Source organism: Methylobacter svalbardensis, from assembly GCF_037671525.1.
Lineage (GTDB): Bacteria > Pseudomonadota > Gammaproteobacteria > Methylococcales > Methylomonadaceae > Methylobacter_A > Methylobacter_A svalbardensis.
In genome coordinates this window covers 1-57,671 of sequence record NZ_JAWPOH010000005.1, presented here as the reverse complement: position 1 = coordinate 57,671, position 57,671 = coordinate 1, and the positions used below count along the sequence as shown (strand labels likewise).

The 57,671-nt window shown below is 49.7% G+C and carries 53 protein-coding genes, 1 pseudogene and 2 riboswitches; of the genes and pseudogenes, 24 read left to right on the top strand and 30 right to left on the bottom strand.

The features are described 5' to 3' along the window. Window positions 1-17: 17 nt before the first annotated feature. On the bottom strand, window positions 18-806 hold the full coding sequence (map, locus tag RW114_RS03450) for a type I methionyl aminopeptidase (RefSeq protein WP_340121312.1): 789 nt from the start codon (window positions 804-806) through the stop codon (window positions 18-20). 301 nt (window positions 807-1,107) lie between these two features. Between map and rpsB the strand changes: the two genes are divergently transcribed. The 9 genes from rpsB to RW114_RS03405 all read left to right on the top strand — a co-directional run bounded on the left by rpsB (window position 1,108) and on the right by RW114_RS03405 (window position 9,295). Then, the gene (gene rpsB / locus RW114_RS03445) at window positions 1,108-1,848 is read left to right on the top strand and encodes a 30S ribosomal protein S2 (RefSeq protein ID WP_340121311.1); all 741 of its coding nucleotides are present in this window, start codon (window positions 1,108-1,110) and stop codon (window positions 1,846-1,848) included. A 113-nt stretch (window positions 1,849-1,961) separates the two neighbouring features. Further along, window positions 1,962-2,846, top strand: a complete 885-nt coding sequence (gene tsf / locus RW114_RS03440; protein ID WP_340121378.1) for a translation elongation factor Ts — start codon at window positions 1,962-1,964, stop codon at window positions 2,844-2,846. A gap of 96 nt (window positions 2,847-2,942) precedes the next feature. Then, the gene (gene pyrH, locus RW114_RS03435; protein ID WP_340121310.1) at window positions 2,943-3,677 is read left to right on the top strand and encodes a UMP kinase; all 735 of its coding nucleotides are present in this window, start codon (window positions 2,943-2,945) and stop codon (window positions 3,675-3,677) included. Next, window positions 3,667-4,224, top strand: coding sequence for a ribosome recycling factor (gene frr / locus RW114_RS03430; RefSeq protein WP_340121309.1), 558 nt, complete (start codon window positions 3,667-3,669; stop codon window positions 4,222-4,224). The genes pyrH and frr overlap by 11 nt, the downstream gene beginning before the upstream one ends. A 14-nt stretch (window positions 4,225-4,238) precedes the next feature. Further along, window positions 4,239-5,018 (top strand): isoprenyl transferase, encoded by a 780-nt coding sequence (locus RW114_RS03425; RefSeq protein ID WP_340121308.1) that lies wholly within the window; start codon window positions 4,239-4,241, stop codon window positions 5,016-5,018. A 53-nt stretch (window positions 5,019-5,071) separates the two neighbouring features. Continuing rightward, window positions 5,072-5,953 carry a phosphatidate cytidylyltransferase gene (locus RW114_RS03420; protein WP_340121307.1) on the top strand — a complete coding sequence of 294 codons (882 nt, stop codon included), beginning with the start codon at window positions 5,072-5,074 and terminating at the stop codon, window positions 5,951-5,953. After that, window positions 5,950-7,134 carry a 1-deoxy-D-xylulose-5-phosphate reductoisomerase gene (gene ispC, locus RW114_RS03415; protein WP_340121306.1) on the top strand — a complete coding sequence of 395 codons (1,185 nt, stop codon included), beginning with the start codon at window positions 5,950-5,952 and terminating at the stop codon, window positions 7,132-7,134. The genes RW114_RS03420 and ispC overlap by 4 nt, the downstream gene beginning before the upstream one ends. Next, complete coding sequence (gene rseP / locus RW114_RS03410; RefSeq protein ID WP_340121305.1) at window positions 7,134-8,492, top strand: RIP metalloprotease RseP; 1,359 nt, start codon at window positions 7,134-7,136, stop codon at window positions 8,490-8,492. Before ispC ends, rseP begins: the two co-directional genes overlap by 1 nt. Window positions 8,493-8,572: 80 nt before the next feature. Further along, complete coding sequence (locus tag RW114_RS03405; RefSeq protein ID WP_340121304.1) at window positions 8,573-9,295, top strand: DsbC family protein; 723 nt, start codon at window positions 8,573-8,575, stop codon at window positions 9,293-9,295. Between the two features lie 282 nt (window positions 9,296-9,577). On the opposite strand, the gene RW114_RS03400 is transcribed toward RW114_RS03405, so the two are convergent. The 26 genes and pseudogenes from RW114_RS03400 to RW114_RS03270 all read right to left on the bottom strand — a co-directional run bounded on the left by RW114_RS03400 (window position 9,578) and on the right by RW114_RS03270 (window position 38,427). Beyond that, a complete protein-coding gene (locus RW114_RS03400; RefSeq protein ID WP_340121303.1) occupies window positions 9,578-10,192 on the bottom strand; it encodes a plasmid pRiA4b ORF-3 family protein in 615 nt (204 codons plus the stop codon). A 19-nt stretch (window positions 10,193-10,211) separates the two neighbouring features. Beyond that, complete coding sequence (locus RW114_RS03395; RefSeq protein WP_340121302.1) at window positions 10,212-11,255, bottom strand: alpha/beta fold hydrolase; 1,044 nt, start codon at window positions 11,253-11,255, stop codon at window positions 10,212-10,214. A 14-nt stretch (window positions 11,256-11,269) separates the two neighbouring features. Then, window positions 11,270-11,623, bottom strand: a complete 354-nt coding sequence (locus RW114_RS03390) for a hypothetical protein (protein ID WP_340121301.1) — start codon at window positions 11,621-11,623, stop codon at window positions 11,270-11,272. After that, window positions 11,620-12,123: a helix-turn-helix domain-containing protein gene (locus RW114_RS03385; RefSeq protein WP_340121300.1), complete on the bottom strand. Its 504-nt coding sequence runs from the start codon at window positions 12,121-12,123 to the stop codon at window positions 11,620-11,622. Before RW114_RS03385 ends, RW114_RS03390 begins: the two co-directional genes overlap by 4 nt. Beyond that, a complete protein-coding gene (locus RW114_RS03380) occupies window positions 12,117-12,524 on the bottom strand; it encodes a hypothetical protein (RefSeq protein ID WP_340121299.1) in 408 nt (135 codons plus the stop codon). Before RW114_RS03380 ends, RW114_RS03385 begins: the two co-directional genes overlap by 7 nt. A 155-nt stretch (window positions 12,525-12,679) precedes the next feature. Beyond that, window positions 12,680-13,024: a hypothetical protein gene (locus tag RW114_RS03375; protein WP_340121298.1), complete on the bottom strand. Its 345-nt coding sequence runs from the start codon at window positions 13,022-13,024 to the stop codon at window positions 12,680-12,682. 215 nt (window positions 13,025-13,239) lie between these two features. Next, complete coding sequence (locus RW114_RS03370; RefSeq protein ID WP_340121297.1) at window positions 13,240-13,482, bottom strand: BrnA antitoxin family protein; 243 nt, start codon at window positions 13,480-13,482, stop codon at window positions 13,240-13,242. A 443-nt stretch (window positions 13,483-13,925) separates the two neighbouring features. After that, on the bottom strand, window positions 13,926-14,471 hold the full coding sequence (locus tag RW114_RS03365) for an REP-associated tyrosine transposase (RefSeq protein WP_340121296.1): 546 nt from the start codon (window positions 14,469-14,471) through the stop codon (window positions 13,926-13,928). A gap of 338 nt (window positions 14,472-14,809) precedes the next feature. Further along, window positions 14,810-15,076, bottom strand: a complete 267-nt coding sequence (locus RW114_RS03360) for a DUF6953 family protein (protein WP_340121295.1) — start codon at window positions 15,074-15,076, stop codon at window positions 14,810-14,812. Next, window positions 15,076-15,279 carry a YodC family protein gene (locus RW114_RS03355; RefSeq protein WP_340121294.1) on the bottom strand — a complete coding sequence of 68 codons (204 nt, stop codon included), beginning with the start codon at window positions 15,277-15,279 and terminating at the stop codon, window positions 15,076-15,078. Before RW114_RS03355 ends, RW114_RS03360 begins: the two co-directional genes overlap by 1 nt. 295 nt (window positions 15,280-15,574) lie before the next feature. Then, entirely contained in the window at window positions 15,575-16,873 is a 1,299-nt protein-coding gene (locus RW114_RS03350; RefSeq protein WP_340121293.1) for a cobyrinic acid a,c-diamide synthase CobB, read from the bottom strand. Continuing rightward, window positions 16,870-17,991 (bottom strand): CobW family GTP-binding protein, encoded by a 1,122-nt coding sequence (locus RW114_RS03345; RefSeq protein WP_340121292.1) that lies wholly within the window; start codon window positions 17,989-17,991, stop codon window positions 16,870-16,872. The genes RW114_RS03350 and RW114_RS03345 overlap by 4 nt, the downstream gene beginning before the upstream one ends. Continuing rightward, window positions 17,973-19,610, bottom strand: a complete 1,638-nt coding sequence (gene cobJ, locus RW114_RS03340; protein WP_340121291.1) for a precorrin-3B C(17)-methyltransferase — start codon at window positions 19,608-19,610, stop codon at window positions 17,973-17,975. The genes RW114_RS03345 and cobJ overlap by 19 nt, the downstream gene beginning before the upstream one ends. 248 nt (window positions 19,611-19,858) lie before the next feature. After that, window positions 19,859-20,644: a cobalamin biosynthesis protein gene (locus RW114_RS03335; RefSeq protein ID WP_340121290.1), complete on the bottom strand. Its 786-nt coding sequence runs from the start codon at window positions 20,642-20,644 to the stop codon at window positions 19,859-19,861. Between the two features lie 13 nt (window positions 20,645-20,657). Next, entirely contained in the window at window positions 20,658-23,690 is a 3,033-nt protein-coding gene (locus tag RW114_RS03330) for a TrlF family AAA-like ATPase (RefSeq protein ID WP_340121289.1), read from the bottom strand. A 47-nt stretch (window positions 23,691-23,737) separates the two neighbouring features. Continuing rightward, window positions 23,738-24,452: pseudogene (locus RW114_RS03325) on the bottom strand (DUF2130 domain-containing protein). A 708-nt stretch (window positions 24,453-25,160) separates the two neighbouring features. Continuing rightward, a complete protein-coding gene (gene cobM / locus RW114_RS03315) occupies window positions 25,161-25,943 on the bottom strand; it encodes a precorrin-4 C(11)-methyltransferase (RefSeq protein WP_340121288.1) in 783 nt (260 codons plus the stop codon). Further along, window positions 25,940-26,674 (bottom strand): precorrin-2 C(20)-methyltransferase, encoded by a 735-nt coding sequence (gene cobI, locus RW114_RS03310; RefSeq protein ID WP_340121287.1) that lies wholly within the window; start codon window positions 26,672-26,674, stop codon window positions 25,940-25,942. The genes cobM and cobI overlap by 4 nt, the downstream gene beginning before the upstream one ends. 369 nt (window positions 26,675-27,043) lie before the next feature. Next, window positions 27,044-28,177, bottom strand: a complete 1,134-nt coding sequence (gene cbiD, locus RW114_RS03305; RefSeq protein ID WP_340121286.1) for a cobalt-precorrin-5B (C(1))-methyltransferase CbiD — start codon at window positions 28,175-28,177, stop codon at window positions 27,044-27,046. Next, window positions 28,158-29,732 (bottom strand): precorrin-8X methylmutase, encoded by a 1,575-nt coding sequence (locus tag RW114_RS03300; RefSeq protein WP_340121285.1) that lies wholly within the window; start codon window positions 29,730-29,732, stop codon window positions 28,158-28,160. Before RW114_RS03300 ends, cbiD begins: the two co-directional genes overlap by 20 nt. Beyond that, window positions 29,722-30,441, bottom strand: a complete 720-nt coding sequence (locus RW114_RS03295) for a cobalt-precorrin-7 (C(5))-methyltransferase (RefSeq protein WP_340121284.1) — start codon at window positions 30,439-30,441, stop codon at window positions 29,722-29,724. The genes RW114_RS03300 and RW114_RS03295 overlap by 11 nt, the downstream gene beginning before the upstream one ends. 254 nt (window positions 30,442-30,695) lie before the next feature. Continuing rightward, the gene (locus RW114_RS03290) at window positions 30,696-32,585 is read right to left on the bottom strand and encodes a putative cobaltochelatase (RefSeq protein ID WP_340121283.1); all 1,890 of its coding nucleotides are present in this window, start codon (window positions 32,583-32,585) and stop codon (window positions 30,696-30,698) included. Window positions 32,586-32,918: 333 nt separating this feature from the next. Continuing rightward, window positions 32,919-37,106 carry a cobaltochelatase subunit CobN gene (locus tag RW114_RS03285; protein WP_340121282.1) on the bottom strand — a complete coding sequence of 1,396 codons (4,188 nt, stop codon included), beginning with the start codon at window positions 37,104-37,106 and terminating at the stop codon, window positions 32,919-32,921. Between the two features lie 141 nt (window positions 37,107-37,247). Next, window positions 37,248-37,559, bottom strand: coding sequence for a (2Fe-2S) ferredoxin domain-containing protein (locus RW114_RS03280; protein ID WP_340121281.1), 312 nt, complete (start codon window positions 37,557-37,559; stop codon window positions 37,248-37,250). Further along, window positions 37,556-38,230 carry a CbtA family protein gene (locus RW114_RS03275; protein WP_340121280.1) on the bottom strand — a complete coding sequence of 225 codons (675 nt, stop codon included), beginning with the start codon at window positions 38,228-38,230 and terminating at the stop codon, window positions 37,556-37,558. The genes RW114_RS03280 and RW114_RS03275 overlap by 4 nt, the downstream gene beginning before the upstream one ends. After that, window positions 38,230-38,427, bottom strand: a complete 198-nt coding sequence (locus RW114_RS03270) for a CbtB domain-containing protein (protein ID WP_340121279.1) — start codon at window positions 38,425-38,427, stop codon at window positions 38,230-38,232. The genes RW114_RS03275 and RW114_RS03270 overlap by 1 nt, the downstream gene beginning before the upstream one ends. A gap of 133 nt (window positions 38,428-38,560) precedes the next feature. Further along, window positions 38,561-38,789, bottom strand: a riboswitch (cobalamin riboswitch). A gap of 154 nt (window positions 38,790-38,943) precedes the next feature. Next, window positions 38,944-39,154, top strand: a riboswitch (cobalamin riboswitch). A 119-nt stretch (window positions 39,155-39,273) separates the two neighbouring features. Between RW114_RS03270 and RW114_RS03265 the strand changes: the two genes are divergently transcribed. From RW114_RS03265 to fae, 9 genes are all read left to right on the top strand, one after another. After that, window positions 39,274-41,520, top strand: coding sequence for a TonB-dependent receptor (locus RW114_RS03265; RefSeq protein ID WP_340121278.1), 2,247 nt, complete (start codon window positions 39,274-39,276; stop codon window positions 41,518-41,520). A gap of 212 nt (window positions 41,521-41,732) precedes the next feature. Beyond that, window positions 41,733-42,668: a hypothetical protein gene (locus RW114_RS03260; protein ID WP_340121277.1), complete on the top strand. Its 936-nt coding sequence runs from the start codon at window positions 41,733-41,735 to the stop codon at window positions 42,666-42,668. Continuing rightward, on the top strand, window positions 42,656-43,318 hold the full coding sequence (locus RW114_RS03255) for an HAD family hydrolase (RefSeq protein WP_340121276.1): 663 nt from the start codon (window positions 42,656-42,658) through the stop codon (window positions 43,316-43,318). Before RW114_RS03260 ends, RW114_RS03255 begins: the two co-directional genes overlap by 13 nt. Window positions 43,319-43,385: 67 nt before the next feature. Then, entirely contained in the window at window positions 43,386-44,348 is a 963-nt protein-coding gene (locus RW114_RS03250; RefSeq protein WP_340121275.1) for a beta-ribofuranosylaminobenzene 5'-phosphate synthase family protein, read from the top strand. Window positions 44,349-44,358: 10 nt separating this feature from the next. Further along, entirely contained in the window at window positions 44,359-45,474 is a 1,116-nt protein-coding gene (locus RW114_RS03245; protein WP_340121274.1) for an ATP-grasp domain-containing protein, read from the top strand. A gap of 5 nt (window positions 45,475-45,479) precedes the next feature. Then, window positions 45,480-46,463 carry a methenyltetrahydromethanopterin cyclohydrolase gene (gene mch / locus RW114_RS03240; RefSeq protein WP_340121273.1) on the top strand — a complete coding sequence of 328 codons (984 nt, stop codon included), beginning with the start codon at window positions 45,480-45,482 and terminating at the stop codon, window positions 46,461-46,463. A 9-nt stretch (window positions 46,464-46,472) separates the two neighbouring features. After that, window positions 46,473-47,384, top strand: a complete 912-nt coding sequence (locus tag RW114_RS03235) for an ATP-grasp domain-containing protein (protein WP_340121272.1) — start codon at window positions 46,473-46,475, stop codon at window positions 47,382-47,384. Then, the gene (locus RW114_RS03230) at window positions 47,381-48,229 is read left to right on the top strand and encodes a triphosphoribosyl-dephospho-CoA synthase (protein WP_340121271.1); all 849 of its coding nucleotides are present in this window, start codon (window positions 47,381-47,383) and stop codon (window positions 48,227-48,229) included. The genes RW114_RS03235 and RW114_RS03230 overlap by 4 nt, the downstream gene beginning before the upstream one ends. Before the next feature lie 120 nt (window positions 48,230-48,349). Then, window positions 48,350-48,859, top strand: coding sequence for a formaldehyde-activating enzyme (fae, locus tag RW114_RS03225; protein WP_340121270.1), 510 nt, complete (start codon window positions 48,350-48,352; stop codon window positions 48,857-48,859). 37 nt (window positions 48,860-48,896) lie between these two features. Here the strand turns inward: fae and RW114_RS03220 are convergent, their stop codons facing one another. Beyond that, window positions 48,897-49,604 (bottom strand): HisA/HisF-related TIM barrel protein, encoded by a 708-nt coding sequence (locus tag RW114_RS03220; protein WP_340121269.1) that lies wholly within the window; start codon window positions 49,602-49,604, stop codon window positions 48,897-48,899. 34 nt (window positions 49,605-49,638) lie between these two features. Here RW114_RS03220 and RW114_RS03215 point away from each other — a divergent pair, with 34 nt between their 5' ends. The 3 genes from RW114_RS03215 to RW114_RS03205 all read left to right on the top strand — a co-directional run bounded on the left by RW114_RS03215 (window position 49,639) and on the right by RW114_RS03205 (window position 52,439). Then, window positions 49,639-50,655, top strand: coding sequence for an ATP-grasp domain-containing protein (locus RW114_RS03215; RefSeq protein WP_340121268.1), 1,017 nt, complete (start codon window positions 49,639-49,641; stop codon window positions 50,653-50,655). After that, window positions 50,645-51,787, top strand: coding sequence for a hydantoinase/oxoprolinase family protein (locus tag RW114_RS03210; RefSeq protein WP_340121267.1), 1,143 nt, complete (start codon window positions 50,645-50,647; stop codon window positions 51,785-51,787). Before RW114_RS03215 ends, RW114_RS03210 begins: the two co-directional genes overlap by 11 nt. A 97-nt stretch (window positions 51,788-51,884) precedes the next feature. Next, a complete protein-coding gene (locus RW114_RS03205) occupies window positions 51,885-52,439 on the top strand; it encodes a MarR family winged helix-turn-helix transcriptional regulator (protein WP_340121376.1) in 555 nt (184 codons plus the stop codon). 10 nt (window positions 52,440-52,449) lie between these two features. Here the strand turns inward: RW114_RS03205 and RW114_RS03200 are convergent, their stop codons facing one another. Together RW114_RS03200 and RW114_RS03195 are read right to left on the bottom strand one after the other, a co-directional pair. Then, window positions 52,450-53,502, bottom strand: a complete 1,053-nt coding sequence (locus tag RW114_RS03200) for a succinylglutamate desuccinylase/aspartoacylase family protein (RefSeq protein WP_340121266.1) — start codon at window positions 53,500-53,502, stop codon at window positions 52,450-52,452. Between the two features lie 81 nt (window positions 53,503-53,583). Further along, window positions 53,584-55,143: a sigma 54-interacting transcriptional regulator gene (locus RW114_RS03195; RefSeq protein ID WP_340121265.1), complete on the bottom strand. Its 1,560-nt coding sequence runs from the start codon at window positions 55,141-55,143 to the stop codon at window positions 53,584-53,586. A 167-nt stretch (window positions 55,144-55,310) separates the two neighbouring features. Between RW114_RS03195 and RW114_RS03190 the strand changes: the two genes are divergently transcribed. The 3 genes from RW114_RS03190 to RW114_RS03180 all read left to right on the top strand — a co-directional run. After that, the gene (locus tag RW114_RS03190; protein ID WP_340121264.1) at window positions 55,311-55,964 is read left to right on the top strand and encodes a DUF938 domain-containing protein; all 654 of its coding nucleotides are present in this window, start codon (window positions 55,311-55,313) and stop codon (window positions 55,962-55,964) included. Window positions 55,965-56,217: 253 nt separating this feature from the next. After that, window positions 56,218-57,378 (top strand): methionine adenosyltransferase, encoded by a 1,161-nt coding sequence (gene metK / locus RW114_RS03185; RefSeq protein ID WP_340121263.1) that lies wholly within the window; start codon window positions 56,218-56,220, stop codon window positions 57,376-57,378. A gap of 25 nt (window positions 57,379-57,403) precedes the next feature. After that, window positions 57,404-57,671 (top strand): adenosylhomocysteinase (locus tag RW114_RS03180; RefSeq protein WP_340121262.1); only part of this gene is annotated, 268 nt, incomplete at its 3' end.

Below are 57,671 nucleotides of genomic sequence, written 5' to 3'. Positions count from 1 at the left end.
CAAGACGGTCACATTGCTTACAGGGCGTGGGCAAGGGGCGTGAGCTTTTCTTCCTGGCGTAAGGTCAGGATTTCATAGCCGCTGTGGGTGACTAAAATGGTATGTTCAAATTGCGCAGAGAGACTCCGGTCTTTGGTTACTGCAGTCCAACCGTCGGCCAATACTTTCATATGCCGTTTGCCAAGATTGATCATCGGTTCGATGGTTAAGATCATGCCCGCCTCAAGGACTTCTCCGTCACCGGCTTTGCCGTAATGCAGCACTTGGGGTTCTTCATGAAATTTTTTGCCGATACCGTGTCCGCAAAATTCTCTGACGACAGAGTAACGATTAGATTCTGCATGTTTTTGGATGGCATGACCGATGTCGCCTAAGGTGGCGCCAGGCTTGACCTGTTCAATGCCTAAAAACATGGCTTCCTGGGTTATTTTAATCAGGCGTTTGGCGTGCGGACTGACTTCGCCGACGCAAAACATTTTACTGGTGTCGCCATGGTAATCGTCTTTAATGACAGTAATGTCGATATTGATAATATCGCCCGATTTAAGTTTTTTCCCGCTGGGAATGCCATGGCAGATTTGTTGGTTAACTGACGTGCAGATTGATTTTGGAAAGCCGTGATAATTGAGCGGCGCAGGTATGACTTGTTGCACATCTACCATGTAATCGTGGCAAATCTGATTAAGTTCGTCGGTGGTAACGCCGGGAACCACGTAGGGTTCAATCATGTCTAAAACGTCGGCTGCCAGCTTTCCGGCAATACGCATTTTTTCAATTTCAGTTTCGGTTTTAATAAGTATGCTCATAAAACAGGTGCAAGGCTAAAGGCTAAAGGCTCAGTAAATGACACGTTTCTAGTCTCGTGCCGCTCACTTTGCGCTTGTGTAATGAATGCATTTTAACAGAGATCGGCTTGTTGTAAAAAAGTAATTATGGTATAAAGAGGGGTTCATTTTGAACTAATACTCACTCCTATCGTCACGTTTGGAAGGGTGCCGGCATAACCTGACTTTTAACGGATAATTGTTGCTGGTTTTCAGACGGGGTAGGTGGAGGCGTAACCCAACTCGGAACAGGCGTTCCGAATTTTAAATCTTAGGAGTACACATGTCAGCAGTATCTATGCGTCAAATGCTTGAAGCGGGTGTCCATTTCGGGCATCAAACTCGTTACTGGAATCCGAAAATGGCTACATACCTGTTCGGTTCGCGTAACAAAATCCATATCATTGATTTGGAAAAAACGCTTCCGATGTTCAATGACGCAATGAATTATCTGGGTCAGATGTCAGCAAACAAAGGCACTGTCCTGTTTGTTGGTACCAAAAAATCAGCACGCAAAGTGGTTGCTGAAGAAGCTGCTCGTTGCGGCATGCCTTATGTCAACCATCGCTGGTTAGGCGGTATGTTGACCAACTTTAAAACCATCAAGAAATCAATTAATCGTCTTAAAGAATTGGAAGCGATGAAAGCTGATGGTACGCTTTATCAACGTTTTGCGAAGAAAGAAGCCTTAGGTATGGAACGCGAGCTTGAAAAGCTGGAGCGTAGTCTGGGTGGAATTAAAGACATGAAAGGCGTTCCTGACGTGATTTTCATATTGGATGTCGGTTATGAAAAGAATGCGATCAGCGAAGCTAGAAAATTAGGTATTCCGGTTGTTGGTATCGTGGATTCTAATAATTCACCTGAACAAGTTGATTACATTATTCCTGGTAATGACGACTCTATCCGTGCAGTTAAACTCTATTGCGAAAGCGTATCTGCGGCAGTCATGGAAGCTAAATCGGCCGGTTTGGGATTGTCAGCAAAAGCAGATGATTTTGTTGAAGAAGCAGCTGCGGAATAAGTACAATATTATTTTTATAAGCGTTTCCTGAACGCTTAACGTTAGGCAAAAAAACGCCTCCTCACGGGGGCGTTTTTACAGTGATGAACAATAAGGAAAGACAAAGAATGAGTATGATTATTAGTGCAGCGATGGTTAAGGAGCTGCGTGAAAGAACGGCCTCCGGTATGATGGAGTGCAAAAAAGCATTGGTTGAAGCGAACGGCGATATGGAATTGGCCATCGAAAATATGCGCAAATCCGGCCTAGCCAAAGCCGATAAAAAATCCGATCGTATTGCTGCTGAAGGCATCATCGGCGCTAAAGTCAGTGATGACGGAAAAGCGGTAGCGATTGTTGATATTAATTGCGAGACTGACTTTGTTGCCAAGGCGGATGATTTCGTCAGTTTTGTCAATAATGTCACTGTAGCTTTGTTAAATTCAGATATTGAAACAGAAGAGCAACTGTTGGCAATGAAGTTGGCTGACGGCTCTATTGTAGATGAAGTCCGTCGCGGTCTGATTGCCCGATTGGGCGAAAACATTACTGTCAGACGATTTTTGAAATACCAGACCGCTACAGGTGGTACAGCCTGTTACTTACACGGTAATAAAATCGGTGTGATCGTCGAATTAACTAAAGCAGATGAGCAGTTGGGTAAAGACATCGCCATGCATATTGCAGCGAGTAAACCGGCTTGTGTTTCTGAAGAACAAGTATCCGCAGAGCTGATTGAAAAAGAGAAGGAAATATTCTCGGCTCAAGCGGCAGAAAGCGGAAAACCAGCGGAAATTATTGAGAAAATGGTTGTTGGTCGTATTAATAAATTCTTGGCAGAAATCACCTTGGTGGGTCAGCCTTTTATTAAGGACGATAAAGTGACTGTTGGCAAGTTGCTTGCCTCAAAAGGTAACAGCGTTATTCGTTTTTCCCGTTTGGAAGTGGGTGAGGGCATCGAGAAGAAAGAAGAAAACTTTGCCGAAGAAGTTATGGCACAAGTCAGAGGCACAAACTAATACCTTGGCTGTGGGCGCGGATTTATTCGCGTTGCCCCGCTATAAACGCGAATAAATTCGCTCCCACAATAATAAACACTAGCCCCGATAATTAAAATGACTAAATTGATTTGCCAGAGAATTTTGCTTAAGTTAAGCGGTGAAGCTTTAATGAGTGAAGCAGGTGGTAGTATTGATGCAGATATTGTTAATCGTCTTGCCATTGAAATTAAAGAGTTATGCGATGCTGGCCTCCAGGTTGGTTTGGTTATCGGCGGCGGTAATATATTGCGTGGAGCTGAAAAAGCTTCGCAAGGTTTAGATAGGGTAACCAGCGACCAAATGGGTATGCTGGCTACGGTAATCAATGCCCTGGCCATGCAGGATGCACTGGAATCCCACGGACAACAGGTCAGGGTGATGTCCGCACTGAAAATCAATCAGGTCTGTGAAGATTATATTCGCCGCAGGGCGGTCAGGCATTTGGAAAAAGGCCGGGTCGTTATTTTTGCAGCAGGAACCGGAAATCCTTTTTTCACCACCGATTCTGCAGCCAGTCTTAGGGCGATTGAAATCAATGCCGAGTTGATGATTAAGGCCACTAAAGTTAAAGGCATATATTCTGCCGATCCCCAAAAAGACAAGAACGCTAAGTTCTATTCGCGACTAACCTATGATGAAGCCCTGGATCAACGTCTGAATGTAATGGACACTACTGCATTGGTATTATGTCGGGATAATAATGTACCGATGCGGGTGATGAATATTTTTGAGCAAGGTGCGGTAATGAAACTAATGATGGGCGAAGAGATAGGATCTCTTATTCAACGAGGAACAGATAATGATCAGTGATATTCAACAAGACGCTTCAACTCGTATGAGCAAAAGTATTGATGCTTTAAAGCATGAATTCTCAAAAATAAGAACGGGCAGAGCTCATCCCAGTTTATTGGATCAAATTAATGTTTCGTACTACGGTACCGATTCCGCACTATCTCAGGTTGCCAATATTGCTGTTGAAGATGCACGTACCTTGACGATTACTCCCTGGGAAAAGGGCATGGTGCAGGCGATTGAAAAAGCCATTATGAAATCGGATCTGGGTTTAAATCCTTCTACCAACGGCATGGTTATCCGTATTCCGTTGCCGCCGTTGACCGAAGAGCGTCGTCGTAGCCTGGTTAAAGTCGTCAAGAATGAAGCGGAGAATGGTCGTGTTTCGATCAGAAATATTCGTCGTGATGCCAATTCGGCCATAAAAGAAGCGTTAAAGGAAAAACTGATTTCCGAAGATGATGCGCATGCCGCTGAAGAAAAAATTCAAAAGTTGACCGATCAGTATGTCAAAGACGTTGAGAAATTGCTGGAAGCCAAAGAAGCCGACTTACTGTCAATGTAATTGGAATTTAAATAATGCCTACGGATGACTGTATCAGTTCGGAATCAACTAACCTAAATAGCAATAATCCGCGACACATCGCCATCATCATGGATGGCAATGGTCGTTGGGCGCAGAAACGATTTATGCCTCGTGCGATCGGTCATCAAGCCGGGGTTAAAGCGGTTCGAAAAATCGTAGAGTATTGCGCTAAACAAAAGGTTGAGGTCTTGACTTTATTTGCGTTTAGCAGCGAAAACTGGCGTCGCCCGGAAGAAGAGGTGTCCTTGTTGATGGGCTTGTTTATGGCAACTCTGCAAAGTGAAATAAACAAGCTCGATCGCAATAATATCCGCTTACGCTTTATTGGCGACAGATCGGCATTCTCTGACAAGTTGCAGACCAAAATGGCCGAAGGAGAGGCGCAAACCAAAGATAATAATGCCTTAACCCTAGTTATCGCGGCTAATTATGGTGGGCGCTGGGATATGTGTCAGGCGTTCCGAACCGTGGCGGAAAAAATAGCTGCAGGAGAATTGAAAAAACAGGATGTCAGTGAGCAACTGATTAATCAGCATTTATCAACTTCAGACCTGTCTGAGCCCGACTTGTTTATCAGAACCGGTGGCGAACAACGAGTGAGTAATTTTTTGTTATGGCAACTTGCCTATACAGAACTGTATTTTACCGAAACACTCTGGCCGGATTTCAACCAGAACTCGCTTGAAGATGCTATCCAAAGCTTTAAAAAACGGCAAAGACGTTTCGGTCATACCGGAGAGCAACTGCTAGCTAAATCGATTACTTTAAAATAACTTGCTGGTTTTACCGAAAACTAACACTTACTTCAACTTCATATAATAATAATATGTTACTACAGCGAATTATTACCGCCTTAATTCTGGTTCCCCTGGTTGTGCTTGCTGTTTTTCAGCTGCCTTCGGAATATTTTTCATTACTTATTGGGTTAATCACGCTTTTAGCTGCATGGGAGTGGACTAATTTGATCGGTATTCATTCGCCGATCAAACGCGGATTATTTTTGCTTGCGTTGATTCTGCCGATGTTATGGCTGCATTTTTGGACGCAATTTCTGGAGTTGGCAGCTCAGTTATTAGATTGGCCTGATGTCAGGGACTATTCGGGCATTTTGGAATGGCTGGTTGTAGTGCCGGTATTGTTCTGGATATTGGTCATGATGTTAATTAGAAATACGCCTACGGGTGTTTTAAACCTTAAGCTAAAAACGCGCTATAAGGCATTGATCGGCTGGCTTGTTCTATTAGCAGTGTGGATGTTTTTGAGCCGGTTAAGAGCTTTTTACGGTTCGGAAATGACCTTATATTTTCTGGTTTTGATCTGGGTTGCCGATATTTCGGCCTATTTTTCCGGAAAGAAATTTGGTAAAACCAAATTGTCACCCGAAATCAGCCCGGGCAAGACGGTTCAGGGTATGTACGGCGCTTTTGTAGCCGGCGCCGTCTGGGCTGCTGCTTTTATCGGCTATTATAGTTATCGTGATGGTTTTATCTGGATGAGGGTATCCGATTTTGTACTATTGTCTGTACTGACGGTGTTGATTTCTATTTACGGCGATTTGTTTTTTAGTGTGGTCAAACGTCAACGTGGCGTCAAAGACACGGGGTCAATACTGCCTGGACACGGCGGTATTCTGGATAGGATTGATAGCCTGATTGCCGCGACTCCATTTTTTTATGCCGGTATAGTAGTCATTGGGCTTATGTCATGAAAGGCATTTGCATACTCGGAGCGACAGGTTCGATTGGCGTTAGCACCTTAGATGTGGTGGCAAGACATTCCAGCCTGTATAAGGTCATCGCATTAACGGCCAATACCAACATTGACGTTCTTTACGAACAATGTCTGGAACACCATCCAGAGGTTGTTGTTGTCGTGGATCAGCATAAGGCTTTAGCCTTTGAAGAAAAACTGAAAAATACGCCCATAGCCGATATAAAAGTATTGTCAGGCGCAAAGGCGCTGGAGCATGTGGCAACGTTGGATAACGTCGATTCAGTGATGGCGGCCATTGTAGGTGCGGCGGGGCTTTTGCCGAGTCTTGCGGCCGCAAAAGCGGGTAAAACCGTATTGCTGGCCAATAAAGAAGCCCTGGTGATGTCGGGTGCCATTTTCATGCAGGCTGTCGCCGATTCTGGGGCGCAATTGCTGCCGATTGACAGCGAGCATAATGCGATATTCCAGTGCATGCCTGCCGGATATAAAACCGGTATGCAGGAAAAACAAGCCAGACGTATTTTATTGACGGCTTCGGGCGGTCCTTTTCGGGAAATGCCCGTTGAGCAACTGATCAATGTTACGCCGGCTCAGGCTGTAGCTCACCCTAACTGGGATATGGGCAGAAAAATATCAGTGGATTCGGCAACCATGATGAATAAAGGCCTGGAAATGATCGAGGCTTGTATTTTATTCGATATGACCCCAGACCAGATTCAAGTGGTCATTCATCCGCAAAGTGTTATCCATTCGATGGTGGATTATGTAGATGGAACGGTTTTGGCACAAATGGGCAATCCCGATATGCGTATACCTATAGCCTATTCAATGGCTTGGCCGGAGCGATTTGATTCAGGCGTTGAACCGTTGAATATTTTTGATGTCGGGCGTATGGATTTTCATGAGCCTAGTCTGGAACGGTTTCCCTGTTTGCGTCTGGCCTATGAGGCTATTGCTACAGGCGGCACCATGCCGACTGTTTTAAATGCAGCCAACGAAATTGCCGTCGAGGCATTTTTAAATGAACAGGTTAGGTTTACCGATATTCCGCTTATTATTGAACGTTGCATGAAAAAATTCGAGGCCAAGACTGCCGATACCCTGGAAATTATTTTAGATGTGGATCAACAGGCCAGGTTAATGTCCACACAGATTATTGGAGAGCTTATCAACTGATGGATTTCTTGCATACGCTGTTTTATTTTCTAGTCGCCATCAGTGTCCTGGTTTCATTTCATGAATTCGGGCATTTTTGGGTTGCTCGTAAAGCCGGGGTAAAAGTACTTCGGTTTTCTATCGGCTTTGGCAAGGTTTTATGGTCGTATCAGAAAAATCCGGATGCGACAGAGTATGTGGTTTCGGCCATTCCGTTGGGCGGCTATGTCAAAATGGTCGATGAGCGCGAAGGCGAAGTTAACAAAGCCGACTTGCCGTATGCGTTTAATCGCCAGTCTTTATTGGCCAGAACGGCCATAGTTGCCGCAGGCCCCGTGTTTAATCTGGTGCTCGCTGTTGCGTTGTTCTGGAGTGTGCTGGTGATTGGCGAGACCGGTATCAAGCCGATACTCGGCGCGGTGGAGCAGGGCACATTAGCCGCAGCCGCAGGCTTTGTTGAAGGTGATCAGATTATCTCGGTTAACGACAAGCTGACGCCAACCTGGACGGAGGCCATGACCGTCTTAGTATCCTCGGCACTGGATGGTGAGCAGAACATTAAGGTCGCGGTTAAAAACATTGATGATCAGCAAGCTATCAGAACACTTGAGCTGACTGATAAAGACAGTGAAAATCCTGATGTACTGTATCAACGCTTAGGCTTTAAGCCTTGGTCCCCAAAATTACAAGCCATCATAGGACAAGTCCTGCCTGATAGTGCCGCATTCGCCGCCGGTTTAAAGCAAGGCGACCTTATTGTGAGTGCCGATGACACCCCCATGAACGACTGGATGCAGTGGGTGGTGTATGTAAAGGAACACCCCGGAGTCCCAATCAAACTGGTAATTGAACGCGATGGTGTGCAGTTGCCCGTCACCATTACGCCAAAAAGTGTGGCAATGGGGCAGAAGACCGAAGGTAAAGTCGGTGCATCTGTTTATATACCCGAAGAATTGATGAAGTCGGTAAGCGTGGAATATGCATTATCGCCGCTGGCTGCGTTACCGGTTGCACTGGAAACCACTTATTTTTACTCTGTTACCACCCTGAGAATGATGGGTAGGATGCTGATCGGCAAGGCTTCGATAGAAAATTTAAGCGGCCCTATCAGTATTGCCCAGTATGCCGGGCAGTCTGCGACCATGGGTTTAGTGCCCTTTTTGAAATATTTGGCCTTGGTTAGTATCAGTTTAGGCGTATTAAATTTATTGCCAATACCGGTATTGGATGGCGGACATTTACTGTTTTTTGCCATAGAAGGCATTAAAGGCAGCCCTGTTTCGGAAAGGGCGCAGATTTTCTTTCAACAAATCGGTATTGCATTACTGGTGTCATTAATGGCATTGGCTATGTTTTTGGATGTAGGGCGATTGTTTTAATAGCTGCTAGGGGCGACCTGCCGGATCGCCCCTACGGTAATTTAACGGTTCTACGTCCTATAAATTAACACAGGAATATTATGAAAAAAATTATTACGATTGTCGCTTTATCGTTACTCGGCCTGACTTTATCGGTGGCCCATGCTGATGAAAATGCTATCAGGCAAGCATTGGCTAAATCCATGCCATCAGTAACAGTCGAATCCGTTAAGCCTTCTGAAATCAGCGGGCTTTTTGAGGTTACCGTCGGCGGCAATATATTTTATGTTTCTGGCGATGGTAAGTATTTGATACAGGGGCACTTGGTTGATGTTGCTGCACGTACGGACCTTACTGAAGAAAAATTGAGCGGCACTCGCAAACAGGCTATCGAGAAACTCGGTCTGGACAAAATGATCGTGTTTAAACCCAAAATAAGTAAGTACACGGTTAGCATCTTTACCGATATTGATTGCGGTTATTGCCGTAAATTGCATTCTGAAATCGATCAATACATGGCTGAAGGCATCACTATTCAGTATTTGTTTTTCCCAAGAGCCGGTAAAGGTTCCGATTCATACAGCAAAGCCGTATCGGTTTGGTGTGCCGCTGATCGCAAAGCCGCCTTAACCGCAGCGAAAAAAGGCGATAAGCTCGAAGCTAAAACCTGTGACAACCCGGTCGATCAGCATATGCAATTGGCTGAAGATTTTGAAGTGAAAGGCACGCCGATGATCGTTACCGAAAAAGGTAATATTTTTCCCGGTTATCTGCCTGCAAAACAGCTGGTTGAAGCATTGGAAGATGAAAGAAATTCTAAATAAAGCGATGATCTAAAGACTGTCGGCGCTTTTAGGGAGGGTGTAAAAAAGGCTGTTATTCGCCTTAAATCATCACCACTTGCTAAAGGCGTTACCAAAGCAACGCGTTCGGCTTGTTCTTGACTAGTGCGGTTATAGATTCCTCGCCGCAACCAACAAAATCCGAAAAGATATTTTCTTATATAAAAGTCGGCCTTCCGACTACCACCGGGCTTGTCCAACAACCGGTTCAGATTGTGGTTCGCTATCGCTCACACAATCCAACCTTATTCGTTAGAACTCTGGCTATTCATGCTCACCGAATGCCATGCGCAAACGTTTCGCGGGGTTCCAGAATTCGACTCCCTTTGGATCAAACTGCTCGGGCTTGTAGGGAAAGTAGTTCTTCGCATGACCCTTGAGCCATAAAGTCATGTCTTTGTACTTCTCAGTGCCTGGCGACTTAAGAACTTCCAATAGCCGCTGATATCCAGGAGTACCGCCACAATCCTCCGGCGGGCAAGCCCTTTCTCCAGCGATACAAACAGGGTATTTGGCAGAGGTGTCCTTAATCAGGATGCCTTCTAGCAGAACTTCATGGCACCAACCATCACCAAAATCGTAGTTGTATTCGGCTCTGACTCCGGGCTCAGCAAAATACTCGGAAATTGGCACATTCCATCCTGGTAAGACCGTCCGGTCTGTTTCGGTGTCTGGGAGTCCAATTTCGACCACTTTTCGGCCTCGTGGTTTCTTCACTCGGAACTCGTGCAAGTGATAATCGAGCCACCCCATGGAGTCTTGGATTGCCACATGTAGATCCCAAAAAGAATAGTTGACGGGCACCTGTATCCGCCGCCAAATAGGTGGCTCAATATCCAGAAGTGTGACGCGGAACTGATAGATCAACTTACTGCTCATACCATTCACCTAAAGAGTTTTAACGTAGAGATGAGGGGCGCGACGATAGGAGCGTCCCATTCGACCGCAATGCTTTGCTTAATAGATTGCATATTTCAGGTGCCGCTTGGTACAGGCATGAATAGTGTGACAGTCCATTGAATATTTTGGTCGAGGTGCAACCGGGAATCGCTGACTTCAAGTACTCAGCCATCAGCGGTGGAGACCAGTTATCCTCGGCACCGTGCCAAATATGAGTATTGACGGATACCTCGGCGAGCGAAGTTTTCCATGGCCGCACATAAAGACCAATATCTCTCGCGTAGCCTCGGACGCGGCCAATAAAGCAGGCCTTCAATACTTTGGTGATGCCAGCGCGAAATTCACGGTTGGCGGCCAATGCCTTATCTTCGCCAGCGGCGCTGGCAAACAACAAGCGAAATAAGGCGTTGGGAGAAAGCCAAGCAAGCAATCCTTGCCAGTAAGACAACAAAATGAACAAGGCGGGTGCTGCTTTTGCCAACTCAAAAACCTGCTTGCCAGCCATGGCTTCAAGATAATTGCCAGTTTCCAGTGGTGCAGCCGCAGAAACCAAATGCAGGCTTCCGATCCCATTGGTCATGTAACGGATGGTCTGTAGCGCAATAAATGCACCGATTGAAAATCCAACGACATCTACTTGTTTCCCGGAGGTTATTCTTGAAATTTCCGCAGCCAGAAGTTTGTAATACGCTTCCCCATTAATGGACGGATCGACAGAAAGCCGGTCTAAACAAATAAACGTCAGGCCGTGATTTTTTCCTTCCAGATCGAAAATGCTACATTCTTCCGGCGCTCCAGGTGCTCCATGAAAATAGACCACTATGGGTCCATTGTCGGAGCCGAACTGACTAAATTTCAAAGGCTTATCCACCTTATGCATAACGTTACGGTAAGGGGCGCGCCGCTCTGAGAGCTTAAACGAAGCCGCCGAACCTTGATAAAAACGAAGCTTTAAAACTGCCAACGGGCGGCGCGTCCCTTTGACCGACTTGTTAGGCAGAGTAGTAAGTGCAAAAGTTAAACAACTATCTAACCAAGCCACGGTATTTAACCAAACTATATATTGGGTTTCTCAATATTCACACCATCCATAATCTTCCTGACTTGAGTATCGGTTTTTTTTCCAGTATCACTAAAGGCATCAAGCGAGGACTGAGCTGATGCCAGAATATTTCTGCACAGCTCCAACAACACTGGCGTGGGAATAGTGAGTAGGAGAACACCTTTGCGCTGTTCGATCTCATCATTGTCTGGGAGAGATGGATTCGTAACCGAATGAAATGTAAGTTTTGATATGGGATTGCCCATTAGTAGGTGGGAAATGCCATCGGTAAATATTTCAGGCATATTGTCATTGATGACAAGATCAAACTTCGCATCTTCTGCCCGAACTTGAGTGATAGTAGTCATACGTGCTCTCCTGTACGGATATTATTGAGCATTTTTTTGTAGTTAGCCGTTTGGCTTGGAAAATTAATAGCAGTTGGATAAGTGTCTTTGAAATTTGATGTTATTACCGTATTGCTGTAACGAGTAATTCGATCTATTGACTCGATAATTTTGGGTATTTCGCTTTCAAAGCTTTCGGCACTGAGCGCGGCAGGAGAAAGGTCTTCCCGCTCCATCAAAAACTTCCCATAGCTTTGAAAACGCACAGACAAAGCGACATCAAAGACACTGCTTAGCTTAATTAATGTAGCTATAGATAGCTTGCCGTAACTAGGATCTTCTATTCGAGCAACGGCAGATTGCCCTTTTAACCCTAATTTTTCAGCCAGTTCCTTCTGTGTCCATCCACGTTGAATGCGAAGATCACGGATTTGATAAGCCAATCCTTGCGTAAGATGTGAACGAACAAAAGCGTCACGGAATTCTTTTTTCTTCAGTCGATTGATTATTGCTTTTAGCATTCTGGATCACCTTCAAGTTTTAGGCATTTAGCTTTGGCGTTGCCATTAATAATTTCTTCGCGGCGACGATTTGATTTTCCACACCAGTTTTCAGGGTTCAATTTATTGCCCTTTTCTGTAGCCCAAATTAGGATGGTGAAATCGTTCTCCTCAGGGCCAAAATAGCCAATTGGTCGCTGTTGTAGTCTGTTTGCAAAAAATCGAGTCTCAAAAAAATTACGAAATTCTTTGCATTTTGACATCTTGTGAGCATGTGGCCGCCGCCAGTCCTGGCGATTTCTAACTTTAAGATATGCAAGTGCTACTTCCAGCTCCGCCTTTAGTTCTTCTGTACCGGAATCATAGGTTTCTTGTACCTCGTTTTTTCCGCTTGAACTTTCATAGCATTTTATTTTTAACATAAAATATCACATTATTGTGATTAATAATACCATGCTTCTGTAAGTTTATCTTTAAACAAGATTGTAAACATACACTATGCCACCCTTATGCCTAACGTAGAGCCAAGGGGCGGGAGCGATAGCGACCGTCCCGCTTGAGCGCCATGTTATACAATTTAATCATGGAACCATTCTCCATTACTTGATTTGTAGATTGCAATACCAATCAAACCTTCCCCCACGGCAAAGCTATATTCACTACCACTATTGATATATCCACACATAGAAACATCATGCCTTGGGTAAAAGCTGGGTTTATTAAGTTCAGCAAGATTATCTGGGTATTTTAAGTTTTTCGCGCGGTATTCGCTTAGTAGCGGAACATATTTCGAGCAAAAAGTTACATAGTTTCTAAATCCACCTGACACCAAGTAACCCACGAATAAAAAATATATAAGAGTTATGGCTAACAATGAGCCAGTAGCGATTTGAATCCATTTTTTCCAATTGGGTCTGCTCATAACGAAAGTGTATAACGTTACGGTAAGGGGCGCGCCGCCTACAGGACTTAAACGAAGCAGCCTAACCTTGATAAAAAACTGAATTTCAAAATCGCCAACGGGCGGCGCGTCCCTTTGACCGACTTGTTAGGCTCTGCAATTTAGCCAATGCCTAATTACCAGCAACCAAAAAGGTTTGTTTTGCCCGAATGCGGGATAAAAACCACAGCGAATTTTTATTGGCTCGAAACTGTTTTTGAGTTTGACTGCCAAGAAATATCAATTGTCCGATGCTGGCGCACACAGTCCCGAAGATATAAATTGATGAGACTTTGATAAGGCACACCAGTGCCTTCAGCCATTTCTTTGAAATAACCGACCACATCCTCGCCCAACCGGATAGTAACCGATTTCTTAAGTTTGGAAGCATAGGGGTTTTTTCGCGATTTCATTTGGGAAAGATCATATTCTGCTTTCATGGCACGTTACCTTTGTAATGGCTACATTCGCGTTTAGTTGCTTTGCGGGCCGATATTATCCTGATTATATTGCCTGATTCGCGCTCGCAGTGGCAAGCATTCTGGATTCACAACTAAAGCCAAGCATCAAGAAGCGGTGTTCTACTTCCGAATGCCCGTCATCATAAAATTGCACTGCAAATTCGTCATAGAAAACAGACTTGGCTTCTTCGGACGGGGCAACATGCCCCGTCCTGCTTTGTTTAACCGTGAAATGTTGGGTTGCGAAAAGGAATAAATGTGATAATGCAAGACCTAACCCCTTTCTTCTGTGCGTTAATAGCGCATGCACGGTTTGATGAGGGAGGGCAGGCGCAAGCCTGTTCTCTACTCTACCCGTCTTTCATATTTCCTGAAAATGATAAAGATAGCAAAAAAGGGTAGCGTCCCCTTTTGTTCTTCGGTCATTCATCACGTTCACCAATGTGTAATGATGAAACATGATCAGAAGCCATCCAGTCATTAGGATAAATACCTTGTGCCACCGCCCGATGAAAAGAAGAATAGGGCCAATCTTTAACGCGTGTCACCCAGCCATGCTTGACCGGATTAAAATGAACATAGTCAAAATGATTGGCATAATCCCGCTCATCCCAAACAGTTTGTTCCCAAAAACGACGCTGCCAGATTCCCCGTTCATGACGTTTAAGACGTACCTTTGAGCGATATTCAAATGCAGGAATTGCTTTAGAAAAATGTTTTTTAATCGCTCGCCAACGCCCCGAATAATCAACATCGCCCGCTGGCAATGTCCAGATACAGTGCATATGTTCCGGCAAGACCACCCAAGCATCAATATGAAACGGGGTATCACACTTAGTAACCCGCACCGCTTCGCGCAAAACATCAATATGATTGACCAGTAAACGCGATTGTGAATGGCGTTCCAGCAAGTTAACCGTAAAAAAGTAAGTCCCACCCGGAACCCGATTACGTCGATAATTAGACATTATTTTTTCGTAGGGTGGATAAGCGATAGCGCCATCCGCCAACAACACGCACAATAGTCATTATTACGCCCAATAACCCTTGTCAAATTAAAGCTCCACAACGTTTCAGGTGCATGACGCTCACGCTTATGCACCCTACGTAGTCATTTATGTGGGTTACGAGTTTTATCAGAAATTTCGCGACCGCATTCAGGACAGTTGATCAGTGCCATTACATTTCCTCTTGTGATGGCTTTTTGTGCCTAACGTAGAGCTAACCGGGCGCGGTCCGGAAAGCTGAAAAAATAAAACCGCATTATAACCGCGCTCCGGTTGAGCGCCATGTTAGGCGTAGGCTATTAACCCCTAGCATTTCGTCCCTGCTCATCTTCAGGTACTCGAAAACGCCAGTAACGATCTGGGGCTACCCAGACCACGTTACTTTTTGTTAGTTTTTTAAATTCATTAAGCAAAGTAAGATTAAGAACTTGATTCCCATCGGTATTTTCTCGAAGAAAACTTTCCTCTTTTGATTTAACTAGAAAATCAACTACATCGTCTTGATAAAGGCAACCACATTTTTCTAGTTCAACCTGCATCCAGAGAACTACAGATTTAGTATCCATTATTCATTTTCTTGAGTTACGATTACCAATGATTCTAAAGGAAACACGCCATTATCAAGTTTTTTCCCCGCAAACCATTGACACCTGTATGAACCAGTTTCTTCGTCGTTCAAGTTGGTTAGAATATCTTTAATAGTCATATCAGGACCACCTGATTTTAATTTTACGATGTCACCAACTTGCAGTTTTTTTTGATCGCTCATTCTATCTCCTTTGAGTGAAGCCTAACGTTAAGTAGACACCTTTTTAGGTGTATATTAAATTTAAATTGCCGGCGTATAATGCCGCTTCGGTAAGCCGTTAGGCTGGATTCTATAGTAATTACATTATTGATAGCAACCTGATTTATGCAAAATCAAAATACACTTCCTAAACTGCTTGATTGCCTGATGTTTTGGCTGCTGATCAGAGTCAGTTTAAGTCGTGTTAGTGTCTAATACGGCTACCGAAAAAATAAAACAATTAAAATCAGAGTGATAGTTGTTCTGCTTTTTTCGCTTAAGGCAAAAACAATTGTGCGGTTGCAGTCGGATTTGATGAAAAATAGCAGTGCAGGTAACTGGCGGTTAGCCGGTTTAGCTGATAAATGGCTTCCCCTGCTGAGGTGTTATGCACACGTTCGCCAAAGGCAACAGGGATAAGCGGCGTTTCTATCAGGGAATGGTGGAAGGTATGGCTGCGCAAGACGCCGCCAGGCATGGGCGCGGATTGATAGCCCAAGCCTTTCAGCTTGTTTTGCATGATCGCGTGTCCAGGCAACAGGCCGACCATGTCGCCGCGATTCCCGGCTATATCGACGATCGATTCCAGCAAATACAACATGCCGCCGCATTCGGCGTAAATGGGTTTGCCCTGTCGAAAATGCGTTTGCAATGCCGACTTCATTGCCAGATTATCCTGCAGCGTTTGCAAATGCAGTTCGGGATAGCCGCCCGGCAGATAAATACTGTCTACGTCAGGCAATGCAATATCGGCAAGCGGCGAAAAGAAAACCGGCGTGGCTCCCATTGCCCGTAAAACCTCCAGATTGGCGGCATAAATAAATGAAAACGCGGTATCACGGGCAATGCCGATACGGATACCCGATAACAGTTGAGGCGGCGTTTCCTGTTCGGGCGCTGTAAATTCGACAGCCTCGGGCAAGCTTGCCAGCCTAGTTGAAGCTATTGCCGTTGCTGCGGCTGACATTCGCGATTCGAGATCAAGCACTTCTTCCGCCTGAACCAGACCCAGATGCCGTTCCGGCAATACAAACCGTCTATCGCGGGGTATCCCGCCAAAATAATGCAGATCAGACGGCATGCCTTCCTGGATCATGTCGTTATGCCGGGGACTGGCGACGTTATTGGCTAAAACACCGGCGAATAGCAGGTTAGGCCGATAGTTGGCAAGTCCGTAGGCAATGGCTCCCAGCGTCTGGGCTGCCCCCGTTGCATCAATCACGGCCAGCACCGGCACCGAGAACAGTTCGGCCACATCGGCGCTGCAAGGTTCGCCATCGAACAAGCCCATCACGCCTTCAATCAGTATCAAGTCGGCTTCCAGCGCGGCTTCGTACAATAATCGCCTGCATTCAGTTTTGCCCATCAACCAAAGATCGAGCTGGTACACCGGCAGGCTACAGGCGCGTTCGAGTATCATCGGGTCGAGAAAATCGGGGCCGGACTTAAACACCCTGACTTTGCGGCCTTGCTCGACATGATAACGGGCCAGCGCGGCGGTGATGGTGGTCTTGCCCTGATTGGAGCCGGGTGCGGTGATGAACAGGGCAGGGCATTGAGCTTTTGGAATGTTCATTTCCAGACAGTTCCGGTCAAGTTGGATAACAGTATCGCCACCGTGTTGCGGTTCAGGTGATAACCGATAAAAACCAGTTCCGATTCTTGTGCGGATTGTTTGATTGCATCGGTGGTTATCGCCACACGGGTGCGCACGGCCTGCACCAAAGCAGATTGATCGGGGTCGGTCTTGATAAAGCCTTTGCTGCGCAACAACGGTTCCGATTTAGCCACTTCGATTAACGCCTGTTTGATTGTTTCCGCCTGCTGCGGCTTTGAGCTACGCAGTACGAACGACAGCCATCCCGGATCCTGTTCGTGAAAATGTTTGTGCGTTGCCAGTCCGTGACTGTGGCCCGCCAAACCGGAATGGGCGTGGCCGTTCAGTCTGACATGGCTGCCCAAGGTCGGCGTATCGGAACCGGGTAGCGGTGTAAACCGGTGGTTGATTGCTGTAAGCGTTGGCTGGTGCAAACGTAGGCCCAGGGCAAGCCGGATGTCCAGTTGCGCGTTGTAAGCGAGTTCGAGAAAGCGCACGTTCGGCGCACGGTCGCGAACGCGTTGTTCCGCCTGCAACAAGGCATCCTCATCCAGCGCATCGATTTTGTTCAACACCACTACATCGGCATATTCGAGTTGCCGTTCAAACAAGGTTGCGACCGAATCGGCAACGGCAGCATGCGGACTGTCAATATTCAAGTCACGGTCAAACTGGTCGGACAGCAGCAACGGCGTATCCACCACAGCCAGCGTCGCATCAAGGATAAAATCCCCGGCCAGTTCGGGCGATTGCAACAGCTCCATGACCGCTGTAGGTAACGCAAGCCCGGAGGTTTCTATCAATACATGATCGACATTGGCCCGGCGTTCGGCGATAGCCTGCAGGGTCGGGATAAAGTGTTCGTCAGTACCGTAGGCAATCAGGCCGTAAGGGAAATCATGAATCCGCACATGTTCATCGCCGCCAACGCCGTCGTTAATCAGCATGCCGTCGATGGCAACCTCGCCGAACTCATTGATCAATAACGCAAGACGGCGGCTTTGCCGACTCTTAATCAGGCTGCCCAACAAGGTGGTTTTACCGGAACCGAGAAAGCCGGTAACGATGGTGACCGGAATCATGCCGTGATATTCCATGCCTGTAACTGCCGTAATACCGCATCGAAACTTGAGGTCGCGAACGGATATTCAAGTTTCGGGCGCTTGATGACCAGCAATGGGATATTCAGCGACTGCGTTGCCGCCACTTTGGCATTATAGCCGCCTGCATCGCCGGAATCCTTGGTGATCACGCAATCGATTTTCAAATCCCGCCACAAGGCTTCATTGAACGCTTGCGAAAACGGCCCTTGCATCGCGCAAATACGGCTGCGCGGCACACCCAGGTCGATGGCCCGCTGAATGAATTCAGGCTCTGGCGTTATGCGCACAAACCATTCGCGCTCGGAAGCTCCCGGCGCATTGAGAAAGGTAGCCAAATCCTTGGAGCCGGTGGCCAGGAAAATACGCTGACCGAGTTTAGTGGCCTGCTTGGCGGCTTGCTCTGCGGAATCACATAAGCTAAAGACCATAGGATGTGCTGACGAAGGAAGCGCATCAATATCAAGTGTTCGCGAACGATGCGCTTCACTGTGTTCAGCACATCCTATGGAACTGGGGCGTTCAAAACGCAGATACGGGATATTCAGGCTTTGCGACAAGCCCATCAATTGTTCCGAGATCAGGTTGGCATAAGGATGCGTTGCATCGACAATTATCCGCGCCTGATTTTGGCTTAGCGCTTGTCTTTGCGCTTCAACGCCCTGATGACCTGCCCAGACCGACACGCCTGAACAATGCCGGGCGGCAACCTCGCCGCCGTATTCCGTCGCGGCAGATACCACGACCGGATAGCCTTGCTGCGCCAACTCGTTAGCAAGCTGATTGCCGTCGCTGGTACCGGAAAAAACCCATAGCGCGTGCTTGGGCAGTTCATTTGCCGGCTGTTCGGCGGGATCTGCCCCGCTATCAGAGCCGGGCAGATCCCAGTTATTGTAGCCGCGCGGCGTAAAAATAAAGCCGCGCTTGCGCTGGGTAAAACAGTTGCCGATCACGATGGTGGTCAGCATATCAAACTGCAAAGACAGCAAGTCTTCCAGGTGGTGAATGCTGACTTTCTGGCCGGGCCGATAAGCGTTATGGATTACGCCGCACAGCGTCTTCGGTGATTTTGATTCCAGCATGATATTGAGGATACGGTACACGCCTTCCTGGCGACCGGCGCTTTGCACGTTGTACAACACGCAGGCCAGATCGGCCTGGGCGATATGCCGTCCGCGCTGCTCAATCCAGTCCCAGGGGCATAAAAGGTCGGACAGGCTCAGCGTGGCGAAGTCGTGCGACAACGGCGAGCCCAATAAGGAGGCGCAGGCGTTGGCGGAAGTAATGCCGGGTATCACATTGACGTCATAGTCATCATCTTCGCGCATTTCATCAAAGGCCAGAGCCGCCATCGCATAAATGCCGATGTCGCCGCTGGAAATCAATGCGACTTTAGCGCCGCTGCGGGCTTTTTCGATTGCCAATAAAGCCCGCTCGCGTTCCTGAGTCAGCGGCGGCGTGTGGATTTCCTTGCCGGTTATCCACGGCTCAATCCAGCGCAAATACAGATCATAAGCCACGATAACATCGCTGTCCCGCAATGCCGCTTCGGCGCGCGGAACGATCAAATCGCTAAACCCTGGACCTACCGAAACCAAATTCAATACACCTTTCATTCTTTTATCCACTGATTATTAATCTGTAATATTTGTTTTTCATATTGGGCAAAGCAAGTGTTGAACTGCCTTGTGTGAAAGCCGTTCGTGCTGAGCCTGTCGAAGCATGAATGGCTTTCACACCCCTACCTATTTGTTGAGAATTCCAAAATCCCGCCCACCCTTCGACAAGCTCAGGACGAACGGAATTTTGGAATGCTCAACTGCGTGTTTTAGGTTCAACAGATGAATAGGGCGCCATGCGTGCCCTACATATTATCTTCAACCACTGCCACAGCCACCCCATCTAAGGCCGTTTTCGGTACGATCAATTTGCCGCGGGTGCTGGCAATCAAGGCGCAGGGTTCGCAGACTCCCGGCAATCCTACATTCTGTTGCACCCAGTCCGAGGGCTTTGTTACCCAAGGCCTGGCCGCCACTGTTGCGCTTGCTAATACGCGCAACGGCAAATCATGCTGCCGGCAAAATTCCACCAAGCCCGGCTCGTTTGCCTTCAAGTCTATGGTGGCTATTTCGCGCACTTCGTTTAATTGACGACCGCCCAGCGCTTGATGCACGGCTGCTGCGATTTGTTCGGCAGATACACCTTTACGGCAACCTATGCCGACCACCAAAGGCTTCAACGCTTCGGTCGCCGTAGTGACGACCGGCACCGCGCCGATGGCATTGGCGACGCGGTAAGCCAAACGGTTGGCGCCGCCTTCATGACCGGCCAACAGCGACACGGCAAATCGTCCCGCTTCGTCCAGCACCACGACGGCCGGGTCGCTATGTTTGTCCTGCGCTAAGCCATCCAGAAAGCGCACCGCGATGCCGCCGGCGGCGATGATGATCCACTGCTGATGGTTGCGAAAGGCGGTGGCAAACTGTTGTTTTTGACTTGTGTCGGTATGGATTGTAGGGACGACCGCCTGGTCGCCCTTTATTGTATAAAGCCAAGGCCGATATAAAGTGCCTCCCAGCTGGCTTTGTAACACGCTAACAAGCGACTCGCTTTCAGGGCGAACTAGCCAAACTCCTAGATCAAGGTTCATTCAATTGCCATGCTTAATCATGGTATTTGCTTCCTCGATTGTCGAAAGCAAACTTCGTGCCTTCGAGCACATTGACTACATGTGAATTTATAATAGGATTTTCGATTGATCCAGACACGTACTCAATCTTGGATGCATTTTTACGATTAAAGGACGAATAGATAACTTGCTCGGCATCACATACCACTGCAAGATTCGGATTATGGGTGACCATAATAATTTGCCGCTTCTTTTTCGCTTCAGTCAACACAGGCACAAGTAGGCTCACGACTGTCTCATTATCAAGGTTCTCCTCCGGTTGATCCAAGATGATTGGATCTCGGCCTTTGTCTACCAATAAGTAAAATATGAGAAGGAGTGCGCCGCGTTGACCAGGGGATAACTGTTCAATTTTGGTGTCTTGAAATAGTAGCGAGTAACGTGGCTCCAAATACGACAAACCATAAAGCAAGTCATAAACATTTTTTGCCGCCATATCTTTTCGCAGCATCGACGCAATTCCGATGGCATCAGCTTTGCCTCCCAATGCAGCCGCGTGAATTTTAGTATCAAGTTCGTTAACAAAACTCAACACATCTGCTTTTTGATTGAGATCGAACTGTTCAGAGAGGCGTTTCACGACGGCAGGGCCTTCGTCATCGCCTCTGAATTCTCCTGAATTCTGCTTGATAAGTGCAAATAGTGGAGATGAGAGGGCATCCGAGGATCCGCCTAATGTTGCCTGAAATTGCAACTTGTATTCATCTATGATGAGCTTGTTGCCTTGAATCAAATCCTGAACGGGTTTGAATAAGTCCTCACGCGCTTTTCTTTGTGCATTCAGAATGTCAAAAATGTCACCCGTTAAATTGCGACGCTGCTCTTGCTTGTTTTCAAGTAAAACAGGCAGTTCATCAAGTTGTGCAATTCTATTCTCTATACCTTTTAGCGTTTCAGGCGCATCAGATGTCCCAGTCAGTTCAAGTAGCTTTTCTTCCCAAACTTCGATAGCCTTCAGGCTGTGCTGATATAAAAGTTGTGGCTCGTTGAGCTTGGTCTTCAGTTCAGATTGCTGACTATACAGATCTTTCTTAGCCTGTTCATTCTGGCTGGATTTCTCTACTAGGGACTGCTGCTCTTGCGGAATCTTTTCTGATACTTCATCAAGTATTAGCTGTTTTACAGACAGTGTGGCAAGCTCGTGCAGCTTTACTCCCAAGATCTCTAGATCTTTCGCTGTGTCGTCTTGAAATTGCTTGTACTGTTTTTCCAAAGTACGCAGGCGTTCGCGTATAGCTTGGATGGCTTTTGATTTGGCAGCAAAGCTTGCTTGGGAATTCACGTTAGACAGAGCTTCTACTTCAAGTTTTTTGAGATTTTCTGTAATTTCTTCAAGAGATCTTACTGCTTTCAGTTCGTCGCTAGACAACTGCTCTGATGGCTTTGGCATGGCTACTGGTTTGATACTGTTATGCTCTTCAATCTGCCTATTCTTGAGCGCCAAAATCTCCAGTAGCGTCCGCTTCACTTGCGGTTGAGCTTGTGCTTCAATGTTTTCAATCTCCAGATTGACTCTTGCGAGGTCCTTTCGATACTCTCCTAACTGATCTCTATAGCCGCTCTCTTGCTGCTCAATCAGTTGGTCAAAATCAAGCGCCCCAAGACGAAGCGCGCCACCCGCGTAGTCAAAGATAACTGCTCTAAGTTCTTTCTCAAATGCTCCGGCGCGGCCTGCGATGTGGTCGTTGCAGAGGTTTTCAAAATGTCCTTGAGGGATATAGCGGACGAGTTGAACTTTGTCGTCTGCTGGATCATCGGAAAGCCTGCGTACTTCTTGACTCTTGTCCAACCACTCTAGCTTGCCAGTAAATTGCTTGGCAGGATCACCATAGCCTGATTTGCCACGAAACCTGTTTTTTTGAAGAAATGAGAAATGCTCTTTTTGTTGAGAATTCCCCAGAAGAGCTATTACATCTGCAAGGGCACTTTTTCCGCTACCTTTATTGCCAATGATTGCTACTAAACCATGATTTAATTGTACTCGACAACCCGCAAGCCACTCTTCAGGAATTGTGCTATCTTCATTTTTCTGAACATTAATAGAGTCAATGAAGAAGGTTTTGTTCTCGGCCACTTCGCGAAGTTTTTCTGGTAACTCGCCGATGAAGGCACGATCTGCGGGTTCCTTGATTGCTTGTAGAAGACCAAGAAAGGTGGGGTCAGCTTTAATCCAGCAGTATCGTTGCATATCGGGTACAAATATCTTTTCGAGACTGTGCGCATCCGATCCATGAAGACAGGGCTTCAATGAGTTGTATTGCCGTTTTATCTCCGAAGCTGGGTGGCTGTCTTTCAGACCGAGATAATGTAATCGATCGGCAGGATTTCCGCTAAAAACAAAATGGGATTGCCTTAGTAATTCATCCCTGGTTGCGGAAAAGCTGTCCAACGGAAGCCCACTGATACCATCCTTGCCGTTGGCTATTCCCACCACACTGTGCATTTTCAGCCAGCTATCGTTATCAAGCCATTTAAAAATTTCTGTATGTGAGGGTTTGAATTGTTCAATACCAACTTTGTATGCGGCGGCATCATCTTGAAGTGCTGGGTTTTGTGCTTTCGCAAAATCAATTAACTCATCATGTATGCACCCATAAGACTGATTGTTGTAGGTTATACGTAGGTTTCTAAGCGACTTCTTGATCTTTTCCACATGCCCAATCCCTGTTGCATCTATTAGCAGGTGGATATTTAATGCGCTTCCATCTTTGGTTTGAGGGGAGCACCTGAATTCAATATTGGGAATCAGAAGTATTGAATTTAGCCGAGGTTTCTCTGGGTCTTTCTGATTGCTGAGCAATCTTTCATAACCATCGATTGTCATGTAGTCGGTGACACCAATCACAGCAATATGATGCTCTGCTGCGGCCTTTTCTAATCCATCAACATAGCTGTCCCATGTAACACCTGGAAATGGGTTGCCTAATTGACTGGCTGGAGTATGGATGTGCAAATCCCATCTGCGCCATTCTGCACCCCGTGGAAATTGCTTTTTGTCGGCACTCATATCAACTCTCGTCCTCTTTTAGATTAATCAATACCTTGGATTTCCCACTATCTGAGTCCAACGCCTGTATATCCAACCCCCTCAATCTCCTGCAACGATTTCCCCGCAATCCCCTGCAAGTCCCCATACATGCCCACGGTTGCCCCCATCACGCGCTCAATCTGTTGTTCGCGCTTGGCCCATTGTTTCATGATAGCTTTTCTTTCCTTGTCGAGGTCTTCCTGCATGGTGGAAAACGCTTCGACGATAGCCTCCACCCGCTGACGGAAGCGCGGTCCGGTGAGGTACTGGTAGACCATCTCGGTCTTGGTCTGCTGGCCTTCTGTGGATTGCCGCGCAAGAGCAAGCTCCAGCAATGACTGGCGCAAAATCATCGCCACAGGCAGCGCGGCGCGTGGGTGCGTTACCCAGACGCCCTCTACCATTTCGAAGGTTTCAATACCTTTCGCAATGTCTGGCTCACGATCACGGCGATTTCTGCCTTCGCTGTCCGCTGATCATCACGAAGTTTTACCAGCCAGGCATCGCTCCAGTTCTTGGTACGTTTGAACTCCCACAAGATGGTGCCGCCAGAATGACCGCCTGCACCGACAACACGGTGCAGCACATCGCCGCCAAATTCGCCTTTGGGTACCGGTTCAATTGCATCAAAAGGAAATTTTGTGCGCAACGGTTTTCAAGCTCCAGTTCCTGAACTTCGCCTTGCAATTGTTGTGATCCCTGTTCGGCCCTGCGCTTGAGATCCTCGATCTGTTTCTGCATCGCGGCAATGGTCTGCTCCTTCTCCATTACCTTGAGTTTCTGTTCGTCCTCGGCTTCTTTTTTGGCTTGTTGGCGGGTAGCGTCGAGTCCTTCCTGCACACGCTTTTCAACGGTGAGTTCCTGTTCACGTTTAGCATCATCCAGTTCGCGCTGTTTTTTGATCAGATCGGTCTGTGCCTTCTGTGCCTCGGCAAGTTTTTCTTCACGGCTTTTCAGCACTTCTTGCAAGTCAGCCACTTCACGGGTTTTCTGTTCAAGGTTGTTTGCGGCAGCCTGCATGGCTTTTTGGGCCTCCTCAGCCACGATCCTGGTTCGGTCCTTTTTCAGTTGCTCCTCAACCTGATCGGCCACTTGCTCATCAAGTTTGTTCTTGGCATCGGCGAGTTGTTTTTCCTTCTCACGCATGGCCTGTTCGCGCATGGCAATGTCGCTGTCTTTCTGCGCCAGTTGCTGTTCAAACTGTTTGCGGGTGGATTCAATCAGTGGCGCAGCCAGCGATTCGGTGAGTTTGATTTCCGTTTTGCAGTTAGGGCAGGTGATGGTGGGTTCGGTCATGATTTGATTTCCTTCGAAGTATCGGGACTGCACTGTTTCGCGATCCTGCTAATGCCGAACAAAGCGATGTTGAGCAAATCGGCTTTGGTGGATTTTGTCTGTCCAGTTTGGCCAATTTTATCACATGACCATGCCATCAGTTTCTCCCATTGACTAGCATTTCTGCGGCGTTTTCAGTTTCTTCACGACGCGAAAAATATGCGTGAAATCCTTGGAATACAGACTGGATTCGGTTTGTACGTCGCGCCCTAAAGCTTTGCCCACCAATAACATCGTGGTCAGATTCCACTCGCTTTTCTTGGTTTCTTTAATAATGGTAGCCAAGGTTCCCTGATAAGACCGCTCTTCCGGCCAGGTTGCCCGATAGACCAGCGCCACCGGCGTGTCGTCCGGGTAATGCAGGCGCAGGTCGGCGACTATTTTTTTCAAATGCGGCCCGGACAGGAAAATGCACATGGTCGCTTGGTGTTCGGCCAGCCGTGCAATTGATTCCAGTTCCGGCACGGCGGAGGCGCGGCCGGAAACACGGGTCAGGATCACGGTTTGCGATACTTCCGGCTTGGTCAGCTCAGCTTTAATGGATGCCGCCGCCGAGGTGAACGAGGACACGCCCGGTACAATGTCGTAGTCGATACCCAGGGCATCGAGTCTGCGCATTTGCTCGGCGGTTGCGCCGTAAATGGCAGGATCCCCGGAATGCAAACGTGCCACATCGCAATCGATTTTTTGAGCGCGGCGGTAGCAGGCTTCCTGCTGATCAAGGTCGAGCGTGGCCGTGTCGATCAGTTCGGCATCGGGGCGGCAATGCTGTAACATGTCGGTAGGCACCAGCGATCCGGCGTACAGCACCATGCTCACCCGGCCAAGAATATTTGCGCCGCGCAATGTGATCAGATCGGAAGCGCCGGGGCCTGCGCCGATAAAATATACTTTCATACGTGTCTTTTCTCTTTTGGGGTTTTGCGTATTAATAAAGTGGCGAGATAGCCCATCGCTGAGGTGGCGCATAAATCGCTTACGCCATCGACCAGCAGTTCATCGGCCAAGCCGATGCGGCGGGCAAAGGCGCAGTGTTCGGCGATGCCCATGTCACGGAGCAGAGCCAGCACCCAGGGCAGGCGTGCGCCGATTTTCATCAGCACCACAACGTCATGGCTTTCGATGTCCTGCCGCAGTGTTGCTGCATCTTCGGGGCAGGGCAGAATCAGGCTGCGCTCCTTGCCTACACCCAACGGCCAGCCCATCGCCGAGGCCGCTGCCGCATAGCTGGTGATGCCGGGGAAGGTGCGTTGCGGCAAATCCGGCAAAAGATCCTGCAAAGCCGCCAATATATAGCCGTAAGTGGAGTAGGTCAGGCTGTCGCCTATGGTCAGGTAAGCCACGTTCAGGCCTGCGCACAAATCGACGGCAATGGCCTCGGCCAACTGCGCGTAATGTTCGCTCAGCACGGTGCGGTCAGGATCCATGGTGAATTCTATTTCCCGTATCCTATCCTGATTGATGGCTATGCCTGTTAAACATTGCAAGGCCACTGACGTTTCCGAGGTGCGCGCACGAGGCGCATAGATAATGTCGGCCTGCTGCAATACCTCAACCGCCGCCAGCGGAATATAACCAGCAGGCCCCGGCCCTACGCCAATGCCCCAGAATGTACCTAATTGACTCATACTGCTTCTCTCATTTATTGCCTCGTTGCCATGCACTGCGTCACTGCCATTAAGTTAAGACATGGACATGATTGTGGGGGGGCGACTTCAGTCGCCTGGTCAGTAACAACTTGCCACTCAATCGGCGACTAAAGTCGCCGCCACATCAGCAATTATTTTCCCAAATCTGTTTAACTTAATGGTAGTGATGCACTGCGTGGGAATGCGATGAAGGAGCGACAACTCTGCAATCGCAGCTCCAAATATCGCGGGCATGGCCCGCTCCTACGGTATCATTGTGTTTCTTAATTTAATGGCAGTGACGTAGCGCATGGGGAACGAGAAATCACACGTTATTTAGCGCACGGCACGCCCTACTTAGCCGCTCCTTTATACTTCACCCAAACTATCCGCTTGCAAATTAAATAACCGCACTTCAACCTTTTTCACAGCAGGCACTCTGGCTTGAACAAGCGCGGCGATGCGCTGTTCGATATCTATCCACAATGCCTGTGCGCCGGGCTCGTTCTTTAATCTTTCCGTCGCTGCTTCCACTGTGTTTGCCTGTTCCAGTTCTTGTACCAAAAGGCTGTTAAACCCTCGTTCTGCCGCCACCCGGGCGACGACACTCATAGCCATGTCGCTCTTGCTGGAATGCGTATCCCATACGCCATCCAGCACTTTGGCAAGTTTGCCCGGATGCCCCAGCAGCCACAGCACATCCAGTTGACGCTGCTGTTCAGCCAATGCCTGCTGCACAAAGTCGAGCGCGTCGCCAAGAAAATTGGCGATCTGCACTGAGCGTTGTTCGGGTAAACCCAGTATCTCTTTGGCATAGACGCGGCCGATTTTACCCGGCAGCAAGGCGATGCTGTTTATATCGTTGTTTCCCAGCGCAACGCGCACATACACTTCAATCGAGGCAATCCATGACGCCAGCGATAAGGGCTCGACGATGCCTGAGGTGCCGAGTATCGAAATGCCGCCGACTATGCCGAGTCTCGGGTTAAAGGTCTTTCTGGCAATCGCTTCGCCGTTGACACAGCCTATGGTCAGGTCGAAGCCTTGATCCCCGTTCCCTTGTATTTCGGCGATGGCCTGTCGCATCATCTTGCGCGGTGTCGGGTTGATTGCGGGCTCTCCTACCGCTACCCGCAGACCGGGCTGGGTAGCGGTGCCGACGCCGTCTCCTGCGAAAAAACGCAGCTGTCCTTTATCGTTTTTTCGAACCTCGGCGAAGATGGTTGCCCCGTGCGTGTTGTCCGGGTCATCGCCGCCGTCTTTGAACACTTCGGCGCGTACTGTTCTTGAACCTAGCCAATGAATGTCTTGAATCGGTACGATCAGGTAATGGGCATCGTCAGGCAGTGTTATCTGCACCTGGGTGCGGCGCTCGCCGTGCAGCAGCAGGTAGAGTGCCGCCTTAACCGCCGCGGTGGCGCAGCTCCCGGTAGTGCGCCCGCGCCGTAAACCGTTAGGTGCGAGGACATTGAGATCGAATTCCTTAAGCTCCGTCCGAGCCATACTCTGCAAGCTGGTTTACCGCATCGATCATCAAGCCGTTGACGACGGTTGCCGCCCACGGCGAACCGCCGCGCGTGCCGCTGTTGGTGATGCGCGGCACTTGCAGGCAGCGTTTTAATTCCGCTTTCGACTCGCAGGTGCCGACAAAGCCGACCGGCAAGCCGATCACCAGCTGCGGCCGCCAGCCGTGTTCACGAATCAACCGCACAGTTTCCCTGATCGCAGTCGGCGCATCGCCTATAGCCAGCACGATATCGTTGCCGAATTTTTCGAAGGCGCGGCGAATTCCGGCGGCGGAACGGGTGATGCCTTGTGTTTGCGCCATCAGCGCGGTTTCGCGGTCATGAACCCCGCACCAGGTTTCGATGCCGAGTTGTTCGAGCAGGGCGCGCTTTAGGCCGGTCTGCACCATGGTCACGTCGGTCACTACACGCTTGCAGCGCAACAAGGCGCGGATGCCGGTTTCGACTGCACCCGGCGAAAAATAAATGTCATCGACCGCATTAAAATCGCCGCTGGTATGCACTAGCCGTTGCAGCACGGTCAAATGCGCCTCGGGGAAGGCAGACCAGTCGCGCCCGGCAGCGATGATGCGGAAACTTTCTGCCTCTATCGGATGCGGCACGTAAGGGGTAAATCCGGTTGCTGCTTGATCTAATGCGGCTTTTTCGGACAGGCCGCGCACCTGAAGATGATGCGGGCGTTGCGGCTCGCCGACCTGTTGTTCAAAGCCGACGATTTGCACCCGGTATTTGCATAGCGAGCAGTTCATTTCCGCGCGGCCTTCTATCGCTTCCTGCGCCCTGGAAATCAGCACATCGGCCACGTTCGGATGCACGCCGAGATAACTCGCCTTGAGTACTTCCAGCTCGGGTTCGCGTTCCTGCAACGCATCGGCCGCCTCATAAATACGCTTGACCAGTATGCCGTCGAACAGGAAAAACGGCACCACGATCAGCCGTGCGTAGCCCAGTCTGGCGGCGGCGCGCAGGCCGTCGGCGACCAGCGGTTTGGCCGTGCCTGAATAGCACACGTAAGATCCGCCAAAGCCCATGCCTTCTTCGATCATGCGCGCGAACTTGGCGACTTCGCCATTCGCATCGGGGTCGGTGGTGCCGCGGCCGACCAGCACCAGGCAGGTGTCGGTGCGGCGTATGGTCTTGGAGGATGCCGATTCGGCCTCGACGATGCGTTGCTGAGCCACTTGCAGCAACAGCGGATGCAAGCCCATCGGCACGCCGAAATGAAATTCGATGTCGGGATGTTCGCGCGCGAAAGTCAGCAACTCGCTGGGCATGTCGTTTTTGGCATGGTTTGCCGCAAGCAATATGCCGGGCACCATGACGATTTGCTTGGCATTCTGCGTTGTGTGGGCCGCAATCGCCTGGTCGATAGTCGGCCCGGCGAATTCCAGGTAGCCGTGACTGACCACATGCTGCGGCGCGCGTTCCCTGACCAGTTTAACCAGTTGCTCGAATTCCCGTATGCCGTCGGCATCGCGGCTGCCGTGACCTGCGATAACCAGACCGAATTGTTGGTTGGTATCAGTCTGCATTCGGTAACGGCTCCATTGCAGGTTCAATCTGGCTGGACATCGGTGTACGGGTGCGGATTAGCATGATGCTCATGTCGCTGAACTCCTGTTTTGCACAGTCGGCCAGCGTGCCATGCCATTCCGCTTCGGAACGGGTTAAATTTTCCCAGACCTCGGTCGGATGATCGGGCGATATGCCTTGCTCCAACAGGTAAGCGGCGATATGACGCGGCATGAATGATCGCGCTTCGTCCCACGGACAGGGAATCACGATCGCATTGCGCTGGTCTTGCAACACATGCACCAGATGTTGTTTAAACGGAGTCAGATCGCCGCGGCGGTGAAAGGTGATAAACGTCGTTTCGTCAAAACAGACTTTGGCGCGCGATGCGAGTATCTGCGCCGAAGATATGCCCGGTACGGTTTCCACCGGGTGGCCGCAAGCGCGCTCGACCCGTTCCAGATACTGGAAGCCGCTGAAATGAATGTCGCCCATGAATACCACGACGCAGTTCTTGCCCGCATGGTGCTCAATCGCCACCTGCGCCAACTGCTCGGTCTGGTCGCGATAATTCATCAGCACGGTTTGCGCGGTAGCGGGAATCAGGCTTTGCACGACGTTAATGACGGCATCGAATCCGGCGACTACATCGCTATTGCGGATCAGCTCCGCGCCGCGCTGGGTCAGGTAAGCCACGTCGCCAGGGCCTGCGCCTATGCAGATAATCATAATTGTTCCTTTGTAGGGGCAATCGGTAAGCTGCCCGTCTTTATTGAAATATTATTCATTTTTATGCGCTCGTTCCCAAGCTCCAGCTTCCAGTCCTGTCTCGCGAAGCTAGAGCTTCGCGTACTGAGTTCCCAAGCCAGAGCTTGGGAACCAGCATAATAAAATACATCATGTTCAGCATAGTAGGGCGTGCCATGCGCGCCTTTTTGGAGCTAAGGCGCGCATGGCACGCCCTACGTCGAAAAAATGTAATATCATTTAATGCACCCACGCACCGTAAGCGCCAGGTTTTCCGCCGATAATTCTTCCAGCGTCAGGCATTCGGCACCCAAGGCTTGCGCCAGTTGACGTGCTTTACCCAAACGCAAATAACCGGTTTCGGTATCGAGCACCAAAGCGGGTACGCCGCGCTCGGCAAGCAATGTAGCAAACCGTAGCGACTCCTGCCAGGGATCGTTGCCGTCGTTCAGCGCAACATTGGCTTTGCCGTCTGTAAGCAATACCAGCAACGGCGGCATGCTGGTCTTTGCCAGCGTTTCCAGTGCGACAGATAGTGCATGAGGTAACGGCGTGCGCCCTCCGGTAGGCAGTTCGCGCAGATTCTGTTCGGCAAGATCGACGCTGCATGTGGGCGACAGCAATAACTGTGCGGATTCGCCGCGAAAGCTGATCACCGCGACTTCGTCACGCTGCTGGTAGGCATCGGTAAGCAGCGATAACACCGCGCCTTTGACCGCTTCCATGCGTCGCTGTGCCGCCATGGAGCCGGAGGCGTCGACGACAAACAAGATCAGGTTGGCGTTTTTGCCGGTGCGGACTTGTTGATGCAGATCGCTTTTCGTCACCTGGAAATCGTCCGAACCTCGAAGCGCCGCGCTACGCAAGGTCGCACCGACGGCGAGACTGCTTGGGTTCTGGTCCGGTACGACTCGCACGACACGGCCGCGCGGCGCATCTTGTGCAGTGCTGCGCTTGCCGGAAGCGTAGCGATTGGCAACGGTATCGACTTCTATTTTTCGGACATTACCGGCAGATGCGGCAGCGAATACCTGTTGTTCGTCTTGCGACTCGCCGTTATCTTGATCATTTTCCTGGTCGTCATCAGCGCCCGATTCGCCTTGATCCGGCGGCTGCAAAGCCTGTTGCATCAACTCGTCGAGCTGGTCTTGATCCAGCCCCGGTTGTTCGAACGGCTTGCGCCTGCGCCGATGCGGCAGCACCAGTTCTGCCGCACCGCGCACGTCTTGCGAAGTGACTTGCGACCGGCCTTCGAGCGCCGCCAATGCCCGCGCCGCTTTGTGCATGACGATGTCGGCGCGAAGGCTGGCTACCTCGAATTCGCAGCACAAATGACTGATCAGGTCGAGCAGCGCATCATCCAGCAATACTTCCGGCAGCAACTGCTGCGCCGTTGTCAGTCTGTGCCGCAATTCCTGCTGTTGCTGCATCCAGTTGGCGGCGTAAGCCGTGGGATTGGCCTCGAAAGCAATACGTCTACGCACGACTTCGGAGCGCAAAACTTTGTCGCGCGGCGCAGTCACTTCAACCATCAGGCCGAAGCGATCCAGCAATTGCGGGCGCAAATCGCCTTCCTCCAGGTTCATCGTGCCGATCAGCGTGAAGCGGGCAGGGTGGGTGACCGAGAGGCCTTCGCGCTGCACCGCATTAACGCCCATCGCCGCCGCATCCAGCAGCACATCGACCAGATGGTCGGGCAGCAGGTTGACTTCGTCGATATAGAGTATGCCCCGGTGCGCCGCAGCGAGCAGGCCGGGCTTGAAAACCCGCGATCCGCCTTTGAGCGCCTGTTCCAAATCCAGGGTGCCGATAACGCGGTCTTCGGTGGCTCCCAGCGGCAAGGTAATGAAAGGCACGTTGTCCGCTTGCGCTGTCGCATGCTCGGTATTGCAGGTTTCGCAGTGCTGATAGGGAGCATGGGGAGCGCAGTTGAACGCACAGCCGGCAACCCGCTCGATCAGCGGCAGGATGTCGGTCAGTGCCCGCGCCGCCGTGCTTTTTGCAGTGCCTTTATCGCCGCGTATCAATACGCCGCCCAGCGACGGATCGACGGCGCACAGCAGCAACGCAGTCTTGAGCTGGGTCTGTTCGACGATCGCGGAAAAAGGGAAGGTGGCTTGGTTCATTTTAAAAAAGTAATTTTTCCACGAAAGGCACGAAAAAAATCAATGAAGCCGTCTGTAAAAAAATTACGCTCGTTCCCAAGCTCCAGCTCTCATCGTTATACACAAGTGTCTGCGATACACCGTTATACCCCTCGTTCCCACACAGCGCGTGGGAACGAGAGCAAACCAGCCCCCGGAGTTTTTGGCTAGCAGAAACTGACCTGAGTGCAAGCTTTGCTTGCCAAAGCAGGCGAAGCCTGCACTCCAGAGTCAAGGTCATTTTGGTGTTAATGGCATCTTGACAGCTATTCGAATATTTTCGTGCTTTTCGTGTATTTCGTGGACAAAAAATCATCATGCGCCGCGCGGTGTCTCGCCGCGCGCCTCCAGCAAGGTTTCGCTATGCAGGTATAAAGCCTGTAATGCATCCAGCGTCTGTTGCTGAGGCTCGGCCCACATGCCCCGACCGGCGGCTTCCAGCAGGCGTTCGGCAATCGCGTTTTGCGCCCACGGATTGGCTTGTTCCAGAAAGCGTTGCATCTCCGGGTCCATCGCGTAGGTTTCGGCGACTTGCTCGTACATCCAATCGTCCATCACCTGGGCGGTGGCGTCGTAGCCGAACAAATAATCGACGGTCGCGGTCAGCTCCAGTCCGCCTTTGTAGCCATGGCGGCGGATGCTGTCCAGCCATTTGGGGTTGACCACGCGGGAGCGGAACACCCGCAAGGTCTCTTCCTTCAGGTCGCGCACTTGCGCCCTTGACGGATCATGGCTGTCGCCGAAATACTTGCGCGGCTGCTGTCCGGTCAAGGCTCTGATCGTGGCGATCATGCCGCCGTGAAATTGCAGGTAATCGTCGCTGTCGAAAATATCGTGCTCGCGGTTATCCTGGTTGTGCAGCGCCACCTGGACGCCGGACAGCCGGGTGCGGAACGCGTCGCGCTGATCATTGCCCTGCTGGCTGCGACTATAGGCATAGCCGCCCCAGTTGACGTAGGCTTCGGCAAAATCGGCATCGGCCTGCCAGTTTTTTTCCTGAATCAGCGGCAAGATGCCCGCGCCGTAACTGCCGGGTTTGGCGCCGAAGATGCGCAAGGCAGCGCGCTGTGAGGCTTCATCTTCGGTCAGGCCTTGGCCTATCCATTCGCCCAGTTCGGCAAGATAATGCTTGCGCACAAAGTTTTGCGACAGCGGTTCGTCCAGTGTAATCACGGCGTTAACTGCGTCGTCAATCAAATCGATCAGTTGCGGAAAAGCGTCGCGGAAAAAACCGCTGATGCGGGTCGTCACATCGATGCGAGGACGTTTTAATTCGTCCAGCGGAATGACTTCGACGCCAGTCAAGCGGCGGTTTTCAGTCTGCCACACCGGACGCACGCCGAGCAGCGCCAGAATCTGCGCGACGTCGTCGCCGTGGGTGCGCATCGCGCTGGTGCCCCAGATGCTGATCGCGACGCTCTCGGGATAATCGCCGGTTTCGCGGACATAGCGCGACAGCACTTCATGGGCAAGTTGCTGGCCGACGCGCCAGGCGGATTGGGAGGGCACGCTACGCGGGTCGACCGAGTAGAAATTGCGTCCTGTCGGCAGGATGTGTGCCATGCCGCGAGTCGGCGATCCGCTGGGGCCAGCGGGAACATAGCCGCCGGACAGACCGCTCAATAAATTATCGATTTCGTCGGTGGCGCGGGCAAGATTGGGCACCAGTTCTTGGCAGGCAAAATTAAGTACGCGTCTTACAGCTGTGAAATCATCGTTCCCACGCTCCGCGTGGGAACCATAAATACTGGTATCAAAGGTTTTACTGATAGCCTGGTCTATGGCTGACTCGGCGTAAGAATGTGCCTGCAATTCACTGAATAAGCGTTTGCATAGCGCTTCGATGGTTTCCAAAACGTCGGCATGGGTGGGCAAAGATCGCCCGGCCAGTTTTTCAAGTTCGGGAATTGCTTGATCCAATCGGCGGCCTTGGCGCTCCAGCAGCGAATCCATGCTCAGGCCGAATAACCGCGCAATTTCTATCGGCAGTCCGGGGATGTCCTGATTCGGCAAGCGGGTCAGCGAGACCAGCATATCTACCCGTTGCTCGCTTTCGGGTGCCAGTCCTAATATATGCAAGCCGTCGCGGATTTGCGCCGCTCCCAGTTCGCACAGGTAGCCGTCCAGATCCTCGATCAAATGCGCGACATCGGCTCCGGCCATTTTGGTCAGCAGTTCGGGTAGGCCGTCTTCGTCGTCATGCTCATCGACTTGATGTCCATGGTCGTGTCCGTCATGTTCATGGTGACAATGGTCGTGACCGTGATGCTCATGTTCGTGGTGATCGTGGTCATGCTCATCGTGATGATGTCCATGATGGTGTTCTTCATGTTCGTGAGCATGGTGATGGTCGTCATCGTGATCATGGTCGTGGTGCAACAGCCGGGCCTGCAAGTCGGTATCCAGATTGGTTTCTTTGACCAAGTCCCAGATCTGCTGCTGCAACAGCGGTAACTTCGTCGGATCGAGCACTTCTACTTGATAATATTCATCGACCAGTTGAGTCAGCTGGGCCAACGCGCCATACGTGTCGGCGGTGGTCATCGGCGGCGTCAGGTGATCGACGATGACCGCATGGGCACGGCGCTTGGCCTGCGCGCCTTCGCCGGGATCGTTGATGATGAACGGGTAAAACAGCGGCATATCGGCCAACAGCGCATCGGGGAAACAGTTTTCCGACAAGCCCACGCCTTTGCCCGGCAACCATTCGAGCGTGCCGTGCTTGCCGACATGCACAATCGCATCGGCTTTCCATTCGTCGCGCAGCCAGCGATACAGCGCATAGTAATGGTGGGTGGGCGGCAAGTCGGGCTGGTGGTAAATTGCGTCGGGGTCCATGCCGTAACCGCGCGGCGGCTGCAACGCGACGAAGCTGTTGCCCAGTTCCAGGCCTGCCAACGCGATATGATCGTCATGCACATAGGCTTCGCCCGGCGCGGCTCCCCATTGCGTGGTCATTTTCTGCTGCATCTCAAGCGGCAGGTCGTCAAACCATGTCTGATATTGCGCGGCCGGTACGCGGCCAACGGCATGGGCTAGTTGTTCGGTTGTGAGATAAGTATTGTCGTAAGCACAACGGTCGATCAGTTGATGTATCAGCGCGGTGCCGCTTTCCGGCAGCTTGCCGATGTTGTAACCGGCAGCTTGCATGGCTTGAAGTATTCGAATCAATGACGCTGGCGCATCCAGTCCGACCGCATTGCCGATTTGCGAGGCCTTGCTGTTGGAGTTGGTGAACACAAAAGCGATGCGCTTGTCGGCATTGTTCAGATGTTTAAGCCTTGCAAAGCGCGAAGCGATTCCGGCAATACGCGCGACTCGATCCGGCAGCGGTTGGTATTCGACCAGTTCGTTCGACAGGCCGGAGGCTTTCGCCTTGAACGACAGCGGCACGGTGATGATGCGTCCGTCGAATTCCGGCAAGACCACGTTCATTGCCGCATCCAGCGGATTGAGGCCGCGCGCCGATTGCTCCCACTGCTGCTGCATCATGCCGCTGGTGATGGCTTGCAGTACCGGTACATTGAGGCGTTCCAGCACCGACACCGACCAGCCTGCGGGCGTAGCGCCGCCGAGAGTGATTTCGCCCATCGCAAACGCGGTGGTGTTGATCAGTACGTCGATATGCGCGCCCTGCTCACCGTTAAAATAGCTTAATGCTATAGGAAGGGCATCATCGCTGTGGCCGACTGCCAGGGATGGCGGCCGAGATTGCTCCTGGCAATCCTCGGCATTTCCTCCATCCATGGAGGTCAGAAGTGTCGCAATCGGTACGACTGCATGGATGCAGGAGGTAGAGCAACGCAGGGAGCAGTTGCCGAGGGAACCGATGCGACCTGCGCGTAATGACGAGGTAAACACGGGCAATACGTTCAGACCGCGTTTTTCCAACTCATAAACCAACGCATCGATAAAGCGGGTGTTGCCGCTCATCCAGTGGGCGCGATAGAACACGATGCCGATGCTGGCCTTATCTGGCGTTCGCAAGGCAAGCCAGTCGTCTATGCCGGCGTCTTGCGATAAATCGGGATGATAAATGCCGTGTTCGGGCAAATCCACTGCGGGTTCGAAGCCAAAACCGGTCAGCAAAAAATGATCGGAAAGGTAGCGCAGCAGTTGCGCCATATTGACGCTGCCGCCGGCCTGAAAATAGGCCTGTACCTGATGCAGCACGTCGGGTGATACGGTGGACGCGGCTGCCAATTCTGGGTCAGGTTCGCCGGTGCCGCTGATTGCGATCAGGTGTTGCGCTTGATTTTTAGTATGGCGAAGCAGATCGGCAAAGCCGGGCACGCTGCCGAGACGCCCTAATACGCGTAACACGATGATACGCGCCGGAGCAAGCTGATGCTTCAACAATTCGGCCATTTGCGCATCGCTTTCCAAGGCCTGCAAATTGATGCCGGTGGCCTTGGGGAAACTTTCCGGCATTTGCGCCTGTGCGCTTTGCAGCACCATGAGGTCGTTGGGTGCATGGGTCAGCAAGGCAATAGGAGCGTTCATATTTTGCATGTGGGGTAGTAGGATGTGCTGAACGCAGTGAAGCGCATCAATATCGCGAGCGATGCGCTTCGTGCCTCAGCACATCCTACGGGCCTTCGTAGCACCATGAGGTCGTTGGGTGCATGGGTCAGCAACGCTATATCAGACATCGCCGGTACCCAGGCGGTGGAAAACATGTTCGGTTACTTCAACACCCTGTTCCAGGTGTTCGCTGACGATGCGCTCCAGCACGGTCTCGTCGGTACAGGAATACCAGACGCCTTCAGGGTAGACAACCAGGATCGGGCCGTTTTTGCAGACCGCAAAACAGTTGGAGCGGGTGCGTTTTACGTTGAGCTGGGGGCGGGCATCGATTTTTTGACCCAGCTGTTGGAACATGGCTTCGGCTTCGGTGTTGTATTCAGAACAGCGCGAGCCGGTACACATCAAGACATGTTTATCGTGGGTTCTCATGATTTTTTTTGGTAAAACTGTCCCATCAAACCGCCTAGTGCCAGCCAAAAAACAGCGTTGGCAATAGCGGCGGCGGTGATAAAGGATTGTGCCAATTCGGCAGGTGCAGCGCTGCTGTGGACTTCCGGCTGCGGAGCACTGATTAAATGAGGTGCTGCGAGTAACACCGCACCGAAAAACCGGTACGTTTTGGTTTTGGCAAAAGCCAGTAATGACAGCCCGAAGCCGGTATCGAGCACAGTGATCAGCCACCAACTTTGTCGATCTGTCAGTTCGGCAGCTGTTGTGCCGGGAACTTCGGGCGGCAATCCTAAAGACGGTGCAACGAAAAAGGTTGTGTAGCCTGCCAGTCCCCACAACAGTCCCATGCGCCAACTGCCGGTGCGGCCGCGCAAACACATGACCGCGCCAATCAGCAAGGCAAAACCAACGCCCAAGGCGATATTGGCTACCGCCGTAAAAAATGTCCGCTCCCAGCCGTTTTCAGGCTGCCATTCATGCTGTTCGTGGCTATTGTCGGCATTGGCTGTGGCCTGTTCTTCGTACACTTCGGCCTGGAGCAAGGTCGGGATGACTTGAATTTGCTGAACGGCCGTCAGCAACAAACCCGCCAGCAAGCCGGTCCAGAGAGCCGCAGTAAGCAGCTCTCTGAAGGTAGTCAGATTAAACATTAATGGCACGGAAAACTGGCGGAATGTCGTCCATCATGTGCAGTGTTATGTAAGGGTGCAATGTCAGAAAAACCGGCGGTGTACAACAGTGCCAAGCCCAACATGCCGGCCAGCATGGCAGGAAATATTTTGTCTTTTAAAGCTTCGGAACGGGCTTGAGTTTGAGCGTTATCAAGCAAAACAGGTGTTGATGACATGGGGTTTCTCCTGGATAAAGAGACAGCAAAGCCGCTAACGCAAGCGCGTTATCGGCAGGAATAATCTGTACGAGGGAGAAAGTGCAGGACGGACGCGCAGAGAGCAATCCATCTGAGCGCCCTCCGCGCACAAATTCGATTATCACTTCAGGCCGGTCTCCGGGCTCACGAGTTGAAAGCCATGTTAGAGCTTCCAAGGTTAGCGCCTTCCCATGCATCACACAGTGGCGTTTACCAACCTTTTACTTGTTTACCGTTGCGGGGGCAGCGTGGGTTTTGTTTGCATCTTGAGCAAACTCACCGACTTCCCGTTTCAATTCTGCGGACGATAGTCCATGAATACCTAAAGCAAATTTTACCGGGCTAGTATATTCACTCGATAAAAAACTAGCAAGCGTTGAGGTATTGCTAATGAAGGCTTAATTCAACAGCAATGGGAGATTATCTGCCGAATGAGTAACTTTTTACAGGGCTAGGTAGTACGCTGTAAATTTGCTTTATCAAAACAAAATCTTATAATCGTTTCTGCTTTCAGGTTCCAGAGGGTTTTTCAGACCCAATGGTTAAACGGGAAGTCGGTAAGGTTTTGACCGAATCCGACGCTGCCCCCGCAACGGTATATAAGTAAAGTTTCATCGAGATGCCACTGTGTTCACGCATGGGAAGGTGATGATTCAGGCTAACGCCACTTATAAGCCCGGAGACCGGCCCGAAAGTTTAATTCGGTACAGCGGAGGGCTGTCTGCGAAAGTGACCGTGCAGCTTCGCGTTTGCGTCATTTTTCGTTTTCTATTGTCCTCTGTTGTGTAAATCAACCATTATGCGCGGGCGGCGCAGAGAGGACACATGCAAAATTTTATCTTCGACCCATTATTACTCACGGGTTTTAATCCCCAGTTACATCCGCAGGAAACCCCGAAAAATCTTCCCGATATGATGGTTATCATGTCCAGTTTGGCAGTTAGAACAGGATCTGCCATACATGTCAAACAAAAACAAAACGCTACAATCTGCGTTGGTATCGGTGTTTTTCTGGCTCTTAACTGCGCGATGGTTAACGCCGACTCTCAACCTTTGGAACTTGATGAAATGGTCGTCGAAGCAGGGCGAGAAAAAGACCTGATCGGTACAACCGGATCGGCATCTCAGGGCGAAGTCAGTCAGGCACAATTTGAATACCGTCCGCTTTCCCGTAACGGCGAGCTGCTGGAAGTTATTCCCGGCGCTGTAGCTACCCAGCACAGCGGATCCGGCAAGGCTAATCAGTATTTCCTGCGCGGATTTAATCTCGACCACGGCACCGACTTTACGACTTACGTCGACGGCATTCCGATGAACATGCCTACCCATGCCCACGGGCAGGGCTATATGGACATCAATAGCGTCATTCCCGAACTGGTGAAGAAGATTGAATACGGCAAGGGACCGTATTATGCGGAAGTCGGCGATTTTTCATCAGCCGGTTATTCGAAAATGTTCTCGATGGACAAATTGCCTGAAGGCATTTTGAAGTTTACCGGCGGCGAGTTCGGTTATTACCGCACCCTGCTAGCCAATTCCAACAAAGTCGGCAGCGGCGATTTGCTTTACGCCGGAGAATTTAATTTCTACGACGGCGTCTGGCAGCAACCGGAGGACTCGAAAAAATTCAACGGCATGCTGCGTTATACTCTCGATAAAGAGGACTGGGGGGTGTCGGTTAACGGGAAGGGCTATACCAACGACTGGACCGCAACCAATCCGATCCCTCAAGCGTTGGTCGGTAACGGCACGCTCGGCCTTTACGGCACGATGGATCCTACGGATGGCGGCAAAACCAACCGCTACAGCTTATCAACCAATATTTGGAACAAAGGCGATAACTGGAAAAATGACGCCAATATCTATGCGCTTTATTACGATGTAAACCTCTATTCCAATTCTACCGGTTATGCGGACAACCCGGTTAACGGCGACCAGATACGCCAGTTTGAACATCGGGTGCAAGCCGGAGGCAATATCGAACATACCCGCTATAACAAGCTGTTCGGTTTTGACATGGACAATACCGTGGGTTTTCAATTTCGTCACGATGAAATCATGGGCTTGGGTCTGGATCGCACTCAGGCTAGGCAGCTGGTAGATGTTGTCAGCCACAGCAATGTCAGCGAGACCACTGCCGGCGTTTATCTGAAAAACCAGACCTATTGGCATGAAAAAGTGCGCACCATCGCCGGTTTAAGGGGGGATTTTATCCATAACGATGTCACGGTGCTCGACACGGCCATGCATGATCCTCAGGTGAATGCGGCAAATTCAGGCAATGCAGGGCAAGCGCTAGTCAGTCCGAAGCTAAGCCTGATTATCGGTCCCTGGTTCAATACCGAATACTTTGTCAATGGCGGTTTCGGCTACCACTCCAACGATGCGCGCGGCACTACGCTGCAATTTGATCCGGCTACAGGTGCCGCACTAGACAGCAGTACCGCCAAGATCTCGCCTATGGCCCAGTCACGCGGCGCTGAAACCGGCATTCGCAGCAACTTTATCAAAGGCTTGAATAGCACCCTGGCAATATGGTGGCTGGAGAGCAATCAGGAGTTGGTATTTTCTGGCGATGCCGGTACAACCGAGGTGCGCGGAAAGTCCCATCGTTACGGCGTTGAATGGACCAATTACTACAAGCCAACCGATTGGTTGACGCTGGATGCCGACTTTGCGTTGACTTCGGCGCGTTATGTGACGACTCCGGAGGGTGAAGCCAACAACTATGTGCCCAACTCGGTGGGCAGAGTCATTACAACCGGCGCTACCGTGGTTGCCCCTAACGGTCTGTTCGGCACGATACGCTTGCGCCATTTTGGCGACATGCCGCTGGATTCGTTGGGTACGTATTGGGCCGGCTCTACCAGCATCGTCAATTTGGGTGCGGGTTACAAACAGAAAAAATATAAGCTGGAGTTTGATATTTTCAATATTTTCGACTCGACCGCCAACGATATTGCCTACGCTTATCAATATGCCTATCCCGCCGGAGCCACACCGCAGACGGATATCATGAAACACCCTGTCGAACCGAGAATGGTGCGAGCGACTGTTACTGTCAATTTTTAAGGCTTAACCAACGCAAAACCTTTCGTACAGGGCAACAGCATGGTGAGTCGCGATTTGTAGGGCGCAATACGCGATAAAGCTGCTATTGCGCTCTACAGGCTACACTTACTTAGCGGAATGCAGTCAGTCGACCGCCATGGTAAAAATTCCTTAGATGAGGCAACATCGGTTAAAATTTACATTTACGCTTTCCTCTCACTTATTTCCAAATCATGTTTTTTGCCAAAGATTTCATTGAAACCGCTGAAGGGCTTATTTTCGCTGTGGTAGAGCGGGGCCTGGAAGATGGCAAGGTGTTGTGTTTTTTACGTTATGTGCGCGAACCTTGCGGCTGGAAAAAATATCAGACCGTAGAGGCTAATGACTTCCTCGAACAAAACCACCCCGATTATCTGCATTATTCTCCGGTCTTGGATGCGCATTTGCATGCGGTCGTCGTAGACCGGGTCGTCAAGCATCATCAACCCAAACACCGATTGCAGCAGCTGATGCAGTCAATGCGGCATGATGCTGTGGAGAGCGATTTGTTCCGGTTGTGCGAGTTATTTCAACAGCACGGGCTGGATTTAATGCAAACCGGAATCACCGGATCAATATTGGTTGGCGTTCAAAACCAAGCTTCGGATATGGATCTGGTTTGTTACGGCAGGGAGGTTTTTCACCAATGCAGGGCCATTACCCGCAAGCTTATTGGATTGGGAAAGTTGCAAGAACTGAATGAGCAGGATTGGCAGCAATCTTACGCGCGCCGGTCATGCGAGTTGAGTTTCGATGACTATGTCTGGCATGAACGGCGTAAATGCAACAAGGCCGTGATCAACGGGCGGAAATTCGATTTGAATTTTATCGATGATAGCGCAAGTTCTGGGACTATCAGTTACCAAAAATGCGGTGCGGTTAGCTTGCAGTGCAGGGTGATCGACGATAGTCACGCATTCGATTATCCGGCTGAATTTAAAATAGATCATCAGCAGATCAGTGCTATCGTCAGCTTTACGGCGACCTATACAGGGCAGGCCGTCAGCGGCGAAAGGGTCGAAGTGTCGGGCGTTCTGGAACAATCGGAACAGGGCGTTCAGCGTATTGTAGTCGGCTCCAGCCGTGAAGCGCACGGGGAATATATCAAGGTTATTCAGTGCATAAGTTAGCGGATTTTGCTGCGGTTATTTTCGATATGGACGGTTTGGTTTTGGATACCGAGAGCACTTACATGACCGCATGGAAACAGGCTGCAAGTGTTATGGGCTATGATTTTTCCGAGGATTTTTGTCGGTCGTTGTCAGGGCTGCATTATCAGGATATAGAGTTGAAACTGATCGACTATTGTGGGGTCGAATTTGATCTGCAAAGCTTTAACCGGCTCAGCGGCGGTTGCTGGCGTGATCATGTCAATGTCCACGGTATCAATATCAAACACGGCTTTAGCGGATTGCTGGAAGTGCTGATCCGGCAAAAAATACCCTATTGTCTGGCGACTAACAGTCGGGCCGTTAATGCGCTGGAATGCCTTGAGCTGGCCGGAATCAAAGAGGTTTTTCCAATCGTTATCAGCCGCGATCACGTTCAGCATGGTAAGCCGGAGCCGGATATTTTTTTAAAAGCCGCAGCAGTATTGCAAGTGGACATCAGCCGGTGTCTGGTGATTGAAGACTCGCATGCCGGTATCGTGGCGGCATTTAGAGCAGGAGCTGTTTCGGCGTTTATACCGTCGACAGCGCCGGTCGATCCGCAGACCATTGAACTGTGCGATTTGATGATGGACGATTTGGTTCAATTGATGAACGCGATCGGCGCTTAGTTCGCAGCCGATAGGCCGATCATGTATACTTCCAGCAATTTTTTGCAGCATAAATACAGCATAAGCCTTGATAGTTCAACATTCTAAAGTCTCAGTCATTGCCCCGGCCAGATTGCACATGGGCTTTATCGATTTAAGCGGATCATTAGGCCGACATTTCGGCAGCATCGGTGTTGCGCTTAATGAAATCAGCACCAGCCTGTCGGTAACCGGCGCCGAGCAACTGACCATTACCGGCCCCGCCGCACAGCGGGCAAGAAAGTGTGTGTCCCTATTGTGCGAGGCGCTGCAAGTATCAGACAAGCTCAAGATCACCATTGAATCCGCGATTCCGGAGCATGTGGGTCTGGGTTCAGGCACGCAAATGTCCCTGGCACTCGGCGCGGCGCTGAATGAATTTTACGGCTTGGGGCTTACTGTGCGTGAAATCGCCGCCGTGACCGACCGGGGTTTGCGTTCCGGCATCGGCATCGGCGTTTTTGAACAAGGCGGCCTGGTTGTCGATGGCGGACGCGGCGAAAAAACCATCACCCCACCGGTGCTGGCGCACATGGATGTACCGGACGACTGGCGGTTTATTCTGGTGTTCGATCAGCGCGGCCAGGGTCTGCACGGGCAGCAGGAAATACAGGCCTTTAAAGAGCTGCCGCCTTTTCCCCGGCAGGAAGCGGCACGCTTATGCTATTTATTGCTGATGCAGGGTCTGCCTGCGGTGGCTGAAAACGATATTATTCAATTTGGCGATGTGATCAGCCAACTGCAACGCTCGGTTGGCGAACATTTTTCCTCGGCTCAGGGCGGCGTTTTTACCAGTCCCGAAGTTGCGGCCGCCATGCAATGGCTGGAGCAGCAAGGTGCGGTGGCTATCGGTCAAACCTCATGGGGGCCGACCGGGTTTTGCGCCATTGATGGGGCGCAGTTGGCGGAATCAATCACCGATCAGGCCAGACTGGAGTTTGCGCATTTCGATAACTTGAGTTTTGTGGTTGCCAGTGCGCGGAACAGTGGAGGAGATGTTTTTGTGGGTTAGCATCTGACTTATGGAAACGATACTGATTGTCGCCAGTTCAGGACGCATGCTGGCGCAGGCGGCAACCAATATTGGCTTGAAGCCGCTGGTTATTGACCTGTTTGCCGATCTGGACACGCAAGCTTTAGCGGAAGATTTCCGTCAGGTAAAGTCATTGGCCGAGCGAGACTTGGCGCCTGCCGTAGATTATTTTATCGAGCGCTATGCCGTCACCGATGTCATTTACGGCAGCGGTTTTGAATGTTTCCCCCAAAGCTTGCATTATCTGAATAGCCGCTTGATGTTGCTGGGCAATGATCCCGATGTTTTTTCCGGGCAGCTGGATAAGCAGGCGTTTTTTTCGACACTGAAGCAGTTAAACATTCCGTACCCCGAGGTTGTTTTTGATGCGCCTGATTGCGCAGAGGGTTGGTTGCTTAAACCTATGCAAGGGCAGGGTGGTGTCGGGATAAGGCGTTATCAGGCTGATGACAGTGTCGATAATTCGGTTTACTGGCAAAAGTTTCAAGCCGGTACGTTACATTCGGTACTGTTTCTGGCTGACGGGCAACAGGTGCAAGTCGTCGGCTTTAATAGCCAGTGGTCTGTGCGTTTAAGTAAGGCTCAGGAATTTGTTTTTTCAGGGGTGAGCAATAGCTGTGATTTGTCGGATGCGCATAAAGCCGTGATAACGGCTTGGCTAAAACAAATGGTTCAGGTGTTTGCGCTAAAGGGCTTGAATTCGCTGGATTTTATTCATGCGGATGATTGCAGTTATATGCTGGAAATTAATCCCCGGCCCTCCGCCAGTATGCAGTTATATGATCAGGGTTTGCTGGCTCGGCATATTCAATCCTGTGAGGGAGCGTTTGTAGGGGCGACTTCAGTCGCCAAGTCACCAGAAGCCGGGCGACTGAAGTCGCCCCCACAGACAGCCTGTCAAATCGTTTATGCTGAACGTGATTTAACCATTCCAGAGCGATTCGAATGGCCGCCTTGGTGTATGGATTTGCCTAAGCCAGGTGCATTTGTTCCCACAAGACGGCCGATTTGCAGTATTATTGCCCACCAAAAACACTCACGGTCAGCAGCTGTACAGCTGCTGATTAAACAACAACTTATCCTTAATAAACTAGAAAGGTTTTGATCTTCATGGAATATACAGCCAGCGTTAATAAATTGACCCAACCCTTGGTGCAGCATTTGCTCGATCATGCCGACAAACTGCGTTTGGGTGTGGAAACCTTAGCCAATGGCTGCACCATTATCGATGCGGGCATTAACGTGCCGGGCGGCATCGAGGCGGGACGCATTATTGCTGAAATCTGCCTTGGCGGCATGGGTACCGTCACCATCAATCACAGCACTTATACCGATAACTGGCCGTTGTCGGTGAATGTGCACACCGGCAATCCGGTTCTGGGTTGTTTGGGTAGTCAATATGCGGGCTGGAGCTTGTCGCATGAGAAATATTACGCCTTAGGTTCAGGCCCTGCGCGGGCTATGGCAACCAAGTTAAAAAACGGCAAACAGGAACCGGTTGAAGACTTGTACAAAGAGCTGGATTATCAGGACAGCCATGATTCTACGGTTTTGGTGATTGAAAATGATGCGCTGCCGCCGGTTGAAATCGTCGAAAAAGTGGCTGCCGCCTGCAAGGTCGATCCGTCCAAGCTGACCATCATCGTGACGCCGACCAGCAGTCTGGCTGGCGGTGTGCAAGTGGTGGCGCGGGTGCTTGAAGTGGCTATGCACAAGGCTCATGCCCTGCATTTTCCGTTGGAAAACATCATCGACGGCAGCGGCAGTGCGCCTATCTGTCCTCCGCACCCTAACTTTGTCAAAGCCATGGGGCGTACTAATGACGCGATTTTGTTCGCCGGACAGGTGCATATTTTTGTCAAAGGCAGCGATGAAGCGGCTGAAAAGCTGGCTAACGAACTGCCCAGCTCAACCTCTAAAGATTACGGCAAACCGTTTGCGGAAATCTTCAAGCAATATGAATACGACTTCTTTAAAATCGATGCGATGTTGTTCAGTCCTGCCAGCGTCATTGTGACTGCGGTAGAATCCGGAAAAAGTTTCCGTGCGGGCAGGCTGGACAATGTCTTGCTGGACCAATCGTTTGTGGCGTAGAGCATCAGCGTGGGTCGTATAGCGATTTTTACCGATGATCCCGGCTGGCATGGCAAACAATTAAGCCTGGCCTTTGCCAGTCGGGGTTATAGCGCAGACTACGTTTCGTTGACTCAATGTCGGTTCGTCATCGAACCTGGCCAACTGCCGATCCTGATTCCAGGCTTCGAGCACGCGCTTCCCGATGCGGTTTTTGTCCGCGGCGTTCCCGGTGGTTCGCTTGAAGAGGTCGTGTTGTATTTGGATATTCTGCATGCGCTAAAGGCCATGGGGATTCCTGTCTACAATGACGGCCATGCGGTAGAGCGCAGTGTCGACAAGGCTATGACCAGTTTTCTGCTGCATAATGCGGGATTGCCCACGCCGATGACCTGGGTGCTGCGTGACCGGGAAGAAGCGTTAAGGATTGCGGAAGCTGAATTAAAGCAGGGTAATCTGCTGATCAGCAAACCGTTGTTCGGCTCGCAGGGCGAAGGCATACGCCGCATTGAAAAAACGACCGACCTGTTCTGGTTAATCGGCAGTCATGGCGTTTATTATCTGCAACGTTTCGTTCAATGCGAAGGCGTCGGTTTTTCCGACAATCGCGTTTTTGTGATTAACGGCCGGGCGGTTGCCGCAATGCGCAGGCGCGGAAAATTCTGGCTGAATAACGTTGCCAGGGGGGCGACCTGCGAGCTGATCGATTTAGAGCCGGAAATGGTAAATTTGGCCGTTAACGCGACGACTGCATTGGCGATGGATTATGCCGGAGTCGATATTATTCGTGATAGGGAAGGGCGTTGCACGGTCATTGAAGTTAACAGCATACCGGCATGGAAAGGCCTGGAAAGTGTTTGCGATGTCAATGTTGCCGAGTTGATGGTCGATGATTTAATCACCCGCAAGATAGGCAAAACCGAGTTGTTTGCAGTCGCATGACGATTTCGTCCCGGCAGCTCAGTGAACTTTATCGCCAGGCCTGCGAGGTCGATGTGCAGGCCTTTAAGCCCGGTAATGTCAGTGTTTATGCGGATGGGCATGATATGACCGTGGCCGATTTTAGAATCAGTGCCGAGGTCAGCGCCGGGCCTCTTTGCAATCTTGATTATTCCCTGGGTGAAAAAATCTATTATGCGGTCAAGGCCACGCGTGAGGCGGTGGGTTGCAATACCAATCTGGGTATTATCTTGCTTTGTGCGCCGCTGATTCAGGCAAGCAGTTATAAAAAATCGGATTTGACCTTAAGGCAGGCGGTCGCTAAGGTCATTAGCGAGGCAACGATAGAAGATGCCGATTGGGTTTTCAAAGCCATAACGTTAGCGTCGCCGGGTGGCTTGGGTCGCTCTGACCAGCAGGATGTCAATGAACAGGCCTCGGTTACATTGTTTGAGGCGATGAAATTAGCCAGCGCAAAAGACCGCATCGCGCTTCAATATATAACGGATTATAACGATATTTTTAATTTCTCAGTTTTGAGGTATAATATCGCTTTTAACCGATGGGGTGATCGGAATTGGGCGGCTGCGGCAGTATATGCTGATATGCTAAGTCAATTTCCAGACAGTCATATCGAAAGAAAATATGGAGATCAGTACACCGAGATGGTAGCTATGAAAATGGCTCAGCTTAGTGAGGAGTTGTCCAAAACTGATAATCCTAAACAAATAAAGCCGTTGCTTTTTTGCCTGGATCAGGAGCTTAAACTGTATGGCATAAATCCGGGTACGACAGCTGATATGATCGTGGCGACAGTATTAACGGCATTTTTAGAGGATCTTAATTAGTAACAATGCTGTTACTAATAGGGCTTCAAACGGAATTTGTTTAAAACAAATAAGGGGACATTTAAAGTGTCGATAGTAGATTCAATTTTTTCATTTTTTTCTTCACAGGGGACATTAAACATGGCTAAAATCAATAAATTATGCGTTGGCGAATCTTTAATTGGCGAAGGCAACGAAGTTGCTCACATCGATTTAATGGTTGGACCACGCGGTTCAGCTGCTGAAACAGCATTTGCAAACTGCTTAACAAACAACAAAGACGGCTTTTCTAGCTTATTGGCTGTTGTTGCACCTAACTTGATGGTTAAACCAGCAACTGTTATGTTCAACAAAGTAACCATCAAAGGCGCAAAACAAGCTGTTCAAATGTTTGGCCCAGCACAACGTGGTGTTGCTATGGCTGTTGCTGATTGTGTAGAAGACGGCACAATCCCTGCTGCTGAAGCTGATGATTTATTCGTATCAGTTGGTGTGTTTATTCACTGGGCTGCAGAAGACGATGCTAAAATCCAACAATACAACTACGAAGCGACTAAAGAAGCTTTGAAACGCGCTATTGCTGGTTCACCTACTGCTGCTGAAGTTGTTGCTGCTAAAGGTACTGCTGTACATCCATTCGCTGCTAACTAAGTTTTATTTAAGTTAGAGAATGTTAAAAATACCTCGCTTAGGCGGGGTATTTTTTTGCCTGAAATTCTGCAATATCTTCCGTTTTAATAACGCCGGAGTGCAACGCACTGGCAACCAGCGCTAGCTGAACTCCCGCTGCACTCAAAGCCATTACATCCTGTTTATTTCTTATGCCGCCTGCGGCAATAAAGTTTTTATCAGGATATTGTCTGCAAAACTCAGCTAACTTGTTCAGATCAGGGCCATGGTTGCTGCCTACGCGCTCCAGCGTCATGATGACGATATTCTTCGGCCAAAAATCGGGGTCGGAAAAAAGACTAGGCGCACCCAACGCATTTGAATTTGAATAATCCAGCGACAGAATAAAGTCGTTGTTATAGGCTTTAATTTCCGAAATAGTTTCATCCCGATAGGATTCGCTACCCAAAACAGGCAAGGTGTTGCCGGAACATTGTGGGTTCCGGTCATACTTTTGATAACCCTGGTCTATCCAGAAGGTTATTTGCGGAAAACGAGTCAAAACGTCAGTGATCAAATGTTGATGATCACCCTGACCGGTAATCGCATTCAGGTCGGCAATATAGAAGGTATCAAACTCATAAACACCCAGGAAGGCCATAATAACCTGAAAAATATCAGGTGACTTGCACAAGGCAGTGTTAATGGGCTGGTAGTGTTCACGATTGCCTTGCCGGGCGTGAACGACGACACCATCTTTTAAATCTATTACCGGTATTATTTTCATGGAGCGTGGTTTGCGGGTGATACAATATCAGCCAATGTTTTATAGCTATTTATTGAGTATTGTGAAAATTCTGGTGTTTGAGTATATCACTGGCGGCGGCTTTAATAAGCAGGAGCTGCCGGATTCCCTGGCTGGTGAAGGGAGCTTGATGCTTAATGCGCTGCTCGATAACTTAATTCGATTAAACCATCTTGAAGTCACGGTGATGCTGGATTGGCGGTATAGCGAGTTGATCGGCGAGAACGGCATAAACACCGTCATCATCAGGCCGGAGCATGTTGTTACCGAAGAATTTGCACGATGTGTTAAGCAAGCTGATCTGGTCTGGCCGATAGCGCCCGAATTTGACGGTATTTTACAAACCCTGTGTCAAACGATCGTATCATTGGACAAGATATTGCTGACATCGTCCGCATCTGCCGTCGCCATTGCCGGTAACAAATTCAAGACTTATGAGCTGCTTAGGCAGCACCCTATCAGCGTTGTTCCTAGCCGTATGCTCGATGATGAATATTCCCCCGGTGAATGGATGATTAAACCGGTTGATGGTGTGGGTTGTGCAGACAGTTATGTCGTCAGCAATCGGCAAGAGTTCGAGCAGATGACTGCACGGAAAGGCACGTTCATCATCCAGCCGCATCTTCAAGGAGCGAAAATCAGTCTTTCAGGCTTATTCAAGCAAGGCCGAGGCTGGTTAGTGTGCGCCAATTCTCAGCACTTTGAACTGACCAACCGGCAATATCATTTAAGAGAAATTGTGGTTAACCATCATCCCGATCCAGGTCGGTATCAGCAACTGGTCGATCAAATAGCCCAGGCTTTGCCCGAATTATGGGGTTATGTCGGTATTGATTTGATAGAAACTGCCACGCAAACCTGGGTGCTTGAAATAAATCCCCGTCTGACCACCTCATTTGTCGGTATATACGACGCTTTAGGCATCAATGTTGCCGAAGCTGTGATGCAATTACTGCATGGAGAGCCGATATTCAATCCGACTTGCAACAACCCCATTACCGTTCAAACACAACAGGCAAGCCATGCAAGCTAATATTATCGGCAACTGCTCCCTGCGTTGCTCTACCTTGGAAACCGCTCCCTGCGTTGCTCTACCTCCTGCATCCTTGCAGTCGTCCTGTATCGATGAAGTCGTCGGCTGGGATATAGGTGGCGCTCATGTTAAAGCGGCGGTAATCAGCGCCGGTAATATGATCGCCGTTTATCAGCAACCGTGCCCTTTATGGAAGGGCCTGGCTCAACTTACCATAGCTGTAAACACCATTGTGCAGGAACTGGCTGAGGTGAATTATCATCATGCCATCACCATGACCGGCGAACTGGTTGATTTATTTGATAATCGGGATGATGGCGTTAAGCAAATCATTGAAACGATGACCGGTCTGTTGCCGGGGTGTGAACTGCTGGTTTTTGCAGGTCGGGAAGGCTTTCTAAAACCCTCGCAGATTGACGACCGGCATTATTCGTCCATCGCCTCTGCCAACTGGGTGGCCAGTGCCTCCTATGCCGCACAAAAAATCAACAACGGGCTTTTTGTCGATTGCGGCAGCACCACCACCGATATACTGCTGCTCAATGACGGACAAGTGCTGGCGGAAGGCTACACCGATTACCAGCGTTTACTCTCCGAAGAGTTGATTTATACCGGCATCGTCAGAACCGCAGTGATGGCCGTTACCCGAACAGCGCTGGATCAAGGCAAAAAAATCGGTTTGATGGCCGAGTATTTTGCGACCATGGCCGATGTCTATCGCGTCACCGGCGAACTCAATGACATACATGATCAAACCGACACGGCAGATGGTGCGGAAAAAACAATCCTTGCCAGTGCCAGACGCTTATCGCGGATGATAGGTTGTGATTTTTATGCCGATGAACTGCCGCGCTGGCAACGATTTGCTGAAAATATTCGCTTCCTGCAACTACAGCAAATACAGCGCGGCTGTGAGCTTCGGTTATCCCAATATGAGCTTTTGCCGAATAGCCCATTGATTGGTGCCGGAGTAGGGCGCTTTCTGGTTAAACAGATTGCATTAAATTTAGGGCGTCCGTATCTGGATTTTTCCGATCTATTCCCGGTAGCCGCAATTTTATCCGACATGACCACAGCTGACTGCGCTCCTGCTGCTGCAATAGCCTATTTAGTGAATAGAGCAGATAGTTAAAAAACTCTCACACAATAATAATATCGATTCAATATCAATTAATGTAATGTGGTATAATATTGTTTTTTGTCAGCATGAATAAATGTTTACAGGCTCTATGGAAAAAGTTGATGTATTTGATCTGATCGAGCGGATGTCCGCGCTGATCCGGTCTGAAGAACGTAAGAAATGCACAGAATTAGGCTTGCAACCGGTTCACTTGCAGGTAATGGATTATTTGTCCCGCTGTAACCGTTATAGCGACACCCCGGCAGCGCTCACTAATTACTTGGGCATGACCCGCGGCACGGTTTCCCAAACCTTGCTGTTGCTGGAAAAAAAAGGCTACATTAAAAAAACAGCCGATGTCAATGACCGGCGTGTGGTGCATCTTTGCCTTTTGACTGAAGGCGATGCTATCCTGAATAAAGCCCGTCCGACAGATTTATACAGTCAGGCATCGGCAATATTTAATGAAAACGATAGCCAGGAAAATATTTTTGTTAATGCGCTGACCGCACTGCAAAAAGCCAACAAATCCCAATCATTTGGACTTTGCAAAACCTGTAAATATTTCACCACAACGGCGGATGGCTTCGTTTGCGGCTTAACCCAAGAATCGCTTAGCCAAATTGATAGTGAGAAAATATGCCAGGAGCATACCGTTATTTGATGGTTTCCGGCTAAACAATAGCGAGTTCGGCGTCATTAGCATCGTCTCCCATATCAGGCGAAATATCGACGTGAAAGTTGCCCAGATGTTCGGCAACTTCCCTGGAGTCTTCAAATCTTGCGATGTGGTAGACCGCTTCACCTTCATACACCAGGGGGATTTCACTGCGGCCTATAATAATGCCGCTGAATGGCGATATGACTTCGATTTCAAGACTGGAAACCGGGTCGCTAACCATGCCCAGCAATTCATGCTTTGCCACCCTGCAACCCAGTGACTTCAGCGTACGAAAAATACCGCTGCCCGGCGATCTGATCCAGGTACTGGAACCGGCGATATAAGGCTCGTTGGAAGAGGTACTGCGTTTTTTCCGGGTTGCAATCATGCCTAAATGACGCATTACATTGATAATTCCCCGTACACCGGCACGAATGGCTATTTCATCAAAGCGTAAGGCTTCTCCAGCCTCATAAAGCAACATGGGAATGCCTCGCTCTGATGCGGATTCTCTTAACGAGCCATCGCGCACGTTGGCATTGATCAGCACCGGAACATTAAAAGCCTTGGCCAGGGATAAAGTCGCTTCGTTATCCAGATTGGCGCGTATTTGCGGCAAGTTGCTGCGATGTATGGCACCCGTATGCAAATCAATGCCATGGGTGCTGTTAGCCACAATTTCCGTCATAAACAGATCGGCTATCCGTGAAGCCAGAGCGCCTTTTTTTGAGCCGGGAAAGGAGCGGTTTAAATCGCGCCTATCGGGCAAATAGCGGGAGCGATGAATAATGCCGTAGACATTGACGATGGGTATTGCAATCAAGGTGCCTTTTATCCGTTTTAAGGCGGGATCTTTTAATAGACGGCGAATGATTTCGACACCATTCAGCTCATCGCCATGTATCGCGGCGCTGATAAATAATCGCGCACCGGGTTTTCTGCCATGGATAATGTGCACCGGCATGGTCATCGGCGTATGGGTATAGAGTGGCGGCAACGGCAGGTCTATGACCAGGTTTGTTCCGGGTTGAATAGTTTGGCCGCTAATAATCAAGTCTTGTCGCATGAATTTATCCTTATAACTGATGTTGCTGACTGTCCATGAAAGGTACGAAAAAGCTTTATGGAATGAAGCATTGCCTAACGGTTAACTCCGGCGATAGTCCCCTAAATGAATGTCATATTTTTTCAGTTTGGTGTAAACAGCGCGTGATGTGATTCCCATGTCTTCCGCTGCTTTTTTGATGTCGCCCTGATGTTGTTTTAGAGCGATGTCAAGAAACGCCTGTTCAGCTTTGGCAATAACGCGTTCTTTGATGTCTTTCCATTCTGCATTGTTTTCTGTTTCGGCCGGAAGCTCCAAATCCAGTTTGGTTATTTCTTTGCCGGTGGTAAATAAAATGCTGCGTTCAAGGATGTTTTCCAGTTCTCGGACATTGCCCGGCCAGGGATAAGCGCGAATTTTTTGCATGACTTCACGGCTGACCGATTCAACTGCTTTGTTATATTTCTTGCTCAGGCGCTGCACAATCAATTGCACAAGATACGACAAGTCTTCCGGACGTTCGACCAGCGGCGGAATGCTTAATCGAACCACATTGATGCGGTAATACAAGTCATTGCGAAACAGGTCTTGTTTGACCAGTTCTTCCAGATTGTTATTGGTTGCGGAAATTATTCTCAGATTAACCGACAATGTCTGTTTTCCGCCGACTCTTTCCAGCTCACCTTCCTGTAGTACACGAAGCAGCCGGGTTTGTGCGGCAGGGGACAGTGAATCGACTTCATCCAGAAACAGGGTCCCGCCTTCAGCCCGCTCAAAATAACCTTGATGCACCTCGATGGCTCCGGTGAATGCGCCTTTTTCATGTCCGAACAGCGCGCTCTCGATCAAGCTTTCCGGAATGGCTCCACAGTTAATCGGGATAAAGGGGTTATTGCAGCGGTCGCTCATCGCATGGATGGCGCGTGCAATCAATTCCTTGCCAACCCCCGTTTGACCGTGAATCAGCACTGTTGCCAGCGTAGGCGCGATGACTTCTATGGATTGCAAGATTTTCTGCATGGCGGGTGATTTGGCAATAATCGTCGGAGGCTGGTGTATTTTTGCGGGCTGTTTGCTTTGTTTGCGCCAAATCTGTTGCATGCTCTGTTCAATGCGGGAGTGCAATTCATTAATATCCTGCATTTCCTTAACCGGTGTCGTGTCGGTGTATTCCATTCCCGGACGGTCTTTTGCCGCATCCGGATTGGTGTACACGCAAACTTCACACTTGCCATCGTGGCGGGCAATGCTTTTTTTGATTTCCACTTTGGCGTAACCGAAATTTCTGGCTGCGATGCCGCCAAAGACACTGGAAGTCATTCTGCATAATTCGGGAAAGTTGGTAACCCGGTCACCGAAAGGACAGCAGGTATTGGTAACGGTAATGCAATTCGGGTTGCCGGAAGCCAGCGAGAATTTACCGCCAATATTGTTTTTAAGGCCGAGGATCAGTTCGGTATAGCTTTCTTTGTCGAGCAGTTCGCTTTTGTGAGTTTCCTCCCGATAGGTTTCTTCAAAAAAGCAGCCGGCGGTCTTGGCAATGTGTTCAATCAATTGCTCGCAGTGTTTTTGTCCTTGCTGTTCGCTGGCATGCATCAGCTCCAGGATGAAAGTTTGCAGAAAGAAAACAGGTGTTAAATCGGAAAGAGAGTTGTTGTTCATAATGTTTTGTGAAGTAAATTTTCTCTCATTGAAGCACAGCTTCCTTGATCCGGTAAAGTTAAAAATTAACTCATTGTAATTTAAGATAAATATTATTAATTATTGCTGGCACAACACTTGCTCCTGTTGAAGTGTAACAAGTAATCAATAACAACGAGGAGTTAAAAATGAACCAAGAAAAACCACCTTTAGATCCACATCCATTAAGCGAGTATGTTGCCTGGGCCGGAAACCGCAATCGTGAACCGCTGCTAGGCGTTTTAAAAGAAAAGCTGCCTAAAGATCCTGCAAATGTTTTAGAACTGGCCAGCGGCAGCGGTATGCACATTAATTACTTTGCGCCGCATTTCGAGCATTTGCATTTTCATCCTTCCGATAAAGATCAGGAAGTTTTTGATAATATCAAGAAGCTGTCAATCGATCACAAGAACGACAATATTGCCGACCCCGTTCATTTGGATTTAACCGATCCTGAAACCTGGTTTAATGTTGGTAAAGTGCATTCATTTTCTGCAATTTTCTGCATCAATATCTTTCAGGTCGCTCCCATATCGATTGCTGACGGGATGATGAAATGTGCTGCACATTTATTGGATGACGATGGCTTTTTACTGATTTACGGCCCATTTCAGGTGGAAGGTACTTTCACCACCGATTCCAATAAAGAGTTTCATCAGACATTGAGTTCTGCCGGTGTTTCGGAATGGGGTTTAAAAGATGTGGCCGACCTGAAAAAGGCTGCAGAAAGACATGGTTTGGAATTGAAAGAACAAATCAACATGCCCGCTAATAATTTCTCACTGATTTTTGGCAGAAAATAATAAAGTTTTTTGGTTATTCACCACGAAAGACGCGATGCATGGAGGTTTAATCGTTCATTCTTCGGGGCCTTCACGGTGAAAATTATGACCGGGTCAACTCTAATTCCCTAAATGACATGTAATCAGGAAAATAAATGCTCAGTTATCGGCATCAAACTCCATCCAGATGTCTGGCTTCCGTCAGCCTCGGCGTCTTGCTAATCGAATCAAATAATCCAATATCCAGTTTTACATATTCAAGAAGGCGACATTCATGAGCAATAATTTCATTTTTACATCAGAATCCGTGTCAGAGGGCCATCCTGATAAAGTTGCCGATCAAATTTCAGATGCGGTACTTGACGCTTTATTGGCTCAAGATCCACGCTCACGTGTCGCTTGCGAAACCCTGGTAAAAACCGGCATGGTCATTTTGGCCGGAGAAGTCACTACCGATGCCTGGGTTGACCTTGAAGCCCTGGTACGCAAAGTCGTTTGCGACATCGGTTATGATCACGGCGACATCGGTTTCGACGGTCAAAGTTGCGCGGTTTTAAATGCTATCGGCAAGCAATCGGCGGATATTGCGATGGGTGTTGACGAGGCCGCTAATCATGAGCAGGGTGCAGGCGATCAGGGCTTAATGTTCGGTTATGCCAGCAATGAAACCGATGTGCTGATGCCGGCTCCGATTACTTACGCTCATCTGCTGGTCAAGCGTCAGGCCGAAGTACGTAAAAATAAAACCCTGCCTTGGCTGCGCCCTGATGCCAAAAGTCAGGTTACCTTTCGCTACGAAAACAACAAACCCGTCGCCATTGACGCAGTGGTTTTGTCTACCCAGCATTCGCCTGACATTGGTGCAAAAGCCTTGCATGAAGCGGTGATGGATGAAATTATTCTGCCGGTTCTGCCCAAAGAATGGCTGCATAAAGATACCAAATATTTCATTAATCCAACCGGCCAGTTCGTTATCGGTGGCCCCGTTGGCGACTGCGGCTTAACCGGACGTAAAATTATCGTTGATACTTACGGCGGCATGGCAAGACACGGTGGCGGTGCATTTTCCGGTAAAGATCCATCAAAAGTTGATCGTTCTGCAGCGTACATGGCGCGCTATGTAGCCAAAAATATTGTTGCAGCCGAATTAGCTGAGCGCTGCGAGATCCAGGTTTCATATGCCATTGGTGTTGCAGAACCTACGTCGATCAGTATTGAAACCTTTGGTACCGGTAAAATCAGTGAAGATAGACTGGTGGTAATTGTCAGAGATATTTTTGATCTAAGACCAAAAGGGCTGATAGCCATGCTTGATTTATTAAGGCCTATCTACCAAACAACGGCTGCGTATGGCCATTTTGGTCGCACCGAAGACTCCTTTAGCTGGGAAAAAACCGACAAAGTTGATGCATTAAAGGATGCTGCCGGTCTTTAACTAAATACAAAATACAGGAAGCATAATGAGCCAAGCAGATTATAAAATTGCCGATATTACTTTAGCCTCATGGGGCCGTAAAGAAATTAATATCGCCGAAACTGAAATGCCGGGATTGATGGCATTGCGTGAAGAATTCGGTGCAGCACAGCCCTTAAAAGGCGCGCGTATTGCCGGTTGTTTGCACATGACTATTCAGACAGCGGTATTGATTGAAACCCTGACTGCATTGGGCGCAACTGTGCGTTGGTCTTCCTGCAACATTTTTTCTACCCAAGACCATGCCGCGGCGG

What these genes read in the sequence shown, in the direction of transcription:
- map (WP_340121312.1), bottom strand. Translation starts at nt 806, where the DNA reads ATGAGCATACTTATTAAAACCGAAACTGAAATTGAAAAAATGCGTATT.
- rpsB (WP_340121311.1), top strand. Translation starts at nt 1,108, where the DNA reads ATGTCAGCAGTATCTATGCGTCAAATGCTTGAAGCGGGTGTCCATTTC.
- tsf (WP_340121378.1), top strand. Translation starts at nt 1,962, where the DNA reads ATGATTATTAGTGCAGCGATGGTTAAGGAGCTGCGTGAAAGAACGGCC.
- pyrH (WP_340121310.1), top strand. Translation starts at nt 2,943, where the DNA reads ATGACTAAATTGATTTGCCAGAGAATTTTGCTTAAGTTAAGCGGTGAA.
- frr (WP_340121309.1), top strand. Translation starts at nt 3,667, where the DNA reads ATGATCAGTGATATTCAACAAGACGCTTCAACTCGTATGAGCAAAAGT.
- RW114_RS03425 (WP_340121308.1), top strand. Translation starts at nt 4,239, where the DNA reads ATGCCTACGGATGACTGTATCAGTTCGGAATCAACTAACCTAAATAGC.
- RW114_RS03420 (WP_340121307.1), top strand. Translation starts at nt 5,072, where the DNA reads ATGTTACTACAGCGAATTATTACCGCCTTAATTCTGGTTCCCCTGGTT.
- ispC (WP_340121306.1), top strand. Translation starts at nt 5,950, where the DNA reads ATGAAAGGCATTTGCATACTCGGAGCGACAGGTTCGATTGGCGTTAGC.
- rseP (WP_340121305.1), top strand. Translation starts at nt 7,134, where the DNA reads ATGGATTTCTTGCATACGCTGTTTTATTTTCTAGTCGCCATCAGTGTC.
- RW114_RS03405 (WP_340121304.1), top strand. Translation starts at nt 8,573, where the DNA reads ATGAAAAAAATTATTACGATTGTCGCTTTATCGTTACTCGGCCTGACT.
- RW114_RS03400 (WP_340121303.1), bottom strand. Translation starts at nt 10,192, where the DNA reads ATGAGCAGTAAGTTGATCTATCAGTTCCGCGTCACACTTCTGGATATT.
- RW114_RS03390 (WP_340121301.1), bottom strand. Translation starts at nt 11,623, where the DNA reads ATGACTACTATCACTCAAGTTCGGGCAGAAGATGCGAAGTTTGATCTT.
- RW114_RS03385 (WP_340121300.1), bottom strand. Translation starts at nt 12,123, where the DNA reads ATGCTAAAAGCAATAATCAATCGACTGAAGAAAAAAGAATTCCGTGAC.
- RW114_RS03380 (WP_340121299.1), bottom strand. Translation starts at nt 12,524, where the DNA reads ATGTTAAAAATAAAATGCTATGAAAGTTCAAGCGGAAAAAACGAGGTA.
- RW114_RS03375 (WP_340121298.1), bottom strand. Translation starts at nt 13,024, where the DNA reads ATGAGCAGACCCAATTGGAAAAAATGGATTCAAATCGCTACTGGCTCA.
- RW114_RS03370 (WP_340121297.1), bottom strand. Translation starts at nt 13,482, where the DNA reads ATGAAAGCAGAATATGATCTTTCCCAAATGAAATCGCGAAAAAACCCC.
- RW114_RS03365 (WP_340121296.1), bottom strand. Translation starts at nt 14,471, where the DNA reads ATGTCTAATTATCGACGTAATCGGGTTCCGGGTGGGACTTACTTTTTT.
- RW114_RS03360 (WP_340121295.1), bottom strand. Translation starts at nt 15,076, where the DNA reads ATGGATACTAAATCTGTAGTTCTCTGGATGCAGGTTGAACTAGAAAAA.
- RW114_RS03355 (WP_340121294.1), bottom strand. Translation starts at nt 15,279, where the DNA reads ATGAGCGATCAAAAAAAACTGCAAGTTGGTGACATCGTAAAATTAAAA.
- RW114_RS03350 (WP_340121293.1), bottom strand. Translation starts at nt 16,873, where the DNA reads ATGAACATTCCAAAAGCTCAATGCCCTGCCCTGTTCATCACCGCACCC.
- RW114_RS03345 (WP_340121292.1), bottom strand. Translation starts at nt 17,991, where the DNA reads ATGGAATATCACGGCATGATTCCGGTCACCATCGTTACCGGCTTTCTC.
- cobJ (WP_340121291.1), bottom strand. Translation starts at nt 19,610, where the DNA reads ATGAAAGGTGTATTGAATTTGGTTTCGGTAGGTCCAGGGTTTAGCGAT.
- RW114_RS03335 (WP_340121290.1), bottom strand. Translation starts at nt 20,644, where the DNA reads ATGAACCTTGATCTAGGAGTTTGGCTAGTTCGCCCTGAAAGCGAGTCG.
- RW114_RS03330 (WP_340121289.1), bottom strand. Translation starts at nt 23,690, where the DNA reads ATGAGTGCCGACAAAAAGCAATTTCCACGGGGTGCAGAATGGCGCAGA.
- cobM (WP_340121288.1), bottom strand. Translation starts at nt 25,943, where the DNA reads ATGAAAGTATATTTTATCGGCGCAGGCCCCGGCGCTTCCGATCTGATC.
- cobI (WP_340121287.1), bottom strand. Translation starts at nt 26,674, where the DNA reads ATGAGTCAATTAGGTACATTCTGGGGCATTGGCGTAGGGCCGGGGCCT.
- cbiD (WP_340121286.1), bottom strand. Translation starts at nt 28,177, where the DNA reads ATGGCTCGGACGGAGCTTAAGGAATTCGATCTCAATGTCCTCGCACCT.
- RW114_RS03300 (WP_340121285.1), bottom strand. Translation starts at nt 29,732, where the DNA reads ATGCAGACTGATACCAACCAACAATTCGGTCTGGTTATCGCAGGTCAC.
- RW114_RS03295 (WP_340121284.1), bottom strand. Translation starts at nt 30,441, where the DNA reads ATGATTATCTGCATAGGCGCAGGCCCTGGCGACGTGGCTTACCTGACC.
- RW114_RS03290 (WP_340121283.1), bottom strand. Translation starts at nt 32,585, where the DNA reads ATGAACCAAGCCACCTTCCCTTTTTCCGCGATCGTCGAACAGACCCAG.
- RW114_RS03285 (WP_340121282.1), bottom strand. Translation starts at nt 37,106, where the DNA reads ATGAACGCTCCTATTGCCTTGCTGACCCATGCACCCAACGACCTCATG.
- RW114_RS03280 (WP_340121281.1), bottom strand. Translation starts at nt 37,559, where the DNA reads ATGAGAACCCACGATAAACATGTCTTGATGTGTACCGGCTCGCGCTGT.
- RW114_RS03275 (WP_340121280.1), bottom strand. Translation starts at nt 38,230, where the DNA reads ATGTTTAATCTGACTACCTTCAGAGAGCTGCTTACTGCGGCTCTCTGG.
- RW114_RS03270 (WP_340121279.1), bottom strand. Translation starts at nt 38,427, where the DNA reads ATGTCATCAACACCTGTTTTGCTTGATAACGCTCAAACTCAAGCCCGT.
- RW114_RS03265 (WP_340121278.1), top strand. Translation starts at nt 39,274, where the DNA reads ATGCAAAATTTTATCTTCGACCCATTATTACTCACGGGTTTTAATCCC.
- RW114_RS03260 (WP_340121277.1), top strand. Translation starts at nt 41,733, where the DNA reads ATGTTTTTTGCCAAAGATTTCATTGAAACCGCTGAAGGGCTTATTTTC.
- RW114_RS03245 (WP_340121274.1), top strand. Translation starts at nt 44,359, where the DNA reads ATGGAAACGATACTGATTGTCGCCAGTTCAGGACGCATGCTGGCGCAG.
- mch (WP_340121273.1), top strand. Translation starts at nt 45,480, where the DNA reads ATGGAATATACAGCCAGCGTTAATAAATTGACCCAACCCTTGGTGCAG.
- RW114_RS03230 (WP_340121271.1), top strand. Translation starts at nt 47,381, where the DNA reads ATGACGATTTCGTCCCGGCAGCTCAGTGAACTTTATCGCCAGGCCTGC.
- fae (WP_340121270.1), top strand. Translation starts at nt 48,350, where the DNA reads ATGGCTAAAATCAATAAATTATGCGTTGGCGAATCTTTAATTGGCGAA.
- RW114_RS03220 (WP_340121269.1), bottom strand. Translation starts at nt 49,604, where the DNA reads ATGAAAATAATACCGGTAATAGATTTAAAAGATGGTGTCGTCGTTCAC.
- RW114_RS03215 (WP_340121268.1), top strand. Translation starts at nt 49,639, where the DNA reads ATGTTTTATAGCTATTTATTGAGTATTGTGAAAATTCTGGTGTTTGAG.
- RW114_RS03210 (WP_340121267.1), top strand. Translation starts at nt 50,645, where the DNA reads ATGCAAGCTAATATTATCGGCAACTGCTCCCTGCGTTGCTCTACCTTG.
- RW114_RS03205 (WP_340121376.1), top strand. Translation starts at nt 51,885, where the DNA reads ATGGAAAAAGTTGATGTATTTGATCTGATCGAGCGGATGTCCGCGCTG.
- RW114_RS03200 (WP_340121266.1), bottom strand. Translation starts at nt 53,502, where the DNA reads ATGCGACAAGACTTGATTATTAGCGGCCAAACTATTCAACCCGGAACA.
- RW114_RS03195 (WP_340121265.1), bottom strand. Translation starts at nt 55,143, where the DNA reads ATGAACAACAACTCTCTTTCCGATTTAACACCTGTTTTCTTTCTGCAA.
- RW114_RS03190 (WP_340121264.1), top strand. Translation starts at nt 55,311, where the DNA reads ATGAACCAAGAAAAACCACCTTTAGATCCACATCCATTAAGCGAGTAT.
- metK (WP_340121263.1), top strand. Translation starts at nt 56,218, where the DNA reads ATGAGCAATAATTTCATTTTTACATCAGAATCCGTGTCAGAGGGCCAT.